Source organism: Streptomyces sp. NPDC027663 (assembly GCF_055566415.1).
This window is the reverse complement of the sequence record NZ_JBVHSK010000009.1, coordinates 115344-172425: the sequence shown is the minus strand read 5'-3', so window position 1 is coordinate 172425 and position 57082 is coordinate 115344. Positions and strand designations below refer to the sequence as shown.

Sequence of the window (57082 nt, the reverse complement as noted above, 5' to 3'; positions counted from 1 at the left end):
GCGGGCCATCGACGACATCGCGCTCGGCGAACTCGACGAGGCCGTGCGGGAGAGAGAGACGCCGGAGGGCCACGAGGCGCGGAGCGTGGGCCGGCAGGCCCTGGACGTGTCGCTCCAGGCGTTGCGCGCGGCGGGGAGCCGGGCCGAGGGGCGGCTGGTCGAGGATCACCCGCTGGATGCGCTGAAGTCGCTGGTGGCCGAGGTGGACGCCGACGAGGTGATCGTGCTGACCGATCCGCACTACGTGGAGGAGTTCTTCCACCGGGACTGGGCTTCCCGGGCTCGGCACAAGGTGGGGGTGCCGGTGCTGAAGCTGTTCTCGCACAGCAAGGCGTAGGGCAGGCGAGGGCCGGGCGGCGTCCGGGGGCGGTGTCTCCGGCGGGTGCGGGCGCGGCATGGCTCGTCGGGCAGTTCCCCGTGCCCCTGGGCCGGACCGGCTCACCCTCCTTGCGAGGGACCCGGTGCTCCAGCGCATAGGCTAGGGCTGCTTCAGCTCGTACCGTCTCTGGGGAGAAACGCATGGCACCCGGCCTTCCTACCGCCATGGACCGACCGCACTTCATCGGCATCGGCGGCGCCGGGATGTCGGGCATCGCCAAGATCCTCGCCCAGCGCGGGGCCGAGGTGGCCGGCAGCGACGCCAAGGACTCCGCGACCGCCGAGGCACTCCGGGCGCTCGGTGCGACCGTGCACATCGGGCACGCCGCCGAGCACCTCGCCGACGGCGCGAGCTGCGTCGTCGTGTCGTCGGCGATCCGCGAGGACAACCCGGAGCTGGCCCGCGCCGCCGAACTGGGCATCCCGGTGGTGCACCGCTCCGACGCGCTGGCCGCGCTGATGGAGGGGCTGCGCCCGATCGCCGTGGCCGGCACGCACGGCAAGACCACGACCACATCGATGCTGGCCGTCTCGCTCGGCGCCCTGGGCCTGAAGCCGTCGTACGCCATCGGCGGCGACCTGGACGCGCCCGGCTCGAACGCGCTGCACGGCGAGGGAGACATCTTCGTCGCCGAGGCCGACGAGTCGGACCGCAGCTTCCACAAGTACGCGCCCGACGTCGCCATCGTCCTCAACGTCGAGCTGGACCACCACGCCAACTACGCCTCCATGGACGAGATCTACGAGTCCTTCGAGACGTTCGTGGGCCGCGTCACCGAGGGCGGCACCCTGGTCGTCTCCGCGGACCACGAGGGCGCCCGGGAGCTGACCCGGCGCGTCCGCACGGGCGCGGTGCGCGTGGTGACCTACGGCGAGGCCGAGGGCGCCGACGTACGCGTCCTGTCGATCGTCCCGCAGGGTCTGAAGAGCCAGGTCACCGCGGTGCTGGACGGCCAGGAGCTGACCTTCGCGGTGTCCGTGCCCGGCCGCCACTACGCCCTCAACGCCGTCGCCGCCCTCGCCGCCGGTGCCGCCCTCGGCGTCCCGGCCGCGGAACTGGCCCCCGCACTCGCCGCCTACACCGGCGTCAAGCGGCGCCTCCAGCTCAAGGGCGAGGCGGCCGGCGTCCAGGTGATCGACTCCTACGCCCACCACCCCACCGAGATGACCGCCGACCTGGAAGCCATGCGCGCCGCCGCCGGTGACGCCCGCATCCTCGTCGTCTTCCAGCCGCACCTCTTTACCCGCACCCAGGAGCTGGGCAAGGAGATGGGACAGGCGCTGGCCCTCGCCGACGCCTCGGTGGTCCTGGACATCTACCCGGCCCGCGAGGACCCGATCCCCGGGGTGACCAGCGAGCTGATCATCGACTCCGCGCGCGCGGCCGGCGCCGACGTCACCGCCGTCCACGACAAGGGCGAGATCGCCACGGTGATCGAGGGAATGGCCAAGCCCGGCGATCTCGTTATCACCATGGGCGCGGGCGACGTGACGGACCTGGGCCCGCTGATCCTGGACCGTCTGTCGCAGTAAAAGGGGCTGAGGCTCATGTCGTACGACGTCGACAAGCCGGACGAGCAGTGGCGCGCGGAGCTGAACCCGGCCGAGTACGCCGTGCTGCGCCAGGCCGCCACCGAGCCGGCCTTCACCGGTGAGTACACGGACACCAAGACCAAGGGCGTGTACTCCTGTCGCGCCTGCGGCGCCGAACTGTTCACCTCCGGCACCAAGTTCGAGTCGCACTGCGGCTGGCCGTCCTTCTACGACCCGAAGGACACCGACGCCGTGGAGCTGATCGAGGACCGCTCCCACGGCATGGTGCGCACCGAGGTGCGGTGCGCCCGGTGCGGCTCGCACCTGGGCCACGTCTTCGAGGGCGAGGGCTACCCGACCCCGACCGACCAGCGGTACTGCATCAACTCCATCTCCCTGCGTCTGACCCCCGACGAGGGCTGAGCCCGCATGGCCGGGCCGCCCTGCCGGGGCGGCCCCGCGTGAGGCTGCCGGGGCGACTGGGCCTGATGACCTGATCGCCCCGGTTTGAGATTCTGTGAGTGTGTTGGGTGTGGCGCGGTGGATCCAGTCCCGTCGCAGGCCCCAGGCAGTCCACGGTGACCGCCGCCGAGACGGCGGCCCGGGCGAGGACGAGCAGGCCGCGGAGACCTCGGTGCGGCTGAGCGACCTGCGAACGGCCCTGGCCGGGATCGGCACCACGCTCGACGCCGCCACCACCTGCGCCGAACTGACCCGGGCCGCCGTGCGGCTGGCCGGCGGAGCGGCCGCAGTGATGCGCCGCACGGGGGACGGCACCTCCGGGTACGACGCGGTCCACGGGAGTCCCGATCTGCTGCCCGACGCCCGGTGGGCCACGGCGGCGGCCCGCGAGGCGGGCGTTCCGGCCGTCGACGCGGCGCCGGACCCCTGGCTGGAGTACACGGGCGGAACCCGGCCCGGCGCTGCCCTGTGCGTGTCCCTGACCAGCGGCGAGACGGGGTACGGCGTCCTGGTGTGGGCGCGCTCCGGAGCGCCGCTGCGCCGCGCCGAGGCCGAACTGCTCGCCATGCTCGCCGAGCGCGCCGCCTCCCACATCCGGCACGCCGGTGCGTACGAGCAGGTCAGCCGTACCGCCGGCGATCTGCAGCGCGCCCTGCTCGCCGAGCCCGGCCGCCCGCACCCCAACCTGGACGTCGCGATCCGCTATCTGCCGGCCGGCCGGCGCACCCTGGTCGGCGGCGACTGGTGCGAGACCGTACGGTTGCACTTCGGCCGGACCCTGCTGGTCGTCGGGGACGTCATGGGGCACGGCCTGGAGTCCGCCGTCGACATGAGCGCCTACCGCTCCTCCCTGCGCTACATCGCCTCCGCCGACCTGCCCCCGCACCGGGTGCTGCGGCAGATGGACGACCTCGCCTCCGGGGAGACCGACCGCAGACCGGCCACCTGTCTGCTCGCCCGGGTCGACCCCGGCCGCGGTCAGATCACGCTGGCCAGCGCCGGGCATCTGCCGCCCGTGCTCATCGGCCGGGAGGGCGGGACCACGCTGCTGCCGGTGCCCGTCGGACCACCGCTGGGCACCGGGCTCGGCGGGTACGAGTCGGCCAATCACCGGCTGGAGCCAGGAGAGACACTCGTGCTGTTCACCGACGGGCTCGTGGAGCGCCGCGGCGAGGACATCGACTGTTCCCTGGCCCGGCTGGCCGCCCTGCGCTTCCCCGCCGGGAACGGCGTCGGCGAGGTCCTGGAGACCATTCTCGCCCGCCTGGACGCCGGGCACGCGGAGGACGACGTGGCCGTCCTCGCCGCCCGGCCGCACCTCCGGCAGGCGCCGGCGGACGCGGTGGCGCAGGTGCCGGCCGGCAGCTGAGCCCTGCGGTCCGGCTCCGGGCGGCAGCCGAGCCCTGCGAGCCGAGCAAGGCGGCTGCGTAGGCTTCGGGCCGCCTGTTGCTCCGGTGCCGCCTCCCCCTCCGGTGCCGTCTCGCCCTTCGGCGTCGCCTGGCGCTCCCATGCCGCCTGGTGTTCCGATGCCGTCTCGCCCTTCGGCGTCGCCTGGCGCTCCGGTGCTGTCTGGCGCTCCCAAGCCGCCTGGTGTTCCGGTGCCGTCGCGTCCTTCGGTGCCGTCGCGTCCTTCGGCGTCGCCTGGCGCTCCTGTGCTGCCCGGCGCTCCCACGTGTGGCCGTGCGTTCCCAAGAGGCCTTTCGTTCCCGTACCGCCTCGCCCCCCAAGCCGCCTCGCGCTCTCACGCGGCTTCGTATCCCCATGCGGCTCTGCGTTCCGGGCGGTTTCGCGTTCTCGCGCGGGCTTGCCCTCCCACCTCGTCCGCACCTCACGCCCCGGCGTGTACCAGCGCCCCCCAGGTCCAAGGCCGCTCCGTGTCGGCCGTTCGCAGGGCGCGGACCGTGTCGTGCAGGGCCAGTGCCGCCGGCAGCGGGGCGGGGGCCGGGAGGGACGGGGCCAGGGTGCGGTGGAAGGCGGCGGCAGCCTCCGCGGCGAAGGCGTCACCGACCTCCCAGAGCGTCGCCACCGACTGGGTGTAGCCCGCGAGCTGGAAGACCGAGGCGAGGTGGATGACCTCGTCGGCGAACGCGGGCGAGGCGCTGGCGCGAGCCGTACCGCAGGCCGAGAGGTACGCCAGCTCCGCCGACTCCAGATGGAGTTCGGCCAGCTCACCGACGTACAGATCACCGTCGGCGAGCAGCAGCCGGCCCGCGGTGACGTCCTCGGGGTCGCTGTCGGCGTGGCAGGCGAAGTGCACCACGGCCGCGTCCAGGAGCGCGTCGCGCACCGCCGCCCGGGTGGCGTCCGTGCCGGTCAGCGGAGCGCCGCCGGTCGCCGCGACCGCCAGGGCCGCCTCGGCCACGGTCCGGGCCAGCGGCGCCTGCCCCGGCGTCTCGGGCATGGCCACCGCCGCGACACCGCGCCGGCCCGGTGCCGCGCGCCGGCGGGCCCGGCTGTACAGCAGGGCGCGCAGCGTGGGCGTGTAGGAGGAGGCCACCCGGTCCAGGACGGCGGCTCCCGCGCGCGCGCCCGGCCCGTGGTGCCCGGCGGCGTGCAGCGGGAAGGAGTTGAGCACACCGGACGGCGCCCACCACAGGCGCGGCCAGGCTGTGCCCGGCGCCGGCGGGCCGGTGAACCCCACCGCGTCCAGGACCGGTTCGGCGAGCACGTCCCACAGCCAGGCCAGCGTGCCGGTGAAGACCTCCCGGGCCGCCGGGAACAGCGGGTCCCGCGGGCCCGCCACGAGCGCGGCGACGGCCGACCGCAGCGACTCGGCCTGGGCGGCGAGGTCGGCGGCGGTCAGCCCGGGCAGCGGCACCGGGAGCACCCCGTCGGGACGCAGCACCAGAGCGTCGCAGCGGCGTGGATGGACGTTGACGCTCACCACCGGGCCCTCCGCGGCGGCCGGCCGCAGGTCGTCCAGGGCGAGCGGCAGCGGGGTGAGGAAGCGCTGGAAGCCGGGGCGCTGCTTCAGTTCGGTGATCAGCCGGGCCGCGCGGTCGAGGACGGCACGCTGCTCGGTGGTCTCCTCCGGGGTGGGCCGCCGGCCGGGCTCCATGCTCCGGCGTGCCGCGCGCAGCCGGTCCAGGGCGGACCGCAGCCGGGCGTGCAGCTCGGCGTCGGCGCCGTGCAGGGCGGCCAGTTCACGGCGGGCGTTGAGCGCGGTGGACAGCAGATGGGCCCGGCCGTCCTCCAGAGTCTCCAGGGCGTCCACGGCGTCGTGCCGCTCCAGCGCCTGCGCGGCGGCCTCGGAGGCGAGCCGGGTGACCAGACTGGGGGAACGGCCCGGGCCCGCATGGCCGGCGCCGAGCCGCCGGCCGTTGTCCAGCCGGTGATACACCGCATTGGCCCAGTGGTGCAGCAGCAGGGCGCTGCGCCGGTCCGGCTCGGTGGTCGCCGTGAGCGCCCGGGTGAGCGCCTCGGCCTCGGTGTAGTCGGCCTCCTCCGACCACATCAGGTGCCGGTTGAACAGCTGAACGGCCAGCATCGTGCGCGTCTCGTCGTACTCGTCCGTGCCCGGCGAAAGCCGGGCCAGCCTCCTGCGGCCGACGCGTATGCCGTCCTCCAGGGCCTGGATCTGCTCGAACGGAGATTCCCCGGCGAACGACAGCGCCATCTGCCCCGCGAAGAGTTCGGGGTCGAAGCCCAGGTCCGCCAGCTGCTGCGGCAGTTCCTCGTACAGCTCGCGCAGCTGCGGCACGGTCGCGCGCACCAGGTCCAGCCGGGACGGGTCGCCCTCCGGGGCGTTCTGGGAGTCCTGCATGGACTTCATGACGGCCAGCCCGTTGCGTCCGCTGCGCAGCAGCCGGTGTTCGCGGGAGCCCGGCACCGCCACGGCGAGCAGCCGGTCGTACACGTCGAGGATCTCCCCGAGGAGGCTGGTGTCGACCGGTTCCGGCGGCTCGGGCTCCGGCGTGTCGCCCTGCAGGATCCTGGTGAGGGCCCGTGCGCGCTCTTCCTCGGGCAGTCGGGCCAGACGCCGTAACTCCAGCTCCGCGCCGCGCTCCAGGATGTCGCCCAGGGAAGCCTGGCCGGGGTGGCGGACGACCAACCCGGCGAGGTCCATCAGCTCCTGTCCGCGCGAGCCGCCGCCGCCCTGCGGGCCCATGCCGAGCAGGGCCAGTACGGCGGCGATGGGATGGCTCGGGTCCGCCCCGGACATCGCGTCGCGCACGATGGCGTCGATGGCGTCCGAGTCGGCCCGCAGTCCGGGCGGGAGGACGGAGGCGCCGGGCGGCTCGCCCGGGCCGAGCGCATCGGCGCGCACCTGCGCCGCGGCCTCGGCGATCAGCCCGGTGTCCCCGGTGAACACCGGGTCGGCGGCGGCGAGCAGCCCGAGGCCGTCCATCGGCCGCCCCGAGGCGATCAGGCTGGCGGCCAGCCGCCGCCGGACGTCCTCCCGGTCGGGGTCGCCCTCCGGGGTGAGAGCGAGCAATCGGCGCAACGCCTTTGCGGCGTCCGCGGCGAGTTCGGCGGCGCGGGCCGGTTCCGCCCGGGGCGCGCCGATCAGCGAGGCCTCGGCCAGCCGGTCGAGGTGGGTGCGGAGCGCTGCGTGGTCCTCGGCCGGGGTGAGATCGAGGGCGTGCCGGAGCGCGGCGACGGCCTCCTCCCGGACCGTGGACGACATGTCCTCCGCCCGCTCGGCGTTCCTGGCGTACAGGGTGAGGACGTGACCGAGGTCGGAGTGCATCTGCGCTGTGTTGCCGTCGGCCGGCCCGGCGCTGCGGGTCGCCGTGCGCAACAGTTCGATCACCTCGGGCAGCCGGGTGCGGTCCTCGGTCCGCGCCGCGATGCCGAGCAGCGTGAGGCCGAGGCCGTTGGCGCAGCGGGCGCGGTTCGGGTGGTCCGGGGGAGTGGCCGCGAACGCGGCGCGGAACACGGCTGCCGCCTCGCCCAGACGGTCGGGCCCGCTGTGCCCGGTCTCGCCACCGAGGATCAGCAGCGCGTAGCCCAGGTTGCAGCCGGCCACCGCCCGGTCGGGTCCGTTCGAGTCCAGGTGCGGCAGGGCTCCGCGGGTCAGTTCGGCGCACGCCTCCAGCGCTTCCGGCCAGGTCAGGCCGATGCCCAGGCGGAGCAGCAGACAGCCGACGTTGGCCAGGGCCGCGGCATGCTCCCGGAGGATGGCATCGGGGTCCTCGGGGCGGTGGGTGCCGAGCAGCTCGTCCAGCCAGGCGCGCAGCGGCGGCGGCAGCACGTCGGGGCTGTCCGGCAGATGGCAGTGGAAGGGGCCGAGCAGCAGCAGGCCCGTACCGGCGTCGGCCTCGCGGGCAGCGGCCTCCTGGTGGGCGTCGGCCCGGGCCAGCAGGGTCACGCCGAGCGTGTACGCCACCTCCCGGTCCACTCCGGGGCCGCCCTGCGCGGGGGTGAGCACCAGATGGCGCAGCAGTGCATCGGTCTCGGCGAGTGCCGTCTCGGTGAGCAGCCCGGCGGTGCCACCGGGCCCGTCGAGCCGGTCCAGCCGGTCACGGACCGATCCCACCAGCCGTTCCCGGTCGGCCCGCCGGCCCTCGCCGGCCGGCTCCCGCTCGTGTGCCGACTCCGTCGCCATGGTGCGCACCCCCTGTCCACGGGGCCCTGCCCCGCGCGTCCGGTCCCGTCATCGACGCCGTGCGCCCGCCCCTTTGCGGAACCGCTCGGTGACCGTGCGGCCGAGGCTCGCCCGCACCGGGCGGGCCTCCTCGTCGAACCGCTCGAACAGCTCCGGCAGATGGACGTCCACGGCGGACTCCACCAACTCCGCGTACTCCTCGACGCGTTCCCGCCCGCGCCGCCGGGCGACCAGTCCCGCGCCCGCCCCGGCCACGGCGGCCGGCCACCAGACCGCCCCCAGCAGCACGTACAGCACCGCCCAGCCGCCGAGCCGCATCGCCTCGTCCAGCCGCTGCCGGGACTCGGCCAGCGGCAGCCGGGTGGTGTCCGGCAGCAGCAGCCACAACCGGGGCCACGTGTCGGCGAGTTCGATCCGGTAGTGCAGCCGGACACGAGCGGCCGGGGCACGCAGCCGGTCCCCGGCCCAGGTCGGGCACTCCGGCCGGACCAGGGCGATCGCGTTCCGTTCGGCCTCCCGCGCGGCGAGCGTGCCGGTGCCCCGGGCCGCCTCGCAGGCTGCGTCACGGGTGTCCCAGGCGCGCCTGCGCCGCTCGGTGAACCGGCCGGACACGCGGTGCAGCGGGCGCGGCCAACTGCCCTGCACGACACGCTCGTACGGCCCGGCCAGGGCGTCGGCGAGCAGCGCGGCGGCGAAGGACGCCGCCAGTACCCCGAGCAGCAGCACCGCCGTCCGGGTGGAGCCCGAGCCGTCCGCGGTCAGGGCCCGCAGCCGCTGCCGCAGCAGTTCGACGTCCGCCCAGTGCCGCTGGCCCAGGGTCAGTCCGGTGGCCGCGAGGGCGGTGAACACCAGCCCCGGCAGCACCAGCGCCGCGGCCCAGCGCTCGGCCAGTTTCCGGCCGACGTCCGTGACGAGCCCCGTGAGCACGGCCGGCCCGCTCAGCTCTCGGCGTCGAAGCGCAGGGCCACGTCGAACACCTCGCACACCGGAAGTTCCCGGCCCGGCCTCCGCTGTTCACGCCGGGCGCAGATGCCGTGCGGGCAGACGTGCGCGCCGGGCACGGTGTGCGGACCGTCGTCGGTGACGGGGGTCGGCAGGGACGAGCGGGCGCCCGGCTCGGCGGTCACCGGGTCCGTACGATCGGACAGCAGGCCGAGCGCGACGAGGTGGGCCTCGACCGGATCACCGGCGCGGGCGGCCCGGACGGCCTGGTCGACGGTCCGCCGCCGGGCGGCGCCGACCGGTCCCTGGTGCAGACGGCGGAGCAGGGGCAAATGGCGGCACAGCAGCGCCAGTTGCTCATCACGTTCCCCATATGACGACACGTCACCCATGGTAGGCGGACACCCGGTGGCGCTCCCTGGTTCCCCTGCATTCGTGCCGCCGCCCGGCATCGGCACGTTCCTCCGGCGCTCGCACCGCCGCCCGGCATCGGCACGTTCCTCCAGCACTCGTGCCGCCGACGAGCGCTGTCCGGCCAAAATACTGAAACACTCGCGGTCTAGACTCTCCCCGGACCAGCCCAGGATCGGTCGGACCCGAAGGGTACGCGGCGTTTTGATACGGATAGAGTCAGTCACGAAGCGGTACCCGGACGGCACGGTCGCGGTCGACCGGCTCTCGCTGGGCATACCGGACCGCGCCATCACCGTCCTCGTCGGGCCCTCCGGTTGCGGCAAGACGACGACCCTGCGGATGATCAACCGGATGGTCGAGCCCAGCGAGGGCAGCATCCTCCTGGACGGCCAGGACATCCGGCAGCAGCCGGTCAACACCCTGCGCCGGTCCATGGGTTACGTCATCCAGAACGCCGGGCTCTTCCAGCACCGCACCATCCTCGACAACATCGCGACCGTGCCCCGGCTGCTCGGCTGGAACAAGCAGAAGGCCCGGGCCCGGGCCGCCGAACTGATGGAACGCGTCGGTCTCGACTCCGCGCTCGCCAAGCGGTACCCGTACCAGCTCTCCGGCGGCCAGCAGCAGCGCGTCGGCGTGGCCCGCGCACTCGCCGCCGACCCGCCGGTGCTGCTGATGGACGAGCCGTTCTCGGCCGTCGACCCCATCGTCCGCAAGGGACTCCAGGACGAACTCCTGCGCATCCAGGAGGAGCTGGGCAAGACCATCGTGTTCGTCACCCACGACATCGACGAGGCGATCAAGCTGGGCACGAAGGTCGCCGTACTGCGCACCGGCGGCCGGCTCGCCCAGTTCGCGCCGCCCGCCGAACTGCTCAGCGCGCCCGCCGACTCCTTCGTGGAGGACTTCCTCGGCGCCGACCGCGGCATCCGCCGGCTCTCCTTCTTCCCGTCCGACGGACTGGAACTGCAGACCGCGCCCGTCGTTTCGATCGACGCGGACGCCGGCCAGCTCGCCTCCCGGGCCACGGCTCCCTACCTCCTCGTCACGGACCCCGACGGCAGGCCGCTCGGCTGGGCCGAACCGGACCGGCTGACCGCCGAAGCCGTCGACCGGGACCGACTACTGCCGTTCGGGCGGCCGTTCGTGCCCGCGACCGATTCGCTGCGCACAGCGCTCGACGGCGCCGTGCTCTCGCCGACCGGGTGGGCCGTCGCGGTCGACGGCGACGGGCGCGCCGTCGGCGTCGTCTCCCAGCAGGTCATCGGCGAGGCGATCCGGGACGCCCACAGCCGCGTGACCGAGCACGCCGAGGCGAAGGCCGGACGATGAGCGGCTTCTTCGACTTCCCCAGCGACCTCCAGAACACCTACCTCGGTCTCATCGGGCTGCACCTGCGCGAAGCCCTGCTGCCGGTGCTGGCCGGACTGCTCGTGTCACTGCCCGTGGCCCAGCTGTGCGTGCGGTTCCGCTGGATCTACCCGCCGGTCCTCGGCCTCACCACCGTGCTCTACGCCATCCCGTCGCTGGCCTTCTTCGTCGTGCTCATCGACTACTTCGGCCAGAGCGAGACCACGGTGATGATCCCGCTCGCCCTGTACAGCCTGGTGGTCCTGGTCCCGGCGATCGTGGACGGCGTCCGCTCGGTGCCACCGGAGACCCTGGCCGCCGCCCAGGCCATGGGCTTCGGTGCCGTACGCCGGTACTTCCAGGTCCAGTTGCCGATCGCCGTACCCGCGATCATCGCCGGCCTCAGGGTGGCGACCGTGTCCAGCATCTCCCTGGTCAGCGTCGGCATGCTCATCGGCAACCAGGGCGCCCTCGGCAACCTGCTCTACGCCGCCATGACCTACCACCGTCCGGCCCTGGCGGTGAACGCGGTCGTGACCATCGCGGTGCTGGGCATCATCGCCGACGCCGTCCTGGTCCTCGTCCGCCTCCTCCTCACCCCCTGGATGCCGAGGAAGGGGAGCACCCGGTGAACGTCCTGAACTTCGCGCACGCCTTCTTCAGCGACAGCACCCACTGGCACGGCTACGACGGCATCCCCACCCGGTTCGCCGAGCACGTCGGGTACTCGCTGCAAGCCCTGCTGATCGCCGCCGCGATCGGGCTGCCCGTCGGACTGGTCACCGGCCACTACGGCCGCGGCGGGAACGCGCTCGCGCTGCTCGCCACCGCCGGCCGGGCGCTGCCCAGCTTCGGCCTGCTGGTCCTGATGTTCATCTGGATCGGCCTCGGCCTGCTGCCGGTGATGATCCCGCTCGTCGTGCTCGCCGTACCGCCGATCCTGGTCACCACCTACGAGGCGGTCCGCTCCGTGGAGCCCTCACCGGTGGACGCCGCCCGGGGCATGGGGATGTCCGAGGCACGGGTGCTGCTCCAGGTGGAGGTGCCGGTAGCGCTGCCGCTGATCTTCAGCGGGCTGCGCACGGCGGCCATCCAGATCGTTTCCACCGCCACCATCGCCGCCTACGTCAGCCTCGGCGGCCTCGGCCGGTACATCATCGACGGGCTCTACCAGAGGAACTACGAGAAGGTCGTCGGCGGTGCCGCCCTGGTCGCCGGCCTGGCCCTCGCGACCCTCGCCGTGTTCTGGGCGGCGGCCCGGCTCACGGTGTCGCCGGGAGTACGCCGCAGCGGCTGAGGCTCACCGCTCGGTGCGGGCCAGCGCCAGTTCGAGCACGACGAGCAGCGCGTCCCGCACCGAGCCCCGCTCCCGGGCGTCGAACACCACGACCGGCACGCCCGCGGAGACGTCCAGCGCCCAGCGGACGTCCTCCAGCGGGTGCTCGACGTTCCCGTCGAAGGCGTTGACGGCGACGGCGAACGGAATGCCCTTGTGCTCGAAGTAGTCGACGGCCGCGTAGCAGTCGTCCAGCCGGCGCGTGTCGACGATGACGAGCCCGCCGACCGCACCCTCCACGATGTCGTCCCACATGAACCCGAACCGCTCCTGCCCGGGCGTCCCGAACAGGTACAGCTTCAGCGTCGGGTCGATGGTGATGCAGCCGAAATCCATCGCCACGGTCGTCGTGGTCTTGCGCGGGGTGTGCGTGAGGTCGTCCACACCGGCGGCGACCTCGGTGATCGACGCCTCCGTGGTCAGCGGCTCGATCTCCGAGACCGCGCCCACGGCGGTGGTCTTGCCCACGCCGAAGCCACCCGCGATCACCATCTTGACCGGCAGCGGCGGCCGTACGGCCCCCGTCGTGGCCGGGCTCCGGGCCAGGAGCGGTTCAGTCGGTGTCACTCGGTACCCCTCGGGAGTCGGGGACGGCCCGCAGGCCGTCGATAACCCTGCGCAGGACGGACGCGTCGTGGGTGGCCTCGGGGTCCGGCACGTGCACGGCCAGCTGCCCCGCCTCGCGCAGGTCCTCGGCCAGCACGCGGACCACGTTGAGGTGCAGCCGCAGACGGGCCGCCAGCTCCGCGAGCGACTGCGGCAGCCGGCAGGCGGCGACGATGTCGTGCCGCTCGAAGGAGAGCCGCCCGAGCGCGTCCAGACCGCCGGCGGTGGCCACCACCTGGGTCTCCAGGGGCAGCGCCCGGCCGGAGCCGGGGTCCGCGACCCGGCCGGCGGTGACCAGGTACGGCCGTACGGCGGGGGCGGGTCCGACCGGGTCCGGGCCCGGGGGCTCGGTGCCGTCCGCCATCGGATCGTTCCCCTCCTCAGCCGGCCGCCGCCGCGCCCACGCTGTTCTTCAGCTCCAGCACGAGCTGCGGGCTCAGCGCGGCACCGGCGCGGTTGGCGAACACCGTCATCTCGTAGGCGATGTTGCCGAGTTTGGCCTCCTTGCCGGTGACGACGCCGAGGACGGCGCCGCTGCCGATCGCGGAGACCAGGACGTGGCCGCCCTCCAGGTCGATGATGACCTTGTTCAGCCCGCCCAGGCCGTAGTTGCCGGAGGCGCCCGCGGCCAGGCTGGTGATACCGGAGACGATCGCCGCGAGCCGCTCGGAGTCGGCGTGCTCGCGCAGCTGCGACACCGCGATCAGCAGGCCGTCGGACGACACGGCGATCGCGTCGACGACGCCCGCGGTCTCGGTCGCGAAGCGGTTCAGCAGCCAGGTGAAGTCGGCCGCGGCTGCCTGCAGTTCGGTCGGCGTGGTGCCGGAGGTGTCCCCTGTCGACGTGCTCACTGCTCGGCTCCTTCCGGAAGCTGGGTCTGATCGTGCGGGGTCGGGACGGGCGCGGGGTGCGCGGGGTCGGACGCGGGGCTCGTGGGGGCTGCGGGCTGTGGGGGGCCGGTGGCGGATGCGTCGGCCGGGTGGGGCGGGTGTGCCGGCGTGGCGGTGGGGTGCGGGTGCGTGACCGTCGCGCTGTCGTCCGGGCGTGGTGTTTTCGGTGCCGTGGCGGTGTCGTCCGGGCGCGGTGCTTCCGTTGCCGTGACTGTGTCGGCCGGGTGGGATGGCGCCGTTGCCGTTGCCGTTGCCGTTGCCGTTGCCGGGATCGTCGGGCGGGGGAAGGTGCCGGTGTCGCTGTCCCGGTGGGCGCGTTCCACTGCCTCCTCGAACTCCTCCAGCGTGCTGCGGACGGCCTCCGCGTCCAGCTGGGGCGGGGCGGTCTGCGGCGCTGCCGGCGCGGCGCCGGCGGTCGTGCGCAGCGTCGCTCCGCGGACGCGGCGGCGCAGCGGGCGGGAGCCGGCCGATTCCGGGGCGGCCGTCGCGGCGGGCGGTGTGCCGGTGGTCTGCGAGGCGCGGCGGGGGATCCGGCGGGGGAGCGGACCGGCGTGTTCGGCGCGGGCGGACTCGTCCGGGGCGCTGCCGTCGGTCACGGCCTTGTCCTGGGCGGCGTACGGCGCCGACGGGGTGCTGCCGTCGGTCATCGCCTTGTCGTGGGCGGTGTCCGGTGCCGACGGTGGTGCCCCCAGGGCTCGCACCGGCCCCCTCACGCCCGCCCCCGCCGGCGGGGGCGGCGCCTTGCCGGGTGTGCTCGCCACGGCCCGCGGCGCCCCCGCGCTCGGCGTCAGCAGCAGTGCGGCCGGCAGGGTCACCTCGGCCGTCACACCGCCACCCGGCGTTCGGGTCAGCTCGACGCCGATGTCCCAGCGGCGGGCCAGCGCACCCACCACGAACAGGCCCAGCACCTTCGTCGGCACGAGGTCCAGCCGTTCCCGGCGGATCAGCCGGGCGTTCTCCTCGGCGAGCCGCCCGGCGCTCATGCCGAGGCCGTGGTCGGTGACGACGACGTGGGCTCCGTCGGGGCCGGAGCCCACGGTCACCTCCACCGGGCTGCCCTCGGGTGAGAACGACACCGCGTTCTCCAGGAGTTCGGCGATCATCAGCGTGAGGTCACCGATGATGTCCGGCTCGACCATGGCGTCCGGGGCGGCGTACAGCCGTACCCGCTGATAGCCCTCGATCTGCCCGAGCGCGGCCCGTACGACGTTGGACAGCGCCGTCGGCCCCGCGTCCAGCGCGGTCTCGCGGATACCGGCGAGCAGCATCAGGCTGTCGGCGTTGCGGCGCAGTCGTACGGCGATGTGGTCGATGGAGTACAGCCGCTCCAGCAGGGCCGGGTCGGTCTCGCCGCGCTCCACCGCGTCGATCAGGGCGAGCTGCCGGCTGGTCAGGTTGCTGACCCGGCGGCCCACGTTGCCGAACATCTCGGCGGTGTTGCGGCGGCTGAGCACCTGGCGTTCCAGCAGTGCGGCGGCGGTGGTCTGCACCCGGTTGAACGCCTCGGCCAGGTCGCCGATCTCGTCGCGTGCCGTGACCGGCATGTCCCGCAGCCGCGGCGGCCGGTCGTCCTCGGCGTCGTCGTCGGCGACCCGGGCCAGTTCGCGCCCCGCCACCTCGGCGACCTCCTGCGCGGCGCCGGTGAGCGCCTGGACGGGCCGGATCACGGAGCGGCGTACCAGCACCGCGAAGGCGATCCACAGGGCGAAGGCGATCAGCGCGCCGCTCAGCAGCAGGGCGGCCCGCCACCGGGCGGAGACGGCCGCGTCGTCGGCCCGGTCGGCGATCTGCCCGATCAGGACGGTGGTGATCTTCAGCCGGGCAGCGGCCTGTTCGGGGTAGGCGGGGTAGTCCGTCAGGGCGTCTTGGACCGCCCGCCGGATCCCCTCCGTGCCTGACGCCTGCAACATGCCCGCGTCGACCCGCAGTTCGGCGTAGGCCCCGGCGATCTCGCGCTGCGCCGGGCTGTGTTCGATGCCGGTGAGGCGCTCGGCCTGTGCCTCGGTGGCGAACCGGGTGAAGCGCTGGGCCTGATGGGTGTAGACCTCGTGGGCGCCGACCCCGCTGGTGAATTCGATCGGCGCGTTGGTGTCACCCGTGGTGGCGGCGAACACGTTGGTCTCGAAGGCGCCGTGGGCGGCGTCCGCCCGCAGCAGGGAGTCCAGCAGGTCGCCGGTGAAGGTGGCGGCGAGGTCGGCGTTCCGGTCGAGGCCGAGGCCGTCGATCAGGCCCTGGGCGGCGCCCGCGTAGGCCGGGTCGATGCTGTCGGCCGGCAGGTACGCCTCCTCCACCGAGGTGCGCAGGCTGGTGAGGCCCTCGATCCCGCGCAGGGCCTGCGCCTCGGGTTGCGGCAGCCGGCCGCCGAAGGCCTCCCGCACCGTGCCCACCTGTGCGTCGACCGCTTTCTGGGCTGTGCGGTAGGCGGCCGTGGACGGCTTCGCGTACCCGGACTCGTAGCGCGCGGAGAGCAGGATGGCCTGCTGGTGCTCGGCCTCCACCCGGTCCACCAGCCGCGCCACCTGGGCGCTGTCCCGTACCAGCCGGGCGGCGGAGTCCGCGTCGGCCGACTGCCGCACCTGGTCGGTGAAGAGGTATGCCAGCAGGCCGGCGATCACTGCGAGAGGGATGCCGACGAGCAGGTTGAGCTTGCGCCGGAAGGGCCAGCGGTCGGCGAAGGCCCGCAGGCCGCCGGGCGCGGGGGCGGGCCGGGCGGGCGCGTCCACTTCCTCCGTGGACACCGGGCCTCCTTCGTGGGTGTCTTGCCCGGGGGAGCCGTCACCCCGGAGCAGGGGGGCGCCGTCACCTCCGGAGCTGAGGGCCTCGTGGCCCGTGACACAGGGGCGCCGACGCCCCCGGAACGCCGTGTCACGACACCGGGAAAGCCTGTGTCACGACATCGAGGCAGGCCCCGCGCACCACCGTGGTGGATACCGACCGCCCCGAGACTACAGGCCCGTTGAGGGAGCGTTCAGAGCGCCTTTCATCAAGAATGAGTTACAAAGCGAGCGCGCTCCGTGCACAACTGGCCACAGAACGAGGCCAATCGGTGATCTGTGGCACTTGACTGACCGAGAACCGGCTGGATTGGATCGACGCGTGACTTCCACGACCCACATCAGCAGGTCCATCCGAACGAGCCGAGGCGCGGCGGTGGTCGCCCTCGCGGCGGCGACGGCTCTGCTGGCGGGCTGTGCCTCCAAGGACGACACGGCCGGCAACCCCCTCACTGACGAAGGCAAGGCGAGCGGCGACAGCGTGGTCGTCGGGTCCAACAACTTCCCCGAGAGCACCCTGCTCGCGGACATCTACGGCGAGGCCCTGAAAGCCAAGGGCATCAAGGTCACGTACAAGCCGAACATCGGCAGCCGCGAGACCACCTACGGGCTGATCAAGAACGGCACCATCTCGGTGCTGCCCGAGTACAACGGCGCACTGCTGGCCTACCTCCACCAGAAGGCGGTCCCGAAGTCCGTCGAGGAGACCACGGCCGCCCTCAAGTCCAGGCTCGACCCCAAGCTCACGCTGCTGGACCCCGCGGCGGCGCAGACCAAGGACTCGGTCACGGTGAACGCGAGCACCGCGCAGAAGTACCACCTCACCGAGAAGTCCTCCATCGCCGACCTGAAGGACGCCGCCAAGGACCTGGTCATCGGCGCCTCGCCGGAGTTCCAGGCCCGGCAGCAGGGCCTGGTGGGCCTGAAGTCCGTCTACGGCCTGGAGTTCAAGTCCTTCAAGGCGCTGGACGCGGGCGGCCCGCTGACGCTGGCGGCGCTCAAGAAGGACGCCGTCCAGGTCGCGGACATCTTCACCACGGACCCGAACATCTCCAAGGAGAAGTTCGTCGTCCTGCAGGACCCGAAGAACCTCTTCGGCTTCGAGAACGTCCAGCCGCTCGTCCACAAGGGCTCGCTGTCGAAGGAGGGTGCCGACGCGCTCGACGCGGTCTCGGCGAAGCTCGACACGGCGACCCTGCAGGACCTGGACACCCAGGTGCAGGCGGAGAACAAGGATCCGCTGGACGTCGCCAAGGCCTGGCTGAAGTCCGCCGGTCTCGCCTGACGCCCCACCGCCCGGAACGGCCGTGGACGTGACGACGCGGGTGCCCTGGAGCCCGGGGCACCCGCGTCGTCCTCGCGGTCGTCGAGCACGCCCCCGTCCTCGCTCGCCTCAGGTCCGGTGGACACAGCCGGAACACGGCGATGACGCGACGGGAGCAAGACGACAGTGGCGACCGTTCAGGCGTTCCCCGCCTCAGGCCGTCCCCTCCGCGCCCTCCGGCGCCAAGGCTGCCGCGGCCCTCGCCTGCTTGCGGCGCCTGCGGCGGCTGATGCGGGGCTCCTGGTCGGGGAGCCAGCCGAAGGTCAGGCAACTGCCGGTGGCGCCGAGCAGGAGGCCGAGGAAGAAGCCGCCCAGGTTCGAGGTGAGCCAGGTGCCCAGCGACAGCAGGATGCCGGTGATGGAGTAGAACAGCCGCTGGGACGGGTTGAACAGGATCAGCAGGCCCAGCAGCACCATCAGGGTCGGCAGCAGATAGCCGGCCAGGCCCTGCATGCCGATGTGCATCACGACCTTCAGCGAGGCCTTCTCGGTGAGCAGGATCTCGCCGCCGCCGAGGGCGAGCAGCAGCCCGCCCCAGAACGGCCGGCGGGCCCGCCATCCGCGGAAGGCGAGCCTCGGCCCCAGACGTGGACGGTCCGGCACGGCGATCAGCAACCCGACTCGCTGAACCGGAGCTTGAGCCCCGGCAGTTTGAACACACCGGCGGTGGTCGCGTAGTTGGTCTGCCGGAGGTGGGCGATGCGCACGGTGTCGGCCTGCTGGCTGAAGACACCGATCGGGCCCTTCACGCCCGCCTTGGTCAGCGTGCTGGCGTCGTTTCCGATCTCGATGTTGTTGAACGCCGCGTCACCGGACAACTCGGTGGAATCGGTGGTCAGATCGCTCGCGGTGACCTTCTCCGACCCGCTGCCCGCGCTGATCAGCAGGTTGGTGCCGCCGAGGTCGACGCTCTGGCACAGCTTGGTCAGCGTGGCGTTCTTGATCGCGGAGGTGACGACGAGCACCTGACCGCCGGTATCACCGGCGTTCGGGCTGCCCTCCGCCATGTTGTCGAGGCTGCCGAACTGCTCGAACCCGGTGCCGTTGAGTTCCGTCGCGGTGACCGTGAACGGCATGCCGGAGATCGCGAACTGCACCCCGAGCGCCCCCTGTGCGGTGAGGACCGCGAGGGTGGCGGCGACCAGCGTGGCGGGTACCGCCATCACCGTGGCCCGGCGCGCCCGGACGCGTCCCCGTCTCCCGGCGCCGGCGGTTGCGGCGGCGTTCGGGGCTTCGGACGGTGAACCGCTTTCCGGGTTCTCGGGGGTGTTGCCGACGGACGGGACGTCCGGGGACGAGGCCATGTCTGCTCCCATGGGCATGGATCAATGCGAGGTGGGCTTCAGTGGCGCGGTGTCCTGGCGCGGACAGCAGCTGCCGTGTACGCCTCCTCGCAACTCCCGGCGGATGCAAGGGCTTTCTCGTTACGCGGCAGTAGCCTTCGAGGAAGTTACCGCCGGTTACTTTGAAGGGTCAAGGGAAATGTGAAAAAAGGGTGCCGGATGTGCGCGGACGGTCTTCGCCCGCATCAACTGACCTTGTACTCCTTGACGTTGACGTGCAGTCAGGTCTACAACTTGCCCTGTTTCCGCGGATCCGTGGCGCCGGATCCCGCAAGCGGCACCGTCATGGACTCCCGGCACGGCACCGGTCGGTTTCCCCGGCCGGCACCGGTCGCGTGCCCGGCCGCAATCCCGGCCCCCGCGGCAAGCGCTCCACCTCTTCAGCACCTTCCGCGCGGCTCCGGCACGGTCGCTTCCCCCGGCCGTTCCGTGTCATGCCGTCCCGTGCCCGGCCCGGCCGGAGGCCTTCCCCCGAGGTCTTCGGCCGGTGTCCGGTCCGCCGCCGTCGCCGGTCCGTCGCGTACGGAGAAGGCGCAACGGCCCTGCGCCGGCGGCATCGCCGCACCACCGTCCCGGCACTCCCACCGCACACCAGGCACCCACACCCCCCCACCCCACCTCATCTGATCCCCCACTTCGGAAAAGAGGCACCCGCATGCGTACTCGCACGCTCCTCGCCGCCGCCGGCACCGCCACGGCGCTCGTCCTCACCTGGGCCGGCCCGGCCTCCGCGGCCGACGCGGTCCTCACCACCGGCAGTACCGGTGGCACCGCGGTCGGCGTCGGTGACACCCTCACCGCGCCGCTGGCCTCCGGCACGACCGCGAACTTCTACTCCAGCGCGACCGGCACCAGCGGCGTCAAGTGCACGTCCTCCCGGTTCACCGCCAGCGTCACCGGCAACCCCGCGGCCCCGGGCACGGCCACCGAGTCCGTCACCGCGCACACCTTCGACAGCAGCACGTGCACCAGCAACGTCACCGGAGTCCTCGGGGTCAACGGCATCACCATCGACAACCTGCCCTACTCCGCGACGGTGGCCTCCGACGGCACCCTGTCCGTCCAGCCCGCGAGCGGTTCCGTCGTCCAGGCCACGGTCAAGCTGCGCACCCTGCTGGGCAGCGTCACCTGCGTCTACCAGGCGGCCGGTCTGACCGGGAAGGCCGACAACGCCGACAACAGCATCACCTTCACCAACCAGCAGTTCAGCAAGAGCTCGGGCTCGTCGCTGTGCTTCGCCAACGGCTACTTCACGGCCAAGTACGCCCCCGTGACCGACGCGGGCGCCCCGGTCTACGTCAACTGATCCGGAAGGAAGGAAAGGTTCAGCGTCGTCGCAGTCGCACGGCGAGGGCGGCGCCCCCGGTGAGCAGCAGCACCGCGGCGGCGCCGCCCGCCAGCAGCGGCGCCGAGGGCCCCGAGCCACCGTGCGTGGCCTCGGCCACCGGTGCTCCGTCACGGGTGGTGTCCTCGGGCGAGGCGGCATCGCGCCGCGCTGCGGGAGTCGGGCCCCCCGCCGGTGACCCCGCCGGCGACGCGGGCGGCGGGCTCGGCGACGCCGATTCCGCAGCCGCCGGTTTCGTGCCCCCAGCCGTACCGGCGGCCTTTCCGCGTTCCGGGAAGACCACGTCGGAACACGAGTAGTAGGTGTCCGGCGTACTGCTGTTCTGCCAGATGGTGTAGAGCATCTGACGACCCGTCCGGTCCTTCGGAAGCGTTGCGCCGATGCGGTAGACGCCGTCGCGCAGCGGCGGGTCCGTGATCTCGGCGAAGGGCCGCTGCGGGAGGTCGTCCCAGGCCAGCGGTTTCGCCGGGTCGTAGCCGGGCTTGGTCAGATACAGCTTGAACGTGCCCGTGTGCGCGATGGTCGACGCGTACGTCAGCGTGAGCCGGCCGCCCGGCGCCAGCCGTGTCGCGGGCCAGTCCGCCCGAGCCAGGTCGAGGCCCCGGTACGCCGGAAGGTTCCCGCTGCACAGTCTGCCGTCCGGGATCACCTGCCGGTCGCGGCCTGCGACGCCCGCCACCCGCAGGTTGTCCCAGGCGGTGAACGGAGCGCCGTTCGCGGCGACGGCGGCCCTGCAGGCCGCGGACCGGGCGGCGGAACCACCCTCAGGGGAGCAGGCGTAGACCCGGCTGACCGGGTCCGTGGGGGCGCCGTGGGCCTGGGCGGACCCCGCCGTCCACGGCAGGAGCAGGAGCGGCGCCGCAGCAGCGGCCGTCCTGACGCTCAGTCGGGCGGTCATCCGAGTCATCCGGGACGTCTCCTCGGCAGGCGCGGGAACGGGGTCTGCGCAGTCCAGTACGGTCCGCGCGCCCGTCGCGTTCAGGCCGACCGGCGCACGGAAGCGGCCCCGGGGGCGTGAAGGCACCGACTCGTTCGGCTGTTTTGCGCCTGCTTCCGGACACCGTTGAGGAGCCGCCCAAAGGCCTCGTATGGTGGCGATCATTGTGCCGGCCGAGGGCCGCCGGACGTCGTCGTCGGCGTAGGGGTGAGCCGTTCTGGTCTCGTATGTTCACGGACCCGTCGGGGATTCGTCCCGGTGCAGGGTCGAGGACCAGGTGGGTCCCGTCGCGACCTGGAGACTCCGGAAGCCCGCTGCCGCTCGGTGAGTTATCGTATGCAGGGGGTTAAAACAAACCGCATGTCCCGTTCGCACACACTGCAGGAAGGGTCCCATCATGGCGAGGCAGTTACGTGCCGAGCAGACCCGGGCAACGATCATCACGGCCGCCGCCGACCTGTTCGACCGGCAAGGCTACGAGTCCACCAGCCTGAGCGACATCGTCGCACACGCGAAGGTCACCAAGGGCGCACTGTACTTCCACTTCGCCGCCAAGGAAGACCTGGCTCACGCCATCCTGGAACTCCAGGCCAGGGCCGCTCGAAAGCTGGTCGTCGATGTGGAGGGCCGTGGCTGCTCCTCGCTGGAGTCCCTGATGCGCACCACGTTCGGGCTCGCCCGGCTCGCCGTGGAGGACCCGGTGCCGCGCGCCGGTCTCCGCCTCGCCGCTGCGGACATCGCCGTACGGCCGCCGCTGCGGCACCCGTTCACCGAGTGGCTGGACTTCGCGACCCGCAAGTTCAGCGGAGCCGTCAGGGAGGCCGATGTGCACGGTGACCTCGACGCCGGCGCCGTCGCCCACTCCCTCGTCTGCTTCTTCATCGGCACCCGCGTCGCCGGCCGCTCGCTCGAACCCGCCGGAAGGCTGCCGCGCAGAGTCGCCGAGATGTGGCACCTGATGATCCGCGGACTCGTCCCGGTGCACCGCCGCCCGCGGTACGTCAGTCTCGCCACGCAGCTGGAGCGGGAGACCAGGACCGCCTGACCCGAGAGATACGGTGACGGACATGCCCGATACCCCCTTGGCACCCGTGATCCTCGGCAACGAGCCCGGTTCCTTCCCGCACAGCGTGCTGGCCGAACGGCACCCCGCGATCATCCGGCAGGTGCGGGACGCCTTCCCGTACGGGCCCGGGCAGCACAAGGCGCTGGACGAACTGCTGGAGAGCTGCACCGGGGGAACGGTCGAGCCGCTGCCCGCCGGCGCCCCGGACGGGGAGCTGTGGCATGCGTGGGGACTGACCGGGTATGCCGGACAGTCCTGGTACGACGTGCCGTGGCTGTGGTCCGAGAGCTGGTTCTACCGTCGGCTGCTCGAGGCCGTCGGCTGGTTCGGTCCCGGCCCCTGGCAGGGCATCGACCCCTTCCGCCCCTTCAAACGCGCAGAACTGGACGCCCTGGAGACCGACGAGGAACTGGCGGCCCTGGACGGCCTGCAGAAGCTGCCGGAGCAGGAGCGGGCGCACGCCCTGCTGCACGGCTCGCTGTGGGGCAACCGGGCCGACCTCGGCTTCCGGCTCTCCGCCGCGGGCGCCGTGGCCCGGGACCCGGCCCCCGCGCTGGTCGCCGACGACAGCGAAACCCTGTGGTCACTGCTGCCGCCCGCCGGAAAGGGCACGCTGGTGCTGGTCGCGGACAACGCGGGCCGCGAACTCGTCCCCGACCTCCTGCTGATCGCCCACCTCCTTGCCGAGGGCCGTGCCGCCCGGGCCGTGCTGCACGTCAAGCCGTACCCCTACTACGTGTCCGACGCCACCACCGCCGACGTGGTCGACGCCCTGCACCGGCTGCACAGCGCGCCGGGCGCGGCCGGCGAGTACGGGCGCACGCTGTGGGCCGCGATGGCCGACGGCCGGCTCACCGTCCGCGCCCACCCCTTCTCCAGCGCCCCGCTGCCGTACTCGGCGATGCCGGACGACCTGCGCGCCGAGTTCGCGGCGGCCACGCTGACCGTCGTCAAGGGAGATCTCAACTACCGCCGCCTGGTGGGCGACCGGCTCTGGCCGCCGACCACCCCCTTCCGGCGTACGACGGCGTACTTCCCCGGCCCGGTCGCCGCCCTGCGCACCCTCAAGTCCGATGTGATCACCGGCCTGTCCGCCGCCACCGAGACCGCGCTGGTGGCGGCCGAGGGCCGGCGCTGGCGCACGAGCGGCACCCATGCGCTGATTCAGGTCGACCCGTCAGGTGACGGTCAGCGGCAATGACTTGAGGCCGTTGATGAAGTTCGACACCAGCCGTCCGGCCGGTCCGGCGAGGCGCAGCGGTCCGGGCAGGACGCGCAGCACCTCCTCGTGGAGCAGCCGCAGCTGCAGCCGGGCGAAGTGGGCGCCCAGGCACACATGGGGGCCGTTCCCGAAGGAGACGTGCGGATTGGGGGAGCGGGCCGGATCGAGCCGGTCGGGCTCGGCGAACACCCGCTCGTCCCGGTTGGCCGAGGCGTGGAACACCACGACCTTGTCGCCCGTCCGGATCCGGCGCCCGGCCAGCTCGGTGTCCCGCGCGGCAGTACGGCGGAAGGACAGCACGGGCGGATGCCACCGCAGCAACTCCTCGACGACGCAGGAGACATCGGCCTTCCCGGCACGCAGTGCCTCGTAGGCCGCCGGATGCTCCGCCAGCGCCAGCAGCCCGCCCGGGGCCGCACTGCGCACGGTGTCGTTGCCGGCGACGGTGAGCAGGAAGAAGAACATCTCCAGTTCGGGGCCGTCGAGTTCGCGGTCGTGGGCCAGCGAGGTCATGACGTCGTCCGCGGGAGACCGCCGCTTGTGTCCGGCCAGCTCGCGGGCGTACGCGAACATGTCCCGCAGCATCGCCGGTGACCGCGGATTCACCGGTCTGCCCTCCCCGTCCCGTACGGGGGTACCGGCCTCGTCCGGGTCCTGGTAGCCGATGACCCGCTGCGTCCAGTGCAGCAGCAGCCGCCGGTCGCTCTCCGGGACACCCAGCAGATCCGCCAGGTTGAGCAGGGCGTACTCGTCGGTGACGGAGGCCACCAGGTCGACCGTCCCGTCCCCCTCCCGCGCCTCCTCCAGAGCGTTCGCGAGCAGCGTGCGCGCCCGCTCCCGGGCGGCCTCCGCGAAGCGGTCCACCCGCCCCGGCGTGAAGGCGCGGCTCACCAGGCGCCGCAGACGGCCGTGTCCCGGCGGGTCCTGATTGAGCATCATCCGCCGGATGAACGGCAGATCCTCCGGGTCCGGGTCCCGGATCTGGGTCGCGCCGGCGTACGAGGAGTACGTCGTCGCGTCCCTGAGCACGTGCAGGACGTCCGCGTGCCGGGTCACCGCCCAGAACCCGGGTCCGGCCGGCCAGCCCAGCACCTCCGGCTCCTCCTGCCAGGCCACCGGGTGGTGGTCGCGCAGAACGCGGTAGTCGTCGTAGGGCACCCCGTCGGCGTACCTGCGCGGATCGAAGACGTCCGGCACCGGCACCCCTCGGGGCAGCACGAAGGAGGTCATGCGCCTACCGTGGCCCGCGCGCGGGGGTGCGGCAAGGGCTCGAACGCCACGCCCGCCCGCCGGAGTTCCCGGTTTCCCCGGCGTTTCACGCGATGGTGTGATCATGTGCCGCCGGGCGGATGCGGGTTCCGGGCCGCGGGTAGGGCCCGGCCATGACGCAGCCGTTCGAACTCCCGCACTTCTACATGCCGTATCCCGCGCGGCTCAACCCGCATCTGGACGAGGCCCGCGCCCACTCGATCCGGTGGGCCCGCGAGATGGGCATGCTGGAGGGCTCCGGCATCTGGGAACAGGCCGACCTGGAGGCGCACGACTACGGACTCCTGTGCTCCTACACCCATCCCGACTGCGACGGACCCGCCCTCTCGCTGATCACCGACTGGTACGTGTGGGTGTTCTTCTTCGACGACCACTTCCTCGACATGTTCAAGCGCACCCCCGACCGCGCGGCCGGAAAGGCCCATCTGGACCGGCTGCCGCTGTTCATGCCGCTCGACCTCGCGACTGCCGTCCCGGAACCGGAGAACCCGGTGGAGGCGGGCCTGAAGGACCTGTGGGCGCGGACGGTGCCGTCGATGTCCCTCGACTGGCGCCGCCGCTTCTCCGTGGCCACCGAGCATCTGCTCAACGAGTCCATGTGGGAGCTGTCCAACATCCACGAAGGGCGCATCGCCAACCCCGTGGAGTACATCGAGATGCGCCGCAAGGTGGGCGGCGCGCCCTGGTCGGCGGGGCTCGTGGAGTACGCGACCGCCGAGGTGCCCACCGCCGTCGCCGGCACCCGGCCGCTGCGCGTCCTCATGGAGACGTTCTCCGACGCCGTCCACCTGCGCAACGACCTGTTCTCCTACCAGCGCGAGGTCGAGGACGAGGGCGAGAACAGCAACGGCGTGCTCGTCCTGGAGAAGTTCTTCGGCTGCACCACCCAGGAGGCCGCCGACACCGTCAACGACGTCCTCACCTCCCGGCTCCACCAGTTCGAGCACACCGCGCTCACCGAAGTCCCCGCCGTCTGCCTGGAGAAGGGCCTCACACCCGTCGAGGCCGCCGCGATCGCCGCCTACACCAAGGGGCTCCAGGACTGGCAGTCCGGCGGCCACGAGTGGCACATGCGCTCCAGCCGCTACATGAACAAGGGCGCGCGGTCCGACTCGCCCTGGCAGCTGACGAGCGGACCCGGCATCTCCGCCGCCGACGTCGGCGCGCTCCTCGCATCGGCCGCCCGGGAGCGCCTGCGCGCCCACTCCCACGTGCCCTGCCAGAAGGTCGGACCCGCCCGCATTCCCGACCTGTACATGCCCTTCGAACTGCAGCTCAGCCCGCACCTGGACGAGTCCCGCGGCCGCCTCGCCGACTGGTGCCACCGCACGGGCATCCTGCAGGAGGGCGTCTGGGACGAGGACAAGCTCGCCGCCTACGACCTCGCCCTGTGCGCCGCCGGCCTGGACCCGGACGCCACCCCCGAGGCCCTCGACCTCAGCGCGCAGTGGCTCGCCTGGGGCACCTACGGCGACGACTACTACCCCTTGGTGTACGGCCACCGCCGGGACCTCGCCGCCGCCCGGCTGACCACGGCCCGCCTCTCGCAGTGCATGCCCGTGGAGGGCGAACCGGCCCTGGTCCCCGGCGACGCCATGGAGCGGGCACTGCTCGACCTGTGGGTCCGCACCACGGCCGAGATGACCCCCGACCAGCGACGCACCCTCAAGGCCTCGGTGGACGCCATGACCGAGAGCTGGGTCTGGGAACTCTCCAACCAGCTGCAGAACCGCGTCCCGGACCCGGTCGACTACCTGGAGATGCGGCGCGCCACCTTCGGCTCCGACCTCACCCTGAGCCTGTGCCGGATGGGCCACGGCCCCGCGATCCCCGCCGAGGTGTACGCCTGCGGGCCGGTGCGCTCCCTGGAGAACGCCGCCATCGACTACGCATGCCTCCTCAACGACGTCTTCTCGTACCAGAAGGAGATCGAGTACGAGGGCGAGATCCACAACGCCGTCCTGGTCGTGCAGAACTTCTTCGGAGTGGACTACCCGGCCGCGCTCGGTGTCGTCCACGATCTGATGACCCAGCGCATGCAGCAGTTCGAGCATGTGATCGCCCACGAACTGCCGGTGGTGTGCCAGGACTTCGACCTGTCCGCGGAGGCCCGTACAGCCATGGACGCCTATGTGCAGGACCTGAAGAACTGGCTGGCCGGCATCCTCCACTGGCACCGGGAGGTCGACCGCTACAAGGCCGAGTGGCTCGGCCGCCGCTCCCACGGCTTCCTGCCCGGCCGCACGCCCGCCCTGCCGGCGCTGAGCTTCGGCTGACGGTCTCGGAATCTTTTCGTACCGGAACAGGGCATTCAGGGAACTACGGTGAGCCACCGGGAGTCTTGCGGAACAAGGGGAACGACGAACTGCTGAACACAGGGGGGTGTTCGACCTTGACCGAGACGATCGAGGGGCTCACGGGACAGACCGCGCGGGAGCGGACTCCGGCGCAGGGGCCGCCGGCGGAAGGAACTCCGGCGGAAGGAACTCCGACGGAAGGAACTCCGGGCGAAGGAAGCCTGGCGGAGGGAAGTTCGGCGGAGCGGATTCCGGCGGAGCGGGTCCCGGTGACGGCGAGCGAACTGACGCCGTATGTCATGCCGTTGACCGTCCCGCCCGTCCTGAGGCCCGCCGCGGGCGACGTCCTGCGCGAGACCGAGATCGCCCTGCGCCCCACCTGGGTGCGCCTGCACCCGCAGCTCCCGCCGACCCTGATGTGGGGGTACGACGGACATGTGCCGGGTCCCACCATCGAGGTGCGGCGTGGGCAGCGCGTCCGCATCGCCTGGACCAACCGCATCCCGAAGGAGAGCGAGTACCCGGTCACCTCGGTGGAGGTGCCGCTGCGCACGGACGGCCGCCCGCAGGCCACCACCGAGCCCGGCCGCGAGGGAGCCGAGCCGAACAAGGACGTGGCCGCCCTGCCCGCCTGGTCGGTGACCCATCTGCACGGCGCCCAGACGGGCGGCGGCAACGACGGCTGGGCGGACAACGCGGTCGGTCACGGCGACGCCCAGCTGGCCGAGTACCCGAACGACCACCAGGCGGTGCAGTGGTGGTACCACGACCACGCGATGAACATCACCCGCTGGAACGTGATGACGGGCCTGTACGGCACCTATCTCGTCCGTGACGAGGAGGAGGACGCCCTCCACCTGCCCTGCGGCGAGCGGGAGATCCCGCTGCTCATCGCCGACCGCAATCTCGACACCGACGAGGACGGCCGTCTCAACGGCCGGCTGCTGCACAAGACGCTGATCGTGCAGCAGCGCAACCCGGAGACCGGGAAGCCGGTCTCCATCCCGTTCACCGGCCCCTACACCACGGTCAACGGCCGCATCTGGCCGTACGCCGACGTGGACCCGGCCTGGTACCGCTTCCGGCTGGTCAACGCCTCCAACGCGCGCATCTTCGACTTCGTCCTGGTCGACGAGGACGGCGAGCCGGTGCCGGGGATCGTCCACCAGATCGGCAGCGACGGCGGCCTGCTGCCCCGCCCGGTGCCGGTCGACTTCGACGCCGACCTGCCCGCCCTCACCGCCGCGCCGGCCGAGCGCTTCGACCTGCTGGTCGACTTCCGCGACCTGGCCGGCCGGACCCTCCGGCTGGTGAACAAGGGCCGCAACCAGCCCGCGGGTGTCCCCGACCCGGCCGGCGACGTGCCGTATCCGGCCGTCCTGGAGTTCCGGGTCGGTGATGCGTGCGAGCAGGACACCTTCGAACTGCCCGAGGTGCTCTCCGGCTCGTTCCGCCGCCTCACCCACGACATCCCGCACGGCCACCGCATGATCCTGCTCACCCCGCCCGCCACCAAGGGCGGCGGAGGCCACCCGGAGATCTGGGAGATGACCGAGGTCCAGGACGCCTCCGGCCTCCGGCTCCCGGCCGAGGGCATCGTCCAGATCACCGGACGCGACGGCACCACGAAGACGTACCGGCGCACGGCGCGCACCTTCAACGACGGGCTCGGCTTCACGATCGGCGAGGGCAGCCACGAGCAGTGGAGCTTCCTCAACCTCGCGCCGATCGTGCACCCCATGCACATCCACCTGGCCGACTTCCAGCTGCTGGGCCGGGACGCCTACGACGTCTCCGGTTTCGACCCGGCGGTGGGCGGCACCCGCACCCCGATCCGGTACGACGCGGGGACGGTCGTACCGCTCGCGCCCAACGAGCGCGGACACAAGGACGTCTTCCGTGTGCCGGGGAGCCAGCTGCTGCGGGTCATGGGCCGCTTCGACGGCGCGTACGGCCGGTTCATGTACCACTGCCATCTGCTGGAGCACGAGGACATGGGCATGATGCGGCCCTTCGTCGTCATGCCGCCCGAAGCCCTGAAGTTCGACCACGGCGGGGCGCACGGCGGCCACGGCGGAGCGCACGGCGGCCACGGCGAGGGCCACACGGGCTGAGGCGGGCGACCGTCACACCGGCCGGCCGAGCCGGGAACCCGCGTGCTCGACCGCGGCTCGCGCCAGCGCCCGGATCATCGGGTGCGGGTGCGAGCCGTCGCCGGCCAGCTCCGGCTGGAACAGCGACGCCAGGAAGAAGGGATGACCCGGCAGTTCGGCCATCCGGACGTGACCGTCCTCGTCGTGCCCGGAGAACCGCAGGCCGTGGGCGCGGAGCGTGTCGAGGTGGCGGGAGGGGCCGTAGGCGCAGAAGTACCGCTCGACCGTGCGCGCCGAGCCGAAAACGGACGCGGCCAGTGTGTCCGGCTCGACCGTCACCGTGGCTTCGTGGCCCACCAGCGAGCAGGCCAGCGGCTCGATCAACGGGTCCGCGGCGTCCGGGTCGTTCTCGGCGTGCGCAACCCCGGTCAGTCCGCACACGTGCCGGGCGTACTCCAGCAGCGCGTGCTGGAAGCCGCCGCACGTGCCCAGGAACGGGATGCCCTCCTCGCGCGCGGTGCGGACCGCCGCGAGGACTCCCGCCTCGCTGCGGTACGGGCTGCCCGGCAGCACCCACACGGCGTCGAACCCCCGCACCGCGCCCTCGGCCCCGGCGTCCTGCGAGGAGATCCAGTACGCGTCCAGGACCAGCCGGTCGCGGGCGGCCAGGGCCTCCAGCAGAAGCGGGATCCGGGTGTGCGAGACGACGTGGGAAGAGCGGTCGCCGACGAGGGCGAGAGTGGCGGTGTGCGTCATGGGCATCATCCTCCGGGCGGCGGCCCGTTCACGTCCAACGATGATTCATGCATGCTCGATAAGCATTGCTGATGGAGTGGGATGCTGCTCCGCATGGACCCGCATCTGCTGCGCACCTACGTCACCGTGGCGCGCCTCGCCTCCTTCTCGGAGGCCGCGCGCGAGCTGGGCTACACCCAGTCCGCGGTCTCCCAGCACATCGCCGCCCTCGAACAGGACCTGGGCGCGGCTCTGCTGACCCGCAGGCCGGTCACGCCCACCACGGCGGGCGAGCGGCTCCTGGAGCACGCGGCCCCGCTGCTGCTGCGCCTGGACGCGGCCCGCGCCGACGTCGTCCGCATGGCCGGTGCGCCCCGGTACGGGCTGACCCTCGCCACCACACCGACGGCGCTCGGCGCCGCCGTCCTGGGTGCGCTCCCGCCGGCCGGCGTGACCCTGCGCGTCCTCGCCCGCGAGGAGGTTCCCGCCGCCGTCGCCACCGGCACCGCCGACCTCGGCCTCGTCGACGGGCTGGCCGCGCCGAGTGATCCGCTCCGGCTGCCCGACGTGGCACCGCTGACCGCGCACGGCGTCGCCGAGGAGCCGGTGAGCGTGCTGATGCCGGCCGGGCACCCCCTCGCCGGCCGCCCCGGCCTGCGCCTCGGCGACCTGCGGGACGCCCGCTGGCTCGATGCCCCCGACGCGGCGCTCCCGCTCGCCCAGCTGCGCGCCGCGACCGCCGGCGGCGCCTTCCGGGCCGCCCTGCGCTATGAGGGCACCGACCTGCGCACGCTCACCGCACTCACGGCAGCCGGCCACGGCCTCACCCTGCTGCCCAGCACGACGGCCACGGGCATCCCCGGCACGGCCGCCGTACCCCTCACCGCCCCGCGCGTCGTCCATCGCACGGAACTCCTGCACGGCGGAAGTCCGGGGGATGCGGCGGGGGAGGTGATGCGGCGGCTGGTGGGCGGCAGGTGAACGAGCCGCTGCTGCCGGCAGCGGCGGGTCGCCTAGGGCGCGGAGGGCGCTGTCCCCGCGGAACGCGACCCGGGTGGCCCTTCGGCATGCATGCGGGCCTGTTCCCCGCACGGCTCTGCGTACGCCGCGACTCCGGTCCGGCCGGTGCCGCCGGTGCCGGGCGCCGGGTCCGCGGGCGAGTGGCTGTCCCTCCCGTCGCCGCCGGAGCACGGGCGCAGTGACCCCGCGGGAGACCGTGCACCGCCTCGGCGGCCATGGCTACCCTTCGCCACCCTCCGGCCAGTCTCACTCGTTCGTGTCTCGTCGCGGCCCACCGTCCCGGGTAGAGCACCAGCCGGAGGCGAGCGAACCATGGAACAGACTGCGTTGCGTCCCAAGCCGATGCCCGGTCAGGACCGGGGGCGGGAGGGCGGCGGCCCGTCCGCCCCGCCCAAGCGACCGCATGCCGCTCGCCGGCGCGGACGGCGGCTGCGGACCCTGCTGTTCGGCCTGTGCACCGGCATCGTGCTGGTGCTCTGCGGCGTGGGGCTCGGCACGGTCGGCGCCACGGTCATCGGCATGAGCAGGCTCGCCGAGCTGCAGGGCCACGCCCCACCGCCCGCCCCGTCGGCCGAGGCCACCCCGCCGGCCGCGCCGAGCCCCGCCGCCGCCCCGCCCGGCGCCACCCTCGGTGTGGAGGCGGCGGACGCCGAGAAGGCGGGCGCGCTGGTGATGGGCGTGCATGTGCCCGGCCCCGGCTACTCCGCGGGACTGGTCCGCGGGGACGTCGTGCTCCAGTTCGGCTCGGCCCGCGTCGACACCGCCGCCGACCTCGCCCGAGCGGTCGTCCGGGCCCGCCCGGGCAAGGCGGTGCTCCTCACCGTGCGCCACGCCAGCGGCGGTTTCCAGCAGTTGCCGGTGGTCCCCGGTGTGGTGACCTGACCGACCAGGAACCCCGCCGGTGGCACCCGCCTCGTACACGCCGGGAAACCCGCTGGTCACCCTCCGTCCCACACGACATCATGGGCCCATGGCCAGCACCCATGCCGCGCGTCCCGGGACACCGGTTCCCGAGACCGGCTCGCGTGGCCCTGCCCGGGCGGGCAGGATGCTGCCCGAGACGCCGTCGCCCCGTTTCCTCACCCGCGCCCGGAGGCCCGGATGACCGGTACCACGCCCGCGCCCTTCACCGCCGCCGACTACCGGTCCCGCCTGGAGCGTGCCACGCGGTCCGCCGCCGACGCCGGCCTCGCGGGGCTGCTCGTGGCCCCGGGACCGGACATGGTGTGGCTCACCGGCTACTCGCCCACCGCGGTCACCGAACGGCTCACCGTGCTGGTCCTCGCCCCCGGCCGGGAACCGGTGCTCGTCGTGCCCACCCTCGAGGCGCCGGACGCCGAGGACGCGGCCGGCGCCGCCGCGCTGACCCTGCGCGACTGGACCGACGGCAAGGACCCCTACGCCGTCACCGCCGCCCTGCTCGACGACCGCGGCCGGTTCGGCATCAGCGACAACACCTGGGCGATGCACCTGCTCGGTCTCCAACGCGCCCTGCCCGGCACCTCCTACGCCTGCCTCACCGACGCCCTGCCCATGCTGCGCGCCGTCAAGGACGCGGCCGAGCTGGAACTCCTGGCAGCCGCCGCGGCGGCTGCCGATGCAACGTTCGAGGAGATCCGGAAGGTTCCCTTCGCCGGCCGCCGCGAGTCCGACGTCGGCCACGACCTCGCCGGTCTGCTGCGCCGTTTCGGCCACTCCCAGGTGGACTTCACCATCGTCGGCTCCGGCCCCAACGGCGCCAACCCGCACCACGAGGTCGGCGACCGCGTCATCCAGCGGGGCGACATGGTCGTCCTGGACTTCGGCGGCCTGAAGGACGGCTACGGCTCCGACACCACCCGCACGGTCCACGTCGGCGAGCCCACCGAGGAGGAGCGCCGGGTCCACGACGTCGTGCGCGCCGCCCAGGAGGCCGGCTGCCGGGCCGTACGCCCGGGTGCGGCCTGCCAGGAGGTGGACCGCGCCGCCCGCGAGGTGATCACCGACGCGGGGTACGGCGAGTACTTCATCCACCGCACCGGACACGGCATCGGCGTCACCACGCACGAGCCGCCGTACATGATCGAGGGCGAGGAGCAGCCCCTCGTGCCCGGCATGTGCTTCTCCGTGGAGCCCGGCATCTACCTGCCCGGCCGCTTCGGGGTGCGTATCGAGGACATCGTCACGGTCACCGAGGACGGCGGGCGCCGCCTCAACAACACCACCCGTGAGATGGTCATAGTGGACTGACAGGCTCGAAGGGGACCCATTCTCGAAGACACCGGAACGGCGACGCACACCTCATGACCCAGGCACCGACACCCACCGCGGACGGCGTCCGCAGACTGGTCCGTTCGCTGCTCAAGGAGGGCGACGACGGCTCCGAGGGCCCCGACGTGCGGCCCGTGACGGAGGACCGCGAGCACACCTGGTGGATCGGCGGCCGCCATGTGCTGCGCCTCGCACCCGACCGTGAGGCCTCCGCCCGCCGCCGCCGGGAACTGCGCCTGCGCGACCTGATCCGCCCGCACCTGCCCGTCACCGTCCCGGTCAGCATCGCGCACGGCGACTGGGCGCCCGGCCTCGCCTACACCCTCGACACCAGGGTGCCCGGCGGCACGGCCGACGAGCACGACGTCTCCGCCGTCGGCGAGGCCGACCTCGCCGGGCTGCTCACCGGGCTGCGCGCGGTGCCGGCCCGCCAGGCGGAGGCGCTCGGTGTGCCCCGCACCGCACCGCGCTCGCTGGAGGCGCTGCGCCGGATGGCCGTGCACGCCGCGGAACGGCTCGCCGCCGCCGACGAGTTCGACGCCGCCCGGCTGCACCAGCTGACCCCGCCCGGCGCGGCCCAGCTCGCCGCGCAGCCCGGCACCGCCGTCCTCACCCATCACGGGCTGACCGGCGCACACGTGGTGGTCAGCGCCGACGGACGCGTGCGCGGCATCCTGGACTGGACCGCCGCGGTCCTCGGCGACCCCGCCGAGGACATCGCCGGGCTCGCCCTGGCCGTCGGCTCCCCGGCCGCCGTCCGCGCCGCCACCCTCGCCGGCTACGGCGCCCGCCCCTGCCTGCGCGGCCTGTGGCTCGCCCGCTGCGACACCGTCATCCGCCTCACCGACCACCTGGAGGGCCGCACCGCGGGCTCGCTGTCCCTGCTGCGGACCCAGCTGCGACGCGTCTGGGAGCCGATCCTGCTGGAGCGGGTCACCGACTTCAAGGACGACGGGACGGAGTCCTGAGCCGTCCTCAGCGGGTCACCGACTTCAAGGATGGCGAGATGGAGTCCCGAGCTGTCCACGCAGTGGGCGGGGACGGGTCCGCTCGCCGTGGGTCGTCGTGAACCGGCCGGTGATCCGTGTCCGGTGCCCGGGCCGTCGCTCGTTCCGCCGCGGACGGTGCGCACGGCCCCCGCCGGGATCCGGACTACGTCTTCAGGTACGGCCGGAGCAACGTGCTCCATGCTTTGTTGAACCGATTGTATTCCGCGGGGCATTGGACGGCTCGGGCCTCGGGAAGGACTCCGTCGGGATTGTCCTGGGTCGCGACGACGCTCGCGTAGGCGTTCGGGTCGGAGCCGTACAGCCAGCAGATCCAGTTGTAGTACCGCTGTGCGTCCAGGGAGTGCTCGTCGGCGAACTGCGAACTGATGTCGCCCTGCTCCGCGGCGCGGGCGAACTGACCCCACGCCTGGATGGCGCTCACCGCGTACTCCTGGTGGACCGAGTCACGGGAGAGCAGGAGCACGGCGAGCTGATCGGCCGCGTCCTCCTCCCGGCCGGTCGTGGGCAGGTCGTACAGCTTGATCAGGGCGTGCCCCAGTTCATGGAAGACCGTGGTGGTGGACATGCCGACGACGTCTTCGGAGGTGGCCTGCTCCTGTTGGGAGGTGCTGCCCTCGGCGTTCACCTTCTGGAAGACGGAATAGAAGTATCCGACGAGCTCGTAGCAGAAGACGATGGTGCGGGTGTCCGGATCCCAGAAGCCGTTGGCCTGCCCGCAGTGCGCCGCCGTCAGGGGAACCGTGCGGGGCAGGACGATCAGGGCGTTCGCGTAAGCGGCCGCATTCTCCAGGACCTGGCTCTCCTTGAGGAACTGCTGCTCCTCCTGATCCGCGGAAGTCCGGGCGGGCTGGTAGCTCGCGACGAGACCACCGTCATCCGGCGCGGCCGTCGAGACGTCGGCACCGACACAGAACAGGGCCAGGGCTGTCAGGAGGGCTGCCGCCCGCATGCGGTGGAACAGCATCCTTGCCTCCGGCAAAGAGTTCGACGGCTGCTCGACTTCTCGGAGACGGACACGGACCGGCTCGCTGCCGGTCCGAAGAGAACCGGCGTGGTTTCCCGGACCGGCCGCGAGTCGTACGGCACGGTGGGGAGATCGAGGCCTTGTCAGCGCCGTGGCAACCCCAAATCCTCCACTTTCAGCGCAGCACGCATCCGTGAAGATCGCAATCGCGTCGGACCGGCCTCGACGCCGCGCTCTGCGGCCGGAGCGCGCGCCGCACGCCACCGCGAACGCCCCGGGTGCCCGGTACGGCGGAACAGGCGGGTGGCGCCGGGCCCGGGGCCGGCTCAGGGCTGCGTGAGCACCACGCACGACTCGCCGGGCACCTGAAGCAGGCCGTCCCGTCCCGGCGTCCGGACCGGGTCCCAGGCGGCGAGGACCTCCACCCGGCCGGTGCCCAGCGGGATCGCCGCCTCCTCCTTGCCCAGGTTCACCGCCACCCGTACGTCCCCGCGCCGGAAGGCCAGCCAGCGGGCGTCCTCGTCGTACGCCACCTTCGTGTCGGCGAGGTCCGGGTCGGTGAGGTCGGGCGCGGTGCGGCGCAGCGCGATCAGCTCCCGGTACCAGGCCAGCACGCGCGCGTGGGGCTCACGTTCCGGCTCCGACCAGTCCAGGCAGGACCGCTCCCGGGTCGCCGGGTCCTGCGGGTCCGGGACGTCCTCCTCGGCCCAGCCGTGCGCCGCGAACTCCCGCCGCCTGCCCCGCCGTACCGCCTCGGCCAGCTCGGGGTCGGTGTGGTCGGTGAAGAACTGCCAGGGTGTGCCCGCCGCCCACTCCTCGCCCATGAACAGCATCGGCGTGAACGGCGCGGTCAGCGTGAGCGTGGCCGCGCAGGCCAGCAGGCCGGGGGAGAGGCGGGCGGCGAGCCGGTCGCCCTGGGCGCGGTTGCCGACCTGGTCGTGGGTCTGGCTGTAGCCGAGCAGCCGGTGCCCGGCCACGCGCGCGCGGTCCAGCGGACGGCCGTGCCGGCGGCCCCGGAAGCTGGAGTACGTGCCGTCGTGGAAGAAGCCGCCGGTGAGGGTCTTGGCGAGCGCGGCGAACGGGGCGCGCGCGAAGTCCGCGTAGTAGCCCTGGGACTCGCCGGTCAGCAGGGTGTGCAAGGCGTGGTGGAAGTCGTCGTTCCACTGCGCGTGCATCCCGAGGCCGTTCTCCGCGCGCGGGGTGATGAACCGCGGGTTGTTCAGGTCGGACTCGGCGATCAGGAACAGCGGGCGCCCCAGCTCGTCGGCGAGCGCGTCCACGGCCGTGGACAGCTCCTCCAGATAGTGGCACGCGCGCGTGTCGTACAGCGCGTGCACGGCGTCGAGGCGCAGCCCGTCGATCCGGTAGTCCCGCAGCCAGGCCAGCGCATTGCCCAGGAGGAACGCGCGCACCTCGTCCGAGCCGGGCGCGTCCAGGTTCACCGCCGTGCCCCACGGCGTGTGATGGGTGTCCGTGAAATACGGGCCGAAGGCCGGCAGATGGTTGCCCGACGGGCCGAGGTGGTTGTGCACGACGTCCAGGACGACGCCGAGACCGAGCGCGTGCGCCCGGTCGACGAAGCGCTTCAGCGCCTCGGGGCCGCCGTACGGCTCGTGCACCGCCCACAGCGACACCCCCTCGTACCCCCAGCCGTGCCGCCCAGGGAACGGGCACACCGGCATCAACTCGATGTGCGAGACACCCAGTTCCACCAGGTGCTCCAGCCGCTCGGCGGCGGCGTCCAGCGTGCCCTCGCGGGTGTACGTGCCCACGTGCAGCTCGTACAGCACCGCACCCGGCAGACCCCGCCCCGCCCACTGCGTACGCCACTCGTACCGCCCGTGGTCCACGACCGCGCTCAGCCCGTCCGGGCCGTCCGGCTGGCGGCGGGACCGCGGATCGGGCAGCACCGGGCCGTCGTCCAGCGCGAAGCCGTACCGTGCGCCGTCCACCGCCTCCGCCTCGCCCGTCCACCAGCCCACGCGCCCGGGATCCCGTGCCAACGCGCGCGTGCCGCCCTCGCAATGGAGCGTCACTCGGTCTGCCTGCGGTGCCCACACCTCGAACTGCACGGACGGTTCCCCTTCGTCTGCCCACCGTGATGTCCCGCGTCCTCCATCGTGCCGTCCGCACCGTCCCCGCGCTTTGGAATCCGTCCTTCGGCGGCAGGTGTCGCGCCGGTACCCGTCTCTCCGCACCGGGACGCGTTTTCTGGACAGCAGAGGTTCACTGACCGACAATCACCTCCGTGACGTCGTCCTTCGAGTTCTCCACGTACCCCGCGCGGTTGTCCGACGCGGAGCGTGACAAGGCGCTGCAGGTGCTGCGTGACGGCGTCGCCATGGGCCGGCTCTCGCACGACACGTTCGTTCGCCGCATGGAGCTGGCGCTCGCCGCGCGCCGGTCCGACGAACTCGCCGCCCTCGTCGCCGACCTGCCCCGGGAGAACCGCTTGTCCCGTGCGGTCTTCGGCACCGTCGAGGCCGTTTCCGGGTTCACGGTACGGCTGCGCCGGGCCTGGCAGGCCGAGCGGCTGCCCAAGCTGCTGCTGCCCCACCCGGAGCACACCCACCCGCTGCGCATAGGACGCGACCCCGCGAACGGGCTGCGCCTGAATCACGAGACCGTCTCCCGGGTGCACGCCGAACTCAGGCGCCAGGGCGGCCTGTGGGTCCTCAAGGACCTCGGCTCCACCAACGGCACCACCGTCAACGGCCGCCGGGTGATCGGGACGGTCGTCGTCCGCGAGGGCGACCAGGTCTCCTTCGGCCGGATGGCGTTCCGGCTCGCGGCGGGCTGAGCACCGCCGGCTGCGCGCTTCGAACCGGCGCTCACCCACCCGCGCGGGGTGCGGTTCCGATCGGGTGAGCCGGACTGTGGAAGGCCGCCCGCCGTGCCGATGCAACGGGCATGACGTACATCACCAGAGCGGCAGCGACGGCCGGCGCCCTGCTGGCCGCCGCCGGCCTCCTCGCCGCCGGGCCGGCCCGAGCGGCCTCCCACGACATCCTCCCGGGCAACTGGCTCTACCTGACGGTCACCAAGGGCGACGCCCGGTCCAGCGACAGCAGCGGCACCCTGCTGCTGTGCGACCCGCCCCAGGGGCATGCGCGCGCCGCCGCGGCCTGCGCCGAACTGGCCGCCGCCGGCGGCGCCATCGACCGCATCCCGCAGGCGAACGTCTTCTGCCCGATGATCTACGCGCCGGTGACCGTCCAGGCGCGCGGGGAGTGGAACAACCGGCCGGTCGACTTCCAGGAGACGTACACGAGTGCGTGCGTCATGAAGGCGCGGACGGGCTCCGTCTTCCGCATGGACGACTGACCGGCGCGCCGGGACCGGGCGGCAGGGTCGGCGCCGCCCGGTCCCGGCGCATGGTCGGCGGGTCCGGCGCCGGCTCACGCCGCCTGGTCCCGGGCGTGCTGCGCCGCCGCCAGCACCGTCCGGGACTGGTGTTCCACCTGGTTCTCCAGCGGAACCCAGCGGGCCCGGAAGCGCGCCGCGAAGGCGTCGCACCAGGTGGCGACGAGCTGCTCCAGCCGCGGCGCCGCCCGGTCGTCCGCCTCCCGCAGCACCCGGAGCAGCATCGCCGCGGCCCGCAGTGGCAGCCGCCGCCCGAAGGCGTCCACACTGCCGACGTACGCCATCGTCGTGCCGGCCGGGGGCGTGTGGACCCAGTCCTCGGCCAGACCCGGGATCAGCTCCAGCGCCCAGCGCGCGGCCCGCAGCAGCGGTCCGTCCCTGCCGTCCAGCCGGGGCAGCGCCTCGGCGAGGATCCGCTCCACCTCCCTCGAGTCCCGCAGCAGCCGCTCGGACAGGCGCCGGATGGCCTCCGCCGGTGCCGGGTGCGGTGCCGGGTCGTCCACCAGGTCACTGGCCCACATCGGCACCTCCACCACGGCCGTCAGTCCGCCGTACCGGTGCGTGTGGTACCAGGTGCTGTGCCGGGCGTCGTCCGGCATGCTCGGGTAGGCCACACCCGTGTCCGGGCCGGGCATCACATGCACGCCGGGGCCGGAGGCCGGCCAGCCCGCGGCGTCCGAGGCCCCCGCCTCCACCGGGATGTGCAGCTCCGCCGCGGACTTGGCGAACGGTTCGGCCAGGCCCGGCACGTCCTTCGTCAACTGCACCCAGCTGCCGCCCAGGTCGGTGCCGTGCAGGGTCACCTGGAGGTACGGGCGCAGTTCGTCGATCACCCCGGTCAGCGTCCGGGTCTCGGGCGGCAGCCGGTCCGGCGGCAGCACCGACGGCGACCACTCCGGCTGCTCGGCACCCGTCGGCCGGTAGAAACCGAGGTGGTAGTCGAGCAGGCTGCGCGGCGCCGGGGTCACGTGCAGGCTCGCGCCGTCCGGGTCCGCGCACAGCAGGAAGTGCCAGGAGGTGTCGGCCCGCAGTTCCCGCTCGGCCAGTACCCTTTCGGCCAGCACCTGCAGCGTGCAGCCGCCCGTGGGCTCGTTGGCGTGGGCGCCTGCGACGACCAGGACCGCCCGCCTGGCGTGTCCCACCGACAACAGGTGCAAGGGTCTTCCGGCGCGGGAGACGCCCACCTCGCGCAGCCCGCACAGCCCGGGTTCCTGAGCGGCCAACGCTCGTGCGGAGGCGACCAGTTCGGGAACGCTGGGGTAGCGCAGCTCCGGCAGGAGACTCACCCCCGACTTGTCCGCCCGGCTTCGCCCTCCCAGTGCCGCACGGGACGGGTGAACTGTCAAGCGTGCGGCGGGGGAGGCTACCGGGGGCGCCCGGACGCAGTGGCCGCCGGTGTTCCGGCCACTGCGTGCCGTGGGTTCACTGCTGGTGCAGGCCGCGTCCCGCGAGCGTCAGGAACACCTCGCCCACCGCCTCCGACAGCGTGGGGTGCGCATGCACGTGCCGGGCCACGTCCGCGGGTTCGGCGTCCCAGCCGACGATCAGCTGGCTCTCGGCGATCATCTCCGACACGTTCGGGCCGACCAGGTGCACGCCGAGCACCTGCCCGGCGCCCGCCGCGGTCACGACCTTCACCATCCCGCCCTGACCGTGCACCATCCCCTTGGCCACGGCCGTCAGCGGCATCGTGCCGACGTCCACCTCGTGCCCGCGCGCGCGTGCCTCGGCCTCGCTCAGCCCCACGGAGGCGGTCTGGGGCGAGGAGTACGTCACCCGGGGCACGGCCGCGTAGTCGACCGGCGCCGACGGCAGCCCGGCCAGTGTCTCGGCCACCAGCAGGCCCTCCGCGAACGAGGCGTGGGCGAGGCCCGGCGAGGGCGGCGGCAGCAGGTCGCCGACGACATGGATGCCCGGCACGGCCGTCTCCAGCCGGCTCCAGTCCGCCGGTACGACGAACCCCCGCTCGTCCGTCGCCAGGCCGGCCGCGTCCAGGCCCAGCCCCTCGGTGACCGGAGCCCGGCCGACGGCCACCAGCAGCCGCTCCGCCTCCACGGTCCGGGTCTCACCCCGCGCCGTCCGTACGCGCGCGCGTACGCCGTTCTCCAGCAGCTCGGCGTCCAGCAGCCGCGCGTCCGCCTGCACGTCGATCCCGCGCTTCTTCAGACCGCGGGTCAGATGCCGGCTCACATCGGCGTCCTCCAGGGGCACGATCCGGTCGGCGGCCTCCACCAGGGTGACCCGCGCGCCCATGGACCGGTGGAAGGAGGCGTACTCGACACCGATCGCGCCGCCGCCCAGCACCAGGACGGACTCCGGGAGCCCCGGCGCGAACAGGGCGTCATCACTGGTCACCACGCGTCGCCCGTCGGACGTGAGCCCCGGGAGCAGGCGCGGTCGCGAGCCGGTCGCGAGAACGATCGCACGCCGCGCGACGAGGTCGTGCCCGCCTGGTGCGAGGCTGCCGTGCCCGCCTGGGGCACCGCTGTCGTGCGCGCCCGGCGCACCCTCGGCGCGTACGCCCTCCACCCGTACCGTGCGCGTCCCCGTCAGCCGTGCGCTGCCCCGTACGACGCGCACGCCCGCGTGCGCCAGATGCGCCTCCACCCCCTTGTGGTTGCGGCCCACGATGTCGTCCCGGGTCGCCACCAGCGCCCCCCAGTCGACGCAGTCCACGGTCGCCTTCACGCCCCAGCGCTCGCGGGCCTCGGCGATCCCGTCGACCAGCTCGGCGGCGTGCAGCATCGCCTTGCTCGGGATGCAGCCCCGGTGCAGACACGTGCCGCCGACCTTGTCGCGTTCGACGAGGACGACGTCCAGGCCGAGGGAGGCGGCGCGCAGGGCGGTGCTGTAGCCGCCGGTGCCTCCACCGATGACGATCACGTCGGATGTGTTGATGGTCATGGCATCCACCCTCCGTCCACCCCTTGTCATGAGTCCAAGGCAATGTTGTTGTGGAATCCATGCACGATCTTCATGAGGGGACGCGGAGTTGAGTCTGCGGCAGATGGAGTACTTCGTGACGGTCGTGCGGGAGGCGTCCTTCACACGCGCGGCGGACGCCCTGCACGTCACCCAGCCCGCCCTGTCGCACCAGATCAAGGCGCTGGAGAGGTCGGTCGGCGGCACCCTGCTGGAGCGCCTGCCACGGGGCGTGCGTCTGACTCCGATGGGGCGGGCGTTCCTGCCCCACGCCGAACTCGCCGTCCGCAGCGCCGCGCAGGCCCGCCGCGCGGCCCGCGCCGCCGGTGGTGCCGAGGGCGGCGAACTGCATGTCGCGGCCCTGCACTCGGTCGCGGTCGGTGTCCTGCCGGATGTCTTCGCGCGCTGGCGTGCGGCCCATCCGGAGGTTCTGCTGCGCCTGCACGAGTACGCCACCGCCGAAGCCCTGGAGGAGGCCGTGCAGCGCGGCACCGCCGACCTCGCCGTCGGCCCCGAGCCCGTGGGCCGGCCCGGCGCCGTCGTCCCCCTCGGCGAGGAGGAACTCGTCCTCGTCGTGCCCTTCGACGACCGGTTCGCGGGCCGTACGACGGTCACGCTCCCGGAACTCGCCGACCGCGCCTGGATCCGCTGCGCCATGGAACCCGTCGTGCACGGCGAACGCTTCCTCGACCGGGCCTGCGGGAAGGCCGGGTTCCGCCCCCGGACCGCCGTGTGGACCGAGCACACCTCGACGGCCGTGCGCATGGCCGCCGCCGGCGTCGGGGTGTGCACCGCGCCGGCCCACATGGTGCGTGGCGCCGTCGGCGAGGACTGCGTGGTCCTCAGCCCCGTCCCGGCCTGGAGACGCGCCCTGGCCGTCTACGCGCGCGTACCGCCCACCGGAGCCGCCGCGGCCTTCGCGGACCTCCTCCGCGCGACGTGGCCGCCCCTGAGCACCACAGAACCGTACGAAACCTGCGAGCCACCCACCGCACCGGCCCGCTGAGCCGCCCCGCTCCCCGGGCCGAGTGCTGGGCCGCCGGGGAGTGCGGGCCCTCCGCCACACCGTCCCGCTCCCTCGCCCCTCCGACGACGGGGAGCCACCCACCGCACCGGCCCGCTGAGCCACTCACCGCACCGGCCCGCTGAGCCGCTCGCTCCGTCGGCCCTCGGAGGGCGGCGGTCCGGGGCGGTGGGCGGCTCCCGTTCTCAGTCCTCCGCCACGCGCTCCAGCAGTGCCACCGGCAGCCGGTCGAAAAGCTCCGCCACGCGCGCGTGGCCGGTGAACTCCCGCCCGCTGGTCAGCACGTCCGCCCATCTCCCCGGGGGCAGCGGCAGCCGGGTCTCCTGCCAGCCGCCCGCCTCCTCGAGCCGCAGCGACAGCCGGGTCACCGCCGTGACCACCTCGCCCGAGCGCGCGAAAGCCAGGCAGTGCTCGGCGGCCGGGCCCTCGGCGGGCAGCGGGGCGTACGACGCGTCCGCGCCGAAGGCGTCCGGGCGCCGGGCGCGCAGCCGCAGCGCGGCCGTCGTCAGCGCGTCCTTCTCGCCGGGTGCCTCCGGCGGGAACGCCGGCGGCCGCCGGTTGTCCGGGTCCACCAGGGCCCGGTACTCGCCCTCGGTGCCCTGGTACACGTCCGGCACCCCCGGCATCGTCAGATGGACCAGCGCGGTGCCGAGCACGTTGGCCCGCACCTGCGGGTCCAGCGCCTTGCGGAACGCGGCCACACGCTCGCCGGGCGGCCCGCACGGACCGGCCGTGACGAAGGCCGCCACCGCCTCCTCGTAGGGCGGCTCCTGCTCCGTCCAGCTGGTGTACATGCCCGCCTCGCGCACGTGCTTGAGCAGCGCCTCCTGGACGCGGTCCTCCTCCGCCGGGCCCAGGCCGAACACCGTCTGCCAGGCCGCCCAGGCCAACTGCCCGTCCGGCACGCCCGCCTCGGCCCGGGTCACGTCGGCCAGCAACTTCGCCCAGCGGTCCGGGCACTCGGTGAGCACGGCCAGCGCCGCGCGCACGTCCGCGCTGCGCTTGGTGTCGTGCGTGGAGACGACGGTGCCGGTGAGCGGCCAGTCGCGCTGCACGCGCGTGCAGTACGCGTGGAAGTCCTCCGGGGACACGCCCGGGCTTCCCGGATCGCCGCCCACCTCGGCCGCCGGCAACAGCGGCACATAGCGGTAGAAGGCCGTGTCCTCGACCGACTTGGCGCGCAGCGCCGACGCGGTCTGTGCGAACCGGGTGCGGAATTCCACCCGGTCGGCGTGGTCCGGTGCCGACGCGTCGCCGGGTGGCTCGACCAGCAGCCGGCGCACGATGCCGACGGCCTCGGCCTCCTCCGGCACCACGAAGGCGAGCCGGGCCTCCTCGGCGGCCTCCCCGGTGATCACGGCGCAGGCGTCGCCGGAGGCGTACGGCCGGTAGACCCGCAGCCGGACCAGCAGCTCCTCCACGGCCGTGCGCAGCGCCCACGGAGCGCGGTCGCGCAGCGACAGGTCGGGCGAGGCGGCACACAGCCGGGCGGCCACCCGGGTGAGCCGGTCCGTCTCGGTGGCCAGTTCGTGCGTGAGCACCTTGTAGGCGGCCCGCCGGACCGTGGCCTCCCAGTTGCCGCCCCGGTCCGTCTGCGGCGCCGCGAACGCCCGGTAGCGCCCCAGCAGCTCGTACGCCCCGGTGCGGTCCGTGAACAGGCCGTCGACGTGCCGCAGGGCGTCGTAGCCGGTCGTGCCCGCGACCGGCCAGGAGGCGGGCAGCCGCTCGCCGTCGGCCAGGATCTTCTCGACGACCGTCCAGCGCCCGCCGGTCGCCTCGTGCAGCCGAGCGAGGTAGCCGTCCGGGTCGGCGAGCCCGTCGGGATGGTCGATCCGCAGTCCGTCGACCACGCCCTCCGCCAGCAACTGCAGGATCTTGGCGTGCGTGGCGTCGAACACCTCGGGGTCCTCGACCCGCAGTCCGATCAGCTCCGAGATGCTGAAGAACCGCCGGTAGTTCAGCTCGGTGCGGGCCAGCCGCCACCACACCGGGCGGTACCACTGCGCGTCCAGCAACTGCGGCAGCGGCAGCTGCCCGGTGCCGGCGCGGAGCGGGAAGGCGTGGTCGTGGTAGCGCAGCACGTCGCCGTCGACCACCAGATGCTCCAGCTGTGTGCCGACCGGGCCGCCGAGCACGGGCAGCAGCACCCGCCCGCCCTGCGCATCCCAGTCGATGTCGAACCAGCGTGCGTACGGCGAACCGGGCCCCTCGCGCAGCACCTCCCACAGGGCGGGATTGTGCCGGGGCACCATCGCCATGTGGTTCGGCACGATGTCCACCACCAGGCCGAGACCGTGTTCCCGCGCGGTGTGCGCCAGGGCGCGCAGCCCCTCCTCACCGCCCAGTTCCTCGCGCACGCGCGCGGGGTCCACCACGTCGTAGCCGTGCGCCGAGCCCGGGACGGCCTCCAGGACCGGGGACAGATGCAGATGCGAGACGCCGAGCGACGCCAGGTACGGTACGGCCGCGGCGGCCGCGGCGAACGGGAACGCGGGCTGGAGCTGCAGTCGGTAGGTGGCCGTGGGCACCCCCGGTCCGGGTCGCGCAGAAGTCATGGGAACCTACGTACCCAGCTCGCCGCATTTCGTGTCATCACCGCGCTGGTACTCGGCCAGGTGGCCCGCGGCCCGCAGGGGGGCCGGCTCGCGGACCGGCCCGGGCAGCGGACGGTCGCGGCTCACGCTCCGGCAGGCCGGCCCGCCCGTTCCCTCCCGGCCCCGCCGCTCACATCCGGGACGGCTTCCGCCTGCCGAAGAGCCAGACGTCGAAGAGCCGGGTCAGGTCCTTGCCGGACTCCTCCTCGCACAGGTCGATGAACTGCCGGGTGCCGGCGTTGCCGTGCCGGTGCTGCCGGGTCCAGGTGCGCAGGACGTCGAAGAAGGTCTCGTCGCCGACGGCCTTGCGCACCTGGTGCACGACCATGGCGCCGCGTCCGTAGACGGGCGGGTCGGAGACGTGCCCGGCGCCGGGCGGATCGCTCGGCGGGAAGGCCCAGATGCCGTCGCTCTCGGTGTCCGTGCCGTCGTAGAAGTCCTTGAAGATCTCGTCGGTGCTCCGGCCGCCGTGATCCTCCTCCCAGAGCCACTCCGCGTAGGTGGCCAGGCCCTCGCTGAGCCACATGTCCTTCCACCGGCGGGGGGTGACGGAGTTGCCGAACCACTGGTGCGCCAGTTCGTGCACGAGCAGTACCTCGTCCGGCGCCTCGTCGAAGTAGGGCCTGGTCTGGGTCTCCAGGGCGTAGTCGAGTCCGGGCAGGTGGTCGACGATGGCACCGGTGGAGGAGAAGGGGTAGGGGCCGAAGCGTTCGCCGGCCCAGTCGACGATCCCGGACACCGAATCCGCCACGCCGTCCGCGTCCTCGGATTCGTCGGGGTCGATGGCGACGTAGACGGGCACGTCGTCGTCGGTCCACCCCTTGTGGACCTCGAAGTATCCGACCGAGACATGGGCGAGGTAGCTGGCCATGGGCTCGTCGGTGCGCCAGTGCCGGGTCACCGTACGGCCCGTGTCCTCCTCCGCGACCAGCCTGCCGTTGCCGACCACGTCGTAGGGGTCACCGTCCTCGTCCTTGGGCACGGTGACCGTGATGTCGTACGTGGCCTTGTCCGACGGGTGATGATTGCCCGGGAACCAGGTCGTGGAGCCGGACGGTTCGCCCAGGGCGGTCGCGCCGTCGTCGGTCTCGATCCAGCCCTCCCGGCCTCCGTCGTCGCCCTGCAGCGTGCGCGGGGTGCCGTCGTAGGTGACGACCGTCTCGAAGGTCTCGCCCCTCCGCACCGCCTTCGCCGGTGTCACGATCAGCTCGTCGTTCCTGCGTGCGACGTGGGCCTGCGCTCCGTGCACCGTGGCGGCGCGGACCCGCAGCCCCGTCAGGTCGAGATCGAAGCGGCTCAGGTCCTGGGTGGCCCGTGCCGTGATGACCGCCCTGCCCTTCAGGCGGTTGGTCTCGGGCACGTAGTCCAGCGTCAGCCCGTAGTGCAGGACGTCGTAGCCGCCGTTGCCGAGCGCCGGGAACAGCCGGTCACCCACTCCGGCCGCGCCGGGCCTCGCAACCGCGGCGGCGCCGTCCCCCGGCACGGAGCCGGTGCAGGCCGTCGTCACGGCCAGCAGGAACGCCGCGGCCGCAGCCCAGCCGGACAGACGGCCCGGGACCACCGGACGGCCCGGGACCCTCGGACGGCCGTGTCCCTTCGGACGGCCGTGTCCCTTCGGACGGCCGTGTCCCTTCGGACGGCCGTGTTCCCCCGGACGGCCGTGTTCCGCCGGACGGCCCGGGACCGCCGGCCGAGACCGACCGCTCTCGGCTGTGCGAGGTTCCATCTCGTGTCTCCCGTCGAACGCAGGACGCGAGAGGTCAGAAACCCTGCACAGACTCTTGGTTGCCTCGGAGCCGGTAAAAGTTCTGCACCGAGGACGACGGGCGCGGCAGCGGAACGGACCACCGGCGGGTCGTGCCCTGGCCGGGTCGCTGCACCTGCCGTCCGGCGGCGGATGCCCTGCCAGCCGGTCCTCGCGGTCAGGGACGCAGTCGCCGACGGGACGGGCAGCCCCGGGCGGGGCTGCCGTCAGCGTGTCACGCCGGCCGCTGCAGCACGGTCAGGCTGCGGTCCGGCAGGGTGATCCGGTCGCCGGCCGCGACCTTCGCGCCCGTGCCCGGCGGCACTCCGTCCGGGCGGGCGGTGTCGACCACCACCTGCCACTGCCGGCCGTGGTTGACGGGCACCAGGAAGTCGAGTGGTTCGGGCGAGGCGTTGAACATCAGCAGGAACGAGTCGTCGCAGATGTGCTCCCCGCGCGGGCCGGGCTCGGAAATGGCGTTGCCGTTCAGGAAGACCGACAGCGCCGAGGCCTGCGCCGAGTTCCAGTCCCGCTGGGTCATCTCGCTGCCCTCGGGAGTGAACCACGCGATGTCGGACAGCTCGTCATGCGTGCCCTCCACCGGACGGCCGTGGAAGAAGCGGCGCCGGCGGAAGACGGGATGGTCACGGCGCAGCCAGACCATCGCGCGCGTGAACTCCAGCAGATCATGGTCGCCTTCGGGCCACCGCACCCAGGAGATCTCGTTGTCCTGGCAGTAGGCGTTGTTGTTGCCGCGCTGGCTGCGGGCGAACTCGTCGCCGTGGCTGATCATCGGCACACCCTGGGACAGCATCAGCGTGGCGATGAAGTTCCGCATCTGCCGTGCGCGCAGCTCCAGCACCTCCGGGTCGTCGGTGTCGCCCTCCGTCCCGCAGTTCCAGGACCGGTTGTGGCTCTCACCGTCCCGGTCGTCCTCGCCGTTGGCCGCGTTGTGCTTGTGGTTGTACGCCACCAGGTCGTGCAGGGTGAAACCGTCGTGGCAGGTCACGAAGTTGATGGAGGCGAGCGGTCGGCGGCCGTCGTCCTGGTAGAGGTCGGAGGAGCCGGTCAGCCGGGAGGCGAACTCGGCCAGCGCGCGCGGCTCGCCGCGCCACAGGTCCCGTACGGTGTCCCGGTACTTGCCGTTCCACTCGGTCCACAGCGGCGGGAAGTTGCCCACCTGGTAGCCGCCCTCGCCCACGTCCCACGGCTCGGCGATCAGCTTCACCTGGGAGACCACCGGGTCCTGCTGCACCAGGTCGAAGAACGACGACAGCCGGTCCACCTCGTGGAACTGCCGGGCCAGGGTGGCCGCGAGGTCGAAGCGGAAGCCGTCGACGTGCATCTCGGTCACCCAGTACCGCAGCGAGTCCATGATCAGCTGAAGCACGTGCGGGGACCGCATGAGCAGCGAGTTGCCGGTGCCCGTGGTGTCCATGTAGTAGCGGGGATCGTCCGTGAGGCGGTAGTACGACGGGTTGTCGAGGCCCTTGAAGGACAGCGTCGGACCCAGGTGGTTGCCTTCGGCCGTGTGGTTGTAGACGACGTCCAGGATGACCTCGATCCCGGCCTCGTGCAGCGCCCGGACCGCCGACTTGAACTCCAGGACCTGCTGTCCGCGGTCACCCCAGGAGGCGTACGCGTTGTGCGGGGCGAAGAAGCCGATCGTGTTGTAGCCCCAGTAGTTGTTCAGGCCCATGTCGACCAGCCGGTGGTCGTTCACGAACTGGTGTACGGGCATCAGCTCCAGGGCTGTCACACCGAGCTTGGTCAGGTGTTCGATGACCGCCGGGTGGGCGAGACCCGCGTAGGTGCCGCGCAGTTCCTCCGGGAGGCCCGGGTGGCGCATGGTCAGGCCCTTCACATGGGCCTCGTAGATCACGGTGTGGTGGTAGCCGGTGCGCGGTGGCCGGTCGTCGCCCCAGTCGAAGTACGGGTTGATCACCACCGAGGTCATGGTGTGCGGCGCCGAGTCCAGGTCGTTGCGCCGCTCCGGGGCGCCGAAGTGGTAGCCGTACACCTCCTCGCCCCACCGCACCTGCCCGCTGACCGCCTTCGCGTACGGGTCGAGCAGCAGCTTCGCCGAGTTGCAGCGCAGCCCGCGCCCGGGGTCGTCCGGACCGTGCACCCGGAACCCGTACCGCTGTCCGGGCATCACGCCCGGCAGGTACGCGTGCCGCACGAACGCGTCACTCTCGCGCAGTTCCACCGCCGTCTCCGAGCCGTCGTCGTGCAGCAGACACAGCTCTACTCGGTCCGCGGCCTCCGTGAAGACCGCGAAGTTGGTTCCGGCGCCGTCATAGGTGGCGCCGAGCGGATACGCCTCTCCAGGCCAGACCTGCATGGATACGACTCTCCCAGGTGTGCTGCCCGCCCGGGGGCGCGTTGGCCCCCGAGTCCTGTCCGAAAGTGACGGAACCTCCCGTGACTTATGGGCCTCTTACCCACCGACCAGTGCGCACGGCGGTTCTGGTACCCGCCGTGCGCCGAACCAGCGGGGCACCGACGTACTCCCGGGACCAGGGGGAGTAGGGGGAAGCAGTGCGCGAGAAAGTCCACCGTCATCTGGGCAAAGTAGTGGCCGGGGCGGCCCTCGCGGCGGTGGGGACCGCCGCCATGGTCGCCGTGACGCTGCCGGGCTCTGCGGGTGCGGACGAGTCCGGCGGGACCGGGAGCGGCGGTACGCGGGCCGCACAGCAGTCCGGGCAGGGACCGGACGCCGTCCGGCCCGGCGTCGTGGAGCAGGCGCCCGCCGAGCAGAAGCAGGGCACGGGCCGCGACCCGCTCACCGGTGACGAGATCGGGCGGGTGGAGCGGATCGCCCGGACCGGGCAGTTGTCGGCCACGGCCCGCGACGTCGACGGCGACCGCGGTCCGCAGCGCCTGAGCGTCGACCTCGCCGAACCCGAGGCCGCCGAGGCCGACGACCCGGACGCGCCGCGCCGGGCCGACGTGAGCTTCTACGACTACAAGACCGACACGCTCGTCACCAAGACCGTCGACCTGCAGACCGGGAAGGTCGTACGGACCGGCACCCAGCGCGGCGTCCAGCCGCCGCCGAGCCGCGCCGAGAACACCGAGGCGGCCCGGATCCTGATCGCCGGCCCGCTGGGCGCGGGCCTCAAGGCGGACTACAAGGACGCCACCGGCAAGGAACTCACCTCGCCGGACCAGCTGGAGCTGACCGGTGGCATCTACGAGGCCACGCCCGGCGCCCAGCCGCCGGTGCTCGACGACTGCGGCGTCCACCGGTGCGTCCGGCTCTTCTCCAAGGTGAAGAACGGGCCGTGGATCGACACCAGGGACCTGGTGATCGATCTGAGCGCCCGCAAGGCCGCCGCGCTCGACCGCAGCTGACGGGCCGCCGCCCGCCTTCCCACCCGAATCTCCGGCAAGGGAGTCATCTCTTCATGCCCGAAAAGCACCTGCCCGGCGGCGTCCTGCCGCGAGCCGCCGGCCGTGCCGCCCGCAAGAGCGCGGCCGTCGGCCTGTCCCTGGCCGCGCTGGCCGCCGGCGCGACGACGATCGCCGGTCCGGCCGCGGCCCGGCCGCAGACCGCTCCCGCGGCGGCCCCCGGCTGCAGCGCCGCCTACACGATCGAGCAGAAGCTGGCCACCGGCACGACCTGGCGCATGTGCTGGCGCTACGACAGCAAGGCCGGCCTGGTCCTGGAGAACATCTCCTACCAGCCCAAGGGCGAGGCCAAGCCGATCAAGGTCCTCAACAGCGCCAGACTCGGCCAGATCCACGTCCCGTACGACGACGGCAAGCACGAGTACTCCGACCTGACCGGCCAGGACTTCGCCCAGGAGCTGCAGGAGCTGGCGCCCGGTGAGTGCCCCGGCGGCACCATCAAGACCGTCCGCGTCCCGGACGGGGACCCGCGGCACCCCGACGTCAACGGCCTGTGCACCACCACTCGTTCGCGTGGCCACGCCTACCGGATGCACGACGTCTCCGGCAAGGTGTACCAGCAGCAGGGCAAGGACCTGCTGGTCTACACGGTCAACCAGGTCGGCTGGTACGAGTACATCACCGAGTGGCGCTTCCAGGACGACGGAACCGTCACCATGAACGTCGGCGCCACCGGCAGCCTCTCCTGGGAGGACTACAACGCCCAGGACGGCCGCGGCTGGCCCATCGGCAAGGGCGCCAAGGACTACTCCACCAGTCACAGCCACAACGTCTTCTGGCGGCTCGACTTCGGCCTCGACGGCTCGTCCCGCACGAAGGTCGAGCAGTACGACTCGGCCGTCAGTGCCCCCTCCGGCCGGCAGGAGGGACCGACCGCCAAGACCACCCGCACCAAGGTGACCAAGGAGCTGGCGGGCGACTACAAGACCTACCGCTGGTGGCGGGTGGTCAGCGCGACCGGCAAGAACAAGGACGGGCATGCGCGTTCGTACGAACTGGTCCCCGGGCCCACCACCCGGTACCCCGGCCGCAGCTACACCAAGCACGACATGTACGTCACCGAGTACAACAAGTGCGAGCTGTTCGCGAGCAACAACCCGACCTGCACACGGAATTACCCGAAGTCCGTCGACAAGTGGGTCAATGGCCAGTCCCTCACCCACCCGGTGGTCTGGATGAACGTCGGCTTCCACCACATCGCCCGGGACGAGGATCAGCAGCCCATGCCGGTGCACTGGCAGGGCTTCTCCATCGCCCCTCGGGACGTCACGGCTATGAATCCGCTCACTCCCAAGGAACTGGCATGGCAGAACGGGCACTGGGAATGGCGTAGTTGAGCCAAGCAGTCGGGAAACCGACCTGTCCATCCGGCTGCACCGCCGCCCGCTTGCGGAGTACCCTTCCTTGATCGTTGAGACGGGAGAGGCCCGGGAGTGGAAGGCGGTGCGCGGGTGGGCTCGGGAGGGCTGGAGCTGCCTCCTGGTGACGCAGGTCACGAGGGGAACTCCACAGACGTCCCGCCCGGCGCGGTGTCCCTGGCCCGGCCGATGGACGCGGGTTCCATCGGGCCGGAGCTGGACTGGGACGCCGACGCCTGGCGCGAGGTGCGCACCCGCGCCCAGCGGGCCGGCCGGGCCTACATCTGGCTGAACCTCGTCGAACAACGGCTGCGCGCGGTCGTGGCCGCCGTGCTGCGGCCCATCTACGAACCCGTCCACGGCGACGAGTGGGTGGTGGCCGCGGCCGGCCCGGCCGGGCAGGAGTGGGTGCAGCGCGCGGTCGCCGTGCGCGAAGTCAGCCGCCGCAAGGGCTACTTGCTCGATCCGGCCGACGACAACGTGCTCAGCTTCCTCACCCTGCCCCAGCTGCGCGAGCTGATGGTGCAGCACTGGCCCTGCTTCGAGCCGTACTTCGACGAGCGCCGGGACCTCGAACTCGCCCTCGACGAACTGGAGGTCACCCGCAACGTCGTCTCCCGCAACCGGGCCCTGTCCGAGGCGGTGCTCGGCCAGGCCGAGCGGGCCTCCGCGCGGCTGCTGGAGATGCTGGGCGCGGGCGGTGACGTGCCCTCCGCACGCAGGCTGCCCGTCGACGCCGTGGAGGACCTGGTCGGCGACCGGTACGCCGACGTCGTGGCCGTCCACCCGGACCGGGTGCGGCTGCTGCGCCAGTTCCCGGCCGAGGACATCTTCGACGGTGCCCGCCGCCTCGACGCCATCGGCATCGGCCTCAACCTCCTGGTGCAGAACTTCTCCGGGCGGCGTCTGGTCCGGCTCGCCGAGTCCGGCTGCCGGGTGCGGCTGCTCTTCCTCAACCCGGCCTCCAGCTCGGTCAAGCGCCGCGAGCGCGAACTCGGGATGAAGCGGGGTGAACTGAGCCGCTCGGTCGAGATGAACATCCTGCACATGCGCCGGGTGCGGTCCCGGCTGCGCGACCCGGGCGCCTTCGAGATCCAGGTGTACGACGAGACGCCCCGCTGCACCGCCTACCTGGTGAACGGCGACGGCGCCGACGGCATCGCCGTGGTGCAGTCCTATCTGCGCGGGGCGCGGGGGATGGAGTCGCCCGTCCTGGTGCTGCGCAACGGCAGCCGACTGGTCAAGTCGGACGACGCGGGTGAATCCGGACTCTTCCCTACATATCGCGAGGAATTCGAACTCGCCTGGGCGGATGCGCGTCCGGTGTCCTGAACCGTTCCCGAGGGCAAGCGGAATGCGGCACTCGGATTGTCAGTGCCGCGTGCGATGGTGGAGGCCACTGGGGGAAAGCACCACCAAGAAGGGGGGCCGCCCATGGGCTGGCACCGGGAGCTGCTGATCGGCTTCGACCTGGAGACCACCGGGACCGATCCGCGCGAGGCGCGCATCGTCACGGGTGCCGTGATCGAGGTCAGGGCCGGTGAGCCCATGGGGCGCCGGGAATGGCTGGCCGATCCGGGCGTGGAGATCCCGGCCGACGCCGTCGCGGTGCACGGCATCAGCAACGAACGCGCGGCGGCGGAGGGCCGCCCGGCCGACCAGGTGGCCGACGCCATCGCGGACGTCCTGGTCTCCTACTGGACGGCGGGTGTCCCCGTCGTCGCCTACAACGCGGCCTTCGACCTCACCCTGCTCTCCGCCGAACTGCGCCGCCACGGGCTCCCGTCCCTGACCGACCGGCTGGGCGGCGCCCCTCCCGGCCCCGTCATCGACCCGTACACCATCGACCGCAGGGTCGACCGCTACCGCCGCGGCAAGCGGAACCTGGAGGCGGTCTGCGCCGAGTACGGCATAGTCCTCGACGCCGCCCACGACGCCTGCGCCGACGCCCTGGCCGCGGCACGGCTCGCGTCCGCGATAGCCGACCGCCACCCGAAGATCGCGTCCCTGGGCCCGGCGGAACTGCACCGGCGGCAGATCGAGTGGTACGCGGACTGGGCGGCGGACTTCCAGGCGTTCCTGCGCCGCAAGGGGCAGGCCGACACGGTGATCGACGCCACGTGGCCCCTGCGCGAGCTGACGCAGAGCCAGCCGGCGTGAGGAGCGGGGCGCTTCCGTCCGTGCGTGCGTTGCCGATGACCCCGCAGTTCCCCACGCCTCTCGGGGAACTGCGGTGCCGTTGCCTGTCGGGCGCCCGCGACTTCAGGCAGTCGCGCCTCTCCTAGTGCCCGAAAGGCCGTGAGGGGGTGCCCCGGGGGTGCCCCCAGGGTGGCGCGGGCGGGGGCGGCGGCACCCCGTCAGTGCCGGGCCGCGCGGCCCGGCGGCCTCAGCGCCCCCTCCGTGTACGAGCAGACACCGGGCACCGTCAGAACGGATACCACCGCACGGCCTCGTCCCCGTCCCGGAGCGACGCCACCCGGCGACGGAACTCGGCCAGCGCCTTGGGGTTGCTCGGCGCGTGCTGCGCCACCCACGCACAGCTGGCCGTCTCCCGGGCGCCCCGCAGCACCGCACAGCCCGCCCACTCCCGCACATCCCAGCCGTACGCCTCGGTGAAGGAGTCGTACGCCTCGCCGGGCAGCCCGTACCGGTCCCGGGAGAGGGCCATGACCACCAGATCGTGCTCGCGCAGATCCACGGAGAAGGTCTCCAGGTCGACCAGAACCGCCCCGTCCGGTCCGACGTGCACATTGCGGGGCAGCGCGTCACCGTGGATCGGACCCGGCGTCAGACGCGGGCTCAGCGCCGCCGCCTCCCTCGCGAAGCCGTCGCGGCGCTCACGCAGATAGGCCGCGTCCTCGGGGTCGATCGCGTCGCCCGCGAGCCGCAGCCAGCGCTCCACACCGCCCAGCAGGTCGCGGGGCGGCAACGCGAAGGGAGGGGAGGGAAGTGCGTGCACGGCCCGCAGCAGCCCGGCCAGGTCCCGTGCCTCGGCCGGCCGTACGGCATCCGGCAGCCGGTGCCACACGGTCACCGGACGGCCGTCCACCAGCAGCGGCTCCGGCTCGGCCGCCCGTACCGCCGGGACGCCCGCCTCGGCCAGCCAGCCGGCGACGGCCAGCTCACGCTCGGCCCGCTCCAGCAGCTCGGCGTCGCGGCCCACCTTCACCACCAGGTCACCGGCGGCGAACACCGCGTTCTCGCCGAGAGCCAGGAGCCGGGCGTCCCGGGCCGGCCCCGGCAGCACTCCCGCCGCGGCCAGTGCCTGCCGCGCGCGTGCCTCGTCCATCGTGGTGCCTCCGAGCCGTCTTCCCGTGCCGTCCGTGGGCCCACCGCGGGTGCCGGGTGCGGGCCGTGTCCGGCCAGTCTCGCATTCGCACAGGTCGGCCGCCGTGCGCGGCCCCTTGACGAGCCACCCGCCCTTCACGACCATGAACACGCCAACCGGAGCGGCAAAGGGGCTGATTCCGTGACATCAGTTGCCGGGGCAGAGGCGTCCGCGACGGCAGCACGGCGGCCCGCCGGTCGCCGGATCGCCGAGCGCGGTGCCTGGTTCCTGGTCCTGCCCGCACTCATCCCGATCCTGGTGCTCAGTGCCGGCCCGCTGCTGTACGGCATCCTGCTGGCCTTCACCGACGCCCAGTCCGGCCGGACGGCCGCCACCCGGTGGATCGGCGCCCTCAACTTCCGGGACCTGCTGCACGACACCCTCTTCTGGGAGTCGTTCCGGATCGGACTGGTCTGGGCGGTCGGCGTGACCGTGCCCCAGTTCCTGCTGGCGCTCGGCCTGGCCCTCCTGCTCAACCAGGACTTACGGCTGCGCGGCCTGGCCCGTGCCCTCGCGATCGTGCCGTGGGCGATGCCCGAGGTCGTCGTCGGCATCATGTGGCGGCTCGTCTACAACCCGGACGCCGGCGTCCTCAACGAGACCCTGCGCGACCTCGGCCTCGGCGACGGCAGGGACTGGCTGAGCGGCCTGGCCACCGCACTGCCCGCCGTGATCGTCGTCGGCGTCTGGGCGGGCCTGCCGCAGACGACCGTCGCCCTGCTCGCCGGCCTGCAGAACGTCCCGCGCGAACTGCACGAGGCGGCAGCGGTCGACGGCGCGGGCGCCTGGCGCCGCTTCCGCACGGTCACCTGGCCCGCGCTCAGACCGGTGGCCCTCGCCATCACCGCGCTCAACCTCATCTGGAACCTCAACTCCTTCGCCCTGGTCTACGTGCTCACGAACGGCGGACCCGGCGGAAAGACCCGGCTGCCGATGCTCTTCGCCTACGAAGAGGCCTTCCGCTACGGCCAGTTCGGCTATGCGGCGGCGATGGGTTGTGTGCTCGTCGCGGTGGTCTCGATCCTGCTCGCGGTCTTCCTGGCCGGCCGGCTGCGGCTCGGTGACGAGTCATGAGGCCCCGCCGTGCGGCCCGCGCCGGCCAGTACGCCGCCCTGCTCGCGTATCTGCTCTTCCTGGCCTTCCCGTTCCTGTGGCTGCTGTCCACCGCGCTGAAGTCCCCGCGCGAGCTGGGCAGCCTGCACCCGACGTGGATCCCGCGCCACCCCACCCTGTCCAACGTCCGGCAGGCCTTCGGTGAACAGCCTCTGGCACATGCCGCCCTCAACTCCCTGCTGGCGGCGCTCGCAACCGCCGGCGTGGCCGTCCTCATCGCCACCCCGATGGCCTACGTCATGGCCAGGCACCGCACCCGGCTTGCCCGGGCCGCCACCGGGTGGGTGGTGGTCAGCCAGGCGTTCCCCTTCGTGCTGGTGATCATCCCGTTGTTCCTGGTGCTGAAGAACCTGCGGCTGATCGACTCCCTGGCCGGACTGGTGCTGGTGTACGTGGTGTGGGCGCTGCCGTTCGCGCTGTGGATGCTCACCGGTCACGTCCGGGCGGTGCCCGCCGAGCTGGAGGAAGCGGCGGCCGTCGACGGGGCCGGGCGCCTCAGGATCCTGGTGTCCGTGACGGCGCCGCTGCTCGCACCCGGTATCGCGGCCACGGCCCTGTTCGCGTTCGTCACCGCATGGAACGAGTTCTTCTTCGCGCTGGTGCTGCTCAAGAGCCCGGGGAGGCAGACCCTCCCGGTCGTCCTCACCCACTTCATCGGTGCGGAGGGCGTGGCCGACCTCGGGCCGCTGGCCGCGGCGGCGTTCCTCGCCACCCTGCCCTCCGTGGCCGTCTTCGCGCTCGTCCAGCGCCGGATCACGGGCGGCCTGCTCGCCGGGGCGGTGAAGAGCTGATGCGGACCCTCGTCAGGACACTCGTGATGCTCCTGCTTCTGGCCGGCTGCTCGTCGCCGGGCCACCGCGCGGGCGGGCCGGTCACCCTGCGCTTCCAGTCCCTGGCCTGGCAGCAGGAGTCCGTCGCCGCCAACAAGGAGCTGGTGAAGGAGTGGAACGCGACCCATCCGGACGTCAGGGTCGAGTACGTCCAGGGAAGCTGGGACAGCGTGCACGACCAGCTGCTCACCTCCTTCGAGGGCGGCGAAGCCCCGGACGTCGTCCATGACGCCTCCGACGACCTCGCCGACTTCGCCTACGGCGGGTACCTGGCCGACCTGAGA

The 57082-nt window shown here is 72.8% G+C and carries 47 protein-coding genes (2 of these 47 only partly in view); 27 read left to right on the top strand and 20 right to left on the bottom strand.

What is annotated here, in order from left to right:
• The 4 genes from ACZ4SF_RS24020 to ACZ4SF_RS24005 all read left to right on the top strand — a co-directional run.
• Positions 1-337: the 3' portion of an indole-3-glycerol phosphate synthase gene (locus ACZ4SF_RS24020; protein WP_468387851.1), read on the top strand. It extends 137 nt beyond the left edge of the window; only the last 337 of its 474 coding nucleotides appear in the window; its start codon lies beyond the left edge, outside the window; its stop codon occupies positions 335-337.
• Positions 338-519: 182 nt separating this feature from the next.
• Positions 520-1911 carry a UDP-N-acetylmuramate--L-alanine ligase gene (murC, locus tag ACZ4SF_RS24015; RefSeq protein WP_468387849.1) on the top strand — a complete coding sequence of 464 codons (1392 nt, stop codon included), beginning with the start codon at positions 520-522 and terminating at the stop codon, positions 1909-1911.
• A 15-nt stretch (positions 1912-1926) separates the two neighbouring features.
• Positions 1927-2334, top strand: coding sequence for a peptide-methionine (R)-S-oxide reductase MsrB (msrB, locus tag ACZ4SF_RS24010; RefSeq protein ID WP_468387846.1), 408 nt, complete (start codon positions 1927-1929; stop codon positions 2332-2334).
• A gap of 109 nt (positions 2335-2443) precedes the next feature.
• Complete coding sequence (locus ACZ4SF_RS24005; RefSeq protein ID WP_468387844.1) at positions 2444-3742, top strand: PP2C family protein-serine/threonine phosphatase; 1299 nt, start codon at positions 2444-2446, stop codon at positions 3740-3742.
• Between the two features lie 459 nt (positions 3743-4201).
• On the opposite strand, the gene ACZ4SF_RS24000 is transcribed toward ACZ4SF_RS24005, so the two are convergent.
• Genes ACZ4SF_RS24000 through ACZ4SF_RS23990 form a run of 3 tightly spaced genes read right to left on the bottom strand, consistent with a single transcriptional unit; the run spans position 4202 to position 9246 of the window.
• Positions 4202-7921 carry a CHAT domain-containing protein gene (locus tag ACZ4SF_RS24000; RefSeq protein ID WP_468387842.1) on the bottom strand — a complete coding sequence of 1240 codons (3720 nt, stop codon included), beginning with the start codon at positions 7919-7921 and terminating at the stop codon, positions 4202-4204.
• A 48-nt stretch (positions 7922-7969) separates the two neighbouring features.
• Positions 7970-8848 (bottom strand): hypothetical protein, encoded by an 879-nt coding sequence (locus tag ACZ4SF_RS23995; protein WP_468387840.1) that lies wholly within the window; start codon positions 8846-8848, stop codon positions 7970-7972.
• An 11-nt stretch (positions 8849-8859) separates the two neighbouring features.
• Positions 8860-9246: a hypothetical protein gene (locus ACZ4SF_RS23990; protein WP_468387839.1), complete on the bottom strand. Its 387-nt coding sequence runs from the start codon at positions 9244-9246 to the stop codon at positions 8860-8862.
• Between the two features lie 232 nt (positions 9247-9478).
• Here ACZ4SF_RS23990 and ACZ4SF_RS23985 point away from each other — a divergent pair, with 232 nt between their 5' ends.
• Genes ACZ4SF_RS23985 through ACZ4SF_RS23975 form a run of 3 tightly spaced genes read left to right on the top strand, consistent with a single transcriptional unit; the run spans position 9479 to position 11924 of the window.
• Positions 9479-10609, top strand: coding sequence for an ABC transporter ATP-binding protein (locus ACZ4SF_RS23985; RefSeq protein ID WP_468387837.1), 1131 nt, complete (start codon positions 9479-9481; stop codon positions 10607-10609).
• A complete protein-coding gene (locus ACZ4SF_RS23980) occupies positions 10606-11259 on the top strand; it encodes an ABC transporter permease (RefSeq protein WP_468387835.1) in 654 nt (217 codons plus the stop codon). The genes ACZ4SF_RS23985 and ACZ4SF_RS23980 overlap by 4 nt, the downstream gene beginning before the upstream one ends.
• Positions 11256-11924 (top strand): ABC transporter permease, encoded by a 669-nt coding sequence (locus ACZ4SF_RS23975; RefSeq protein ID WP_468387832.1) that lies wholly within the window; start codon positions 11256-11258, stop codon positions 11922-11924. Before ACZ4SF_RS23980 ends, ACZ4SF_RS23975 begins: the two co-directional genes overlap by 4 nt.
• A gap of 3 nt (positions 11925-11927) precedes the next feature.
• On the opposite strand, the gene ACZ4SF_RS23970 is transcribed toward ACZ4SF_RS23975, so the two are convergent.
• From ACZ4SF_RS23970 to ACZ4SF_RS23955, 4 genes are read right to left on the bottom strand one after another with little or no spacing between them, the layout of a single operon-like run.
• Positions 11928-12530, bottom strand: coding sequence for a GTP-binding protein (locus tag ACZ4SF_RS23970; protein ID WP_468387830.1), 603 nt, complete (start codon positions 12528-12530; stop codon positions 11928-11930).
• Positions 12517-12933, bottom strand: a complete 417-nt coding sequence (locus ACZ4SF_RS23965; RefSeq protein WP_468387828.1) for a DUF742 domain-containing protein — start codon at positions 12931-12933, stop codon at positions 12517-12519. The genes ACZ4SF_RS23970 and ACZ4SF_RS23965 overlap by 14 nt, the downstream gene beginning before the upstream one ends.
• A gap of 16 nt (positions 12934-12949) precedes the next feature.
• Positions 12950-13420, bottom strand: coding sequence for a roadblock/LC7 domain-containing protein (locus tag ACZ4SF_RS23960; protein ID WP_468387826.1), 471 nt, complete (start codon positions 13418-13420; stop codon positions 12950-12952).
• Complete coding sequence (locus ACZ4SF_RS23955) at positions 13417-16197, bottom strand: ATP-binding protein (protein ID WP_468387824.1); 2781 nt, start codon at positions 16195-16197, stop codon at positions 13417-13419. The genes ACZ4SF_RS23960 and ACZ4SF_RS23955 overlap by 4 nt, the downstream gene beginning before the upstream one ends.
• Before the next feature lie 358 nt (positions 16198-16555).
• Here ACZ4SF_RS23955 and ACZ4SF_RS23950 point away from each other — a divergent pair, with 358 nt between their 5' ends.
• Positions 16556-17518 carry an ABC transporter substrate-binding protein gene (locus ACZ4SF_RS23950; protein ID WP_468387822.1) on the top strand — a complete coding sequence of 321 codons (963 nt, stop codon included), beginning with the start codon at positions 16556-16558 and terminating at the stop codon, positions 17516-17518.
• A 192-nt stretch (positions 17519-17710) separates the two neighbouring features.
• On the opposite strand, the gene ACZ4SF_RS23945 is transcribed toward ACZ4SF_RS23950, so the two are convergent.
• Positions 17711-18160 carry a DUF6114 domain-containing protein gene (locus ACZ4SF_RS23945; protein ID WP_468387820.1) on the bottom strand — a complete coding sequence of 150 codons (450 nt, stop codon included), beginning with the start codon at positions 18158-18160 and terminating at the stop codon, positions 17711-17713.
• Between the two features lie 5 nt (positions 18161-18165).
• The gene (locus tag ACZ4SF_RS23940) at positions 18166-18861 is read right to left on the bottom strand and encodes a DUF6230 family protein (RefSeq protein ID WP_468388082.1); all 696 of its coding nucleotides are present in this window, start codon (positions 18859-18861) and stop codon (positions 18166-18168) included.
• Between the two features lie 694 nt (positions 18862-19555).
• Between ACZ4SF_RS23940 and ACZ4SF_RS23935 the strand changes: the two genes are divergently transcribed.
• Complete coding sequence (locus tag ACZ4SF_RS23935) at positions 19556-20206, top strand: Tat pathway signal sequence domain protein (protein ID WP_468387818.1); 651 nt, start codon at positions 19556-19558, stop codon at positions 20204-20206.
• 19 nt (positions 20207-20225) lie between these two features.
• Here ACZ4SF_RS23935 and ACZ4SF_RS23930 read toward each other — a convergent pair whose 3' ends face one another.
• Positions 20226-21152, bottom strand: coding sequence for a lytic polysaccharide monooxygenase (locus ACZ4SF_RS23930; protein ID WP_468387816.1), 927 nt, complete (start codon positions 21150-21152; stop codon positions 20226-20228).
• A gap of 427 nt (positions 21153-21579) precedes the next feature.
• On the opposite strand from ACZ4SF_RS23930, the gene ACZ4SF_RS23925 reads away from it, so the two are divergent.
• Together ACZ4SF_RS23925 and ACZ4SF_RS23920 are read left to right on the top strand one after the other, a co-directional pair.
• Positions 21580-22227: a ScbR family autoregulator-binding transcription factor gene (locus ACZ4SF_RS23925; RefSeq protein ID WP_468387814.1), complete on the top strand. Its 648-nt coding sequence runs from the start codon at positions 21580-21582 to the stop codon at positions 22225-22227.
• A 22-nt stretch (positions 22228-22249) separates the two neighbouring features.
• Complete coding sequence (locus ACZ4SF_RS23920) at positions 22250-23449, top strand: damage-control phosphatase ARMT1 family protein (RefSeq protein ID WP_468387812.1); 1200 nt, start codon at positions 22250-22252, stop codon at positions 23447-23449.
• On the opposite strand, the gene ACZ4SF_RS23915 is transcribed toward ACZ4SF_RS23920, so the two are convergent.
• Positions 23426-24700: a cytochrome P450 gene (locus ACZ4SF_RS23915; protein ID WP_468387810.1), complete on the bottom strand. Its 1275-nt coding sequence runs from the start codon at positions 24698-24700 to the stop codon at positions 23426-23428. The two genes, ACZ4SF_RS23920 and ACZ4SF_RS23915, sit on opposite strands and share 24 nt — an antisense overlap.
• A gap of 152 nt (positions 24701-24852) precedes the next feature.
• Here ACZ4SF_RS23915 and cyc2 point away from each other — a divergent pair, with 152 nt between their 5' ends.
• Positions 24853-27015, top strand: coding sequence for a germacradienol/geosmin synthase Cyc2 (gene cyc2, locus ACZ4SF_RS23910; protein WP_468387808.1), 2163 nt, complete (start codon positions 24853-24855; stop codon positions 27013-27015).
• Between the two features lie 290 nt (positions 27016-27305).
• The gene (phsA, locus tag ACZ4SF_RS23905; protein ID WP_468387806.1) at positions 27306-29150 is read left to right on the top strand and encodes an O-aminophenol oxidase PhsA; all 1845 of its coding nucleotides are present in this window, start codon (positions 27306-27308) and stop codon (positions 29148-29150) included.
• Positions 29151-29162: 12 nt separating this feature from the next.
• Here phsA and ACZ4SF_RS23900 read toward each other — a convergent pair whose 3' ends face one another.
• Positions 29163-29885, bottom strand: coding sequence for a CTP synthase C-terminal region-related (seleno)protein (locus ACZ4SF_RS23900; RefSeq protein ID WP_468387804.1), 723 nt, complete (start codon positions 29883-29885; stop codon positions 29163-29165).
• Positions 29886-29978: 93 nt separating this feature from the next.
• On the opposite strand from ACZ4SF_RS23900, the gene ACZ4SF_RS23895 reads away from it, so the two are divergent.
• The 4 genes from ACZ4SF_RS23895 to ACZ4SF_RS23880 all read left to right on the top strand — a co-directional run bounded on the left by ACZ4SF_RS23895 (position 29979) and on the right by ACZ4SF_RS23880 (position 34102).
• Positions 29979-30845, top strand: a complete 867-nt coding sequence (locus ACZ4SF_RS23895) for a LysR family transcriptional regulator (protein ID WP_468388080.1) — start codon at positions 29979-29981, stop codon at positions 30843-30845.
• Positions 30846-31196: 351 nt separating this feature from the next.
• Complete coding sequence (locus ACZ4SF_RS23890; RefSeq protein ID WP_468387802.1) at positions 31197-31766, top strand: PDZ domain-containing protein; 570 nt, start codon at positions 31197-31199, stop codon at positions 31764-31766.
• Between the two features lie 219 nt (positions 31767-31985).
• Complete coding sequence (locus ACZ4SF_RS23885; protein ID WP_468387800.1) at positions 31986-33113, top strand: aminopeptidase P family protein; 1128 nt, start codon at positions 31986-31988, stop codon at positions 33111-33113.
• Between the two features lie 53 nt (positions 33114-33166).
• Positions 33167-34102, top strand: a complete 936-nt coding sequence (locus tag ACZ4SF_RS23880; protein ID WP_468387798.1) for an aminoglycoside phosphotransferase family protein — start codon at positions 33167-33169, stop codon at positions 34100-34102.
• A gap of 184 nt (positions 34103-34286) precedes the next feature.
• On the opposite strand, the gene ACZ4SF_RS23875 is transcribed toward ACZ4SF_RS23880, so the two are convergent.
• A complete protein-coding gene (locus tag ACZ4SF_RS23875; RefSeq protein ID WP_468387796.1) occupies positions 34287-35108 on the bottom strand; it encodes a DUF4344 domain-containing metallopeptidase in 822 nt (273 codons plus the stop codon).
• Between the two features lie 326 nt (positions 35109-35434).
• A complete protein-coding gene (gene treZ / locus ACZ4SF_RS23870; protein WP_468387795.1) occupies positions 35435-37180 on the bottom strand; it encodes a malto-oligosyltrehalose trehalohydrolase in 1746 nt (581 codons plus the stop codon).
• 176 nt (positions 37181-37356) lie between these two features.
• Here treZ and ACZ4SF_RS23865 point away from each other — a divergent pair, with 176 nt between their 5' ends.
• Together ACZ4SF_RS23865 and ACZ4SF_RS23860 are read left to right on the top strand one after the other, a co-directional pair.
• On the top strand, positions 37357-37908 hold the full coding sequence (locus ACZ4SF_RS23865; RefSeq protein WP_468387793.1) for an FHA domain-containing protein: 552 nt from the start codon (positions 37357-37359) through the stop codon (positions 37906-37908).
• A 110-nt stretch (positions 37909-38018) separates the two neighbouring features.
• A complete protein-coding gene (locus ACZ4SF_RS23860) occupies positions 38019-38432 on the top strand; it encodes an SSI family serine proteinase inhibitor (protein ID WP_468387792.1) in 414 nt (137 codons plus the stop codon).
• A gap of 74 nt (positions 38433-38506) precedes the next feature.
• Here the strand turns inward: ACZ4SF_RS23860 and ACZ4SF_RS23855 are convergent, their stop codons facing one another.
• A complete protein-coding gene (locus tag ACZ4SF_RS23855) occupies positions 38507-39757 on the bottom strand; it encodes a M14 family zinc carboxypeptidase (protein ID WP_468387790.1) in 1251 nt (416 codons plus the stop codon).
• A gap of 136 nt (positions 39758-39893) precedes the next feature.
• Positions 39894-41375, bottom strand: coding sequence for a dihydrolipoyl dehydrogenase (gene lpdA, locus ACZ4SF_RS23850; protein WP_468387788.1), 1482 nt, complete (start codon positions 41373-41375; stop codon positions 39894-39896).
• An 88-nt stretch (positions 41376-41463) separates the two neighbouring features.
• Between lpdA and ACZ4SF_RS23845 the strand changes: the two genes are divergently transcribed.
• Complete coding sequence (locus ACZ4SF_RS23845) at positions 41464-42399, top strand: LysR family transcriptional regulator (protein WP_468387786.1); 936 nt, start codon at positions 41464-41466, stop codon at positions 42397-42399.
• 203 nt (positions 42400-42602) lie between these two features.
• On the opposite strand, the gene treY is transcribed toward ACZ4SF_RS23845, so the two are convergent.
• From treY to glgX, 3 genes are all read right to left on the bottom strand, one after another.
• Positions 42603-44972: a malto-oligosyltrehalose synthase gene (gene treY, locus ACZ4SF_RS23840; protein WP_468387784.1), complete on the bottom strand. Its 2370-nt coding sequence runs from the start codon at positions 44970-44972 to the stop codon at positions 42603-42605.
• Positions 44973-45141: 169 nt separating this feature from the next.
• A complete protein-coding gene (locus ACZ4SF_RS23835; RefSeq protein ID WP_468387782.1) occupies positions 45142-46572 on the bottom strand; it encodes a M1 family metallopeptidase in 1431 nt (476 codons plus the stop codon).
• A gap of 418 nt (positions 46573-46990) precedes the next feature.
• Positions 46991-49099 carry a glycogen debranching protein GlgX gene (gene glgX, locus ACZ4SF_RS23830; RefSeq protein ID WP_468387780.1) on the bottom strand — a complete coding sequence of 703 codons (2109 nt, stop codon included), beginning with the start codon at positions 49097-49099 and terminating at the stop codon, positions 46991-46993.
• A 197-nt stretch (positions 49100-49296) separates the two neighbouring features.
• Between glgX and ACZ4SF_RS23825 the strand changes: the two genes are divergently transcribed.
• The 4 genes from ACZ4SF_RS23825 to ACZ4SF_RS23810 all read left to right on the top strand — a co-directional run bounded on the left by ACZ4SF_RS23825 (position 49297) and on the right by ACZ4SF_RS23810 (position 53687).
• Positions 49297-50112 carry a Tat pathway signal sequence domain protein gene (locus tag ACZ4SF_RS23825; protein WP_468387778.1) on the top strand — a complete coding sequence of 272 codons (816 nt, stop codon included), beginning with the start codon at positions 49297-49299 and terminating at the stop codon, positions 50110-50112.
• Positions 50113-50165: 53 nt separating this feature from the next.
• Positions 50166-51506, top strand: a complete 1341-nt coding sequence (locus ACZ4SF_RS23820) for a copper amine oxidase (protein ID WP_468387776.1) — start codon at positions 50166-50168, stop codon at positions 51504-51506.
• Between the two features lie 114 nt (positions 51507-51620).
• Entirely contained in the window at positions 51621-52859 is a 1239-nt protein-coding gene (locus ACZ4SF_RS23815; protein ID WP_468388078.1) for an SAV2148 family HEPN domain-containing protein, read from the top strand.
• A 102-nt stretch (positions 52860-52961) separates the two neighbouring features.
• Entirely contained in the window at positions 52962-53687 is a 726-nt protein-coding gene (locus ACZ4SF_RS23810) for an exonuclease domain-containing protein (protein ID WP_468387774.1), read from the top strand.
• Between the two features lie 265 nt (positions 53688-53952).
• Here the strand turns inward: ACZ4SF_RS23810 and ACZ4SF_RS23805 are convergent, their stop codons facing one another.
• The gene (locus ACZ4SF_RS23805; protein WP_468387772.1) at positions 53953-54816 is read right to left on the bottom strand and encodes a phosphotransferase enzyme family protein; all 864 of its coding nucleotides are present in this window, start codon (positions 54814-54816) and stop codon (positions 53953-53955) included.
• Between the two features lie 243 nt (positions 54817-55059).
• Here ACZ4SF_RS23805 and ACZ4SF_RS23800 point away from each other — a divergent pair, with 243 nt between their 5' ends.
• The 3 genes in view from ACZ4SF_RS23800 to ACZ4SF_RS23790 are tightly spaced (each overlapping or abutting the next) and all read left to right on the top strand, a layout consistent with a single transcriptional unit that may run on beyond the window.
• The gene (locus tag ACZ4SF_RS23800) at positions 55060-55929 is read left to right on the top strand and encodes a carbohydrate ABC transporter permease (protein ID WP_468388076.1); all 870 of its coding nucleotides are present in this window, start codon (positions 55060-55062) and stop codon (positions 55927-55929) included.
• Positions 55926-56759, top strand: coding sequence for a carbohydrate ABC transporter permease (locus tag ACZ4SF_RS23795; RefSeq protein ID WP_468387770.1), 834 nt, complete (start codon positions 55926-55928; stop codon positions 56757-56759). The genes ACZ4SF_RS23800 and ACZ4SF_RS23795 overlap by 4 nt, the downstream gene beginning before the upstream one ends.
• A protein-coding gene (locus ACZ4SF_RS23790; protein WP_468387768.1) for an ABC transporter substrate-binding protein crosses the window boundary here: on the top strand, positions 56759-57082 show its 5' end (the start). Its footprint extends 951 nt past the window's final position; 324 of the gene's 1275 nt are visible here — the first part of the coding sequence; its start codon is at positions 56759-56761; the stop codon falls past the right edge of the window. Before ACZ4SF_RS23795 ends, ACZ4SF_RS23790 begins: the two co-directional genes overlap by 1 nt.

Excerpts from the sequence above, each read along its gene's own strand:
- murC (WP_468387849.1), top strand. The coding sequence starts at position 520 with ATGGCACCCGGCCTTCCTACCGCCATGGACCGACCGCACTTCATCGGC.
- msrB (WP_468387846.1), top strand. The coding sequence starts at position 1,927 with ATGTCGTACGACGTCGACAAGCCGGACGAGCAGTGGCGCGCGGAGCTG.
- ACZ4SF_RS24000 (WP_468387842.1), bottom strand. The coding sequence starts at position 7,921 with ATGGCGACGGAGTCGGCACACGAGCGGGAGCCGGCCGGCGAGGGCCGG.
- ACZ4SF_RS23980 (WP_468387835.1), top strand. The coding sequence starts at position 10,606 with ATGAGCGGCTTCTTCGACTTCCCCAGCGACCTCCAGAACACCTACCTC.
- ACZ4SF_RS23965 (WP_468387828.1), bottom strand. The coding sequence starts at position 12,933 with ATGGCGGACGGCACCGAGCCCCCGGGCCCGGACCCGGTCGGACCCGCC.
- ACZ4SF_RS23940 (WP_468388082.1), bottom strand. The coding sequence starts at position 18,861 with ATGGCCTCGTCCCCGGACGTCCCGTCCGTCGGCAACACCCCCGAGAAC.
- ACZ4SF_RS23935 (WP_468387818.1), top strand. The coding sequence starts at position 19,556 with ATGCGTACTCGCACGCTCCTCGCCGCCGCCGGCACCGCCACGGCGCTC.
- ACZ4SF_RS23930 (WP_468387816.1), bottom strand. The coding sequence starts at position 21,152 with ATGACTCGGATGACCGCCCGACTGAGCGTCAGGACGGCCGCTGCTGCG.
- ACZ4SF_RS23925 (WP_468387814.1), top strand. The coding sequence starts at position 21,580 with ATGGCGAGGCAGTTACGTGCCGAGCAGACCCGGGCAACGATCATCACG.
- ACZ4SF_RS23920 (WP_468387812.1), top strand. The coding sequence starts at position 22,250 with ATGCCCGATACCCCCTTGGCACCCGTGATCCTCGGCAACGAGCCCGGT.
- ACZ4SF_RS23915 (WP_468387810.1), bottom strand. The coding sequence starts at position 24,700 with ATGACCTCCTTCGTGCTGCCCCGAGGGGTGCCGGTGCCGGACGTCTTC.
- cyc2 (WP_468387808.1), top strand. The coding sequence starts at position 24,853 with ATGACGCAGCCGTTCGAACTCCCGCACTTCTACATGCCGTATCCCGCG.
- ACZ4SF_RS23900 (WP_468387804.1), bottom strand. The coding sequence starts at position 29,885 with ATGACGCACACCGCCACTCTCGCCCTCGTCGGCGACCGCTCTTCCCAC.
- ACZ4SF_RS23895 (WP_468388080.1), top strand. The coding sequence starts at position 29,979 with ATGGACCCGCATCTGCTGCGCACCTACGTCACCGTGGCGCGCCTCGCC.
- ACZ4SF_RS23890 (WP_468387802.1), top strand. The coding sequence starts at position 31,197 with ATGGAACAGACTGCGTTGCGTCCCAAGCCGATGCCCGGTCAGGACCGG.
- ACZ4SF_RS23885 (WP_468387800.1), top strand. The coding sequence starts at position 31,986 with ATGACCGGTACCACGCCCGCGCCCTTCACCGCCGCCGACTACCGGTCC.
- ACZ4SF_RS23880 (WP_468387798.1), top strand. The coding sequence starts at position 33,167 with ATGACCCAGGCACCGACACCCACCGCGGACGGCGTCCGCAGACTGGTC.
- ACZ4SF_RS23875 (WP_468387796.1), bottom strand. The coding sequence starts at position 35,108 with ATGCTGTTCCACCGCATGCGGGCGGCAGCCCTCCTGACAGCCCTGGCC.
- ACZ4SF_RS23860 (WP_468387792.1), top strand. The coding sequence starts at position 38,019 with ATGACGTACATCACCAGAGCGGCAGCGACGGCCGGCGCCCTGCTGGCC.
- lpdA (WP_468387788.1), bottom strand. The coding sequence starts at position 41,375 with ATGACCATCAACACATCCGACGTGATCGTCATCGGTGGAGGCACCGGC.
- treY (WP_468387784.1), bottom strand. The coding sequence starts at position 44,972 with ATGACTTCTGCGCGACCCGGACCGGGGGTGCCCACGGCCACCTACCGA.
- glgX (WP_468387780.1), bottom strand. The coding sequence starts at position 49,099 with ATGCAGGTCTGGCCTGGAGAGGCGTATCCGCTCGGCGCCACCTATGAC.
- ACZ4SF_RS23820 (WP_468387776.1), top strand. The coding sequence starts at position 50,166 with ATGCCCGAAAAGCACCTGCCCGGCGGCGTCCTGCCGCGAGCCGCCGGC.
- ACZ4SF_RS23810 (WP_468387774.1), top strand. The coding sequence starts at position 52,962 with ATGGGCTGGCACCGGGAGCTGCTGATCGGCTTCGACCTGGAGACCACC.
- ACZ4SF_RS23805 (WP_468387772.1), bottom strand. The coding sequence starts at position 54,816 with ATGGACGAGGCACGCGCGCGGCAGGCACTGGCCGCGGCGGGAGTGCTG.
- ACZ4SF_RS23795 (WP_468387770.1), top strand. The coding sequence starts at position 55,926 with ATGAGGCCCCGCCGTGCGGCCCGCGCCGGCCAGTACGCCGCCCTGCTC.